The organism is Salmonella sp. 32100201201700099SM, assembly GCF_017572645.1.
Classification (GTDB): Bacteria; Pseudomonadota; Gammaproteobacteria; order Enterobacterales; family Enterobacteriaceae; genus Salmonella; species Salmonella enterica.
The window spans coordinates 1-45121 of sequence record NZ_JAGERQ010000018.1; the positions used below are offsets into that span (position 1 = coordinate 1).

At 52.0% G+C, this 45121-nt stretch carries 38 protein-coding genes, 1 tRNA gene, 2 rRNA genes and 2 pseudogenes; 20 read left to right on the forward strand and 23 right to left on the reverse strand.

Annotated features, from left to right (window positions below):
* The 7 genes and pseudogenes from J4685_RS21605 to mdh all read right to left on the reverse strand — a co-directional run.
* On the reverse strand, window positions 1–232 hold a 232-nt coding region (locus tag J4685_RS21605), incomplete at its 3' end, for an oxaloacetate decarboxylase subunit gamma (protein ID WP_139654325.1).
* A 155-nt stretch (window positions 233–387) separates the two neighbouring features.
* Window positions 388–1005, reverse strand: a complete 618-nt coding sequence (gene ttdB / locus J4685_RS21610; RefSeq protein WP_000162405.1) for a L(+)-tartrate dehydratase subunit beta — start codon at window positions 1003–1005, stop codon at window positions 388–390.
* Window positions 1005–1904 (reverse strand): L(+)-tartrate dehydratase subunit alpha, encoded by a 900-nt coding sequence (gene ttdA, locus J4685_RS21615; protein WP_000045347.1) that lies wholly within the window; start codon window positions 1902–1904, stop codon window positions 1005–1007. The genes ttdB and ttdA overlap by 1 nt, the downstream gene beginning before the upstream one ends.
* Before the next feature lie 32 nt (window positions 1905–1936).
* Window positions 1937–3205 (reverse strand): annotated as a pseudogene (locus tag J4685_RS21620) (SLC13 family permease).
* Window positions 3206–3415: 210 nt separating this feature from the next.
* Window positions 3416–4081, reverse strand: coding sequence for a GntR family transcriptional regulator (locus tag J4685_RS21625; RefSeq protein ID WP_001171580.1), 666 nt, complete (start codon window positions 4079–4081; stop codon window positions 3416–3418).
* On the reverse strand, window positions 4068–4697 hold the full coding sequence (locus J4685_RS21630) for a GntR family transcriptional regulator (protein ID WP_000723778.1): 630 nt from the start codon (window positions 4695–4697) through the stop codon (window positions 4068–4070). Before J4685_RS21630 ends, J4685_RS21625 begins: the two co-directional genes overlap by 14 nt.
* A 119-nt stretch (window positions 4698–4816) precedes the next feature.
* Complete coding sequence (gene mdh / locus J4685_RS21635) at window positions 4817–5755, reverse strand: malate dehydrogenase (protein WP_000861586.1); 939 nt, start codon at window positions 5753–5755, stop codon at window positions 4817–4819.
* 413 nt (window positions 5756–6168) lie between these two features.
* On the opposite strand from mdh, the gene argR reads away from it, so the two are divergent.
* The 3 genes from argR (at window position 6169) to yhcN-B (ending at window position 7637) form a co-directional block, all read left to right on the forward strand.
* Window positions 6169–6639: a transcriptional regulator ArgR gene (argR, locus tag J4685_RS21640; RefSeq protein WP_001257852.1), complete on the forward strand. Its 471-nt coding sequence runs from the start codon at window positions 6169–6171 to the stop codon at window positions 6637–6639.
* Window positions 6640–7003: 364 nt separating this feature from the next.
* The gene (gene yhcN / locus J4685_RS21645) at window positions 7004–7267 is read left to right on the forward strand and encodes a peroxide/acid stress response protein YhcN (protein WP_000695695.1); all 264 of its coding nucleotides are present in this window, start codon (window positions 7004–7006) and stop codon (window positions 7265–7267) included.
* Window positions 7268–7370: 103 nt separating this feature from the next.
* The gene (gene yhcN-B / locus J4685_RS21650) at window positions 7371–7637 is read left to right on the forward strand and encodes a DUF1471 family stress response protein YhcN-B (RefSeq protein ID WP_000853277.1); all 267 of its coding nucleotides are present in this window, start codon (window positions 7371–7373) and stop codon (window positions 7635–7637) included.
* Window positions 7638–7696: 59 nt separating this feature from the next.
* Here yhcN-B and J4685_RS21655 read toward each other — a convergent pair whose 3' ends face one another.
* The 4 genes from J4685_RS21655 to aaeX form a co-directional block, all read right to left on the reverse strand.
* Window positions 7697–7969 carry a hypothetical protein gene (locus J4685_RS21655; protein WP_001103887.1) on the reverse strand — a complete coding sequence of 91 codons (273 nt, stop codon included), beginning with the start codon at window positions 7967–7969 and terminating at the stop codon, window positions 7697–7699.
* 171 nt (window positions 7970–8140) lie between these two features.
* Window positions 8141–10108, reverse strand: a complete 1968-nt coding sequence (aaeB, locus tag J4685_RS21660) for a p-hydroxybenzoic acid efflux pump subunit AaeB (protein WP_000510916.1) — start codon at window positions 10106–10108, stop codon at window positions 8141–8143.
* A 5-nt stretch (window positions 10109–10113) separates the two neighbouring features.
* Entirely contained in the window at window positions 10114–11046 is a 933-nt protein-coding gene (gene aaeA / locus J4685_RS21665; RefSeq protein ID WP_000855134.1) for a p-hydroxybenzoic acid efflux pump subunit AaeA, read from the reverse strand.
* A gap of 7 nt (window positions 11047–11053) precedes the next feature.
* Entirely contained in the window at window positions 11054–11257 is a 204-nt protein-coding gene (aaeX, locus tag J4685_RS21670; protein ID WP_000051840.1) for a p-hydroxybenzoic acid efflux pump operon protein AaeX, read from the reverse strand.
* A gap of 181 nt (window positions 11258–11438) precedes the next feature.
* On the opposite strand from aaeX, the gene aaeR reads away from it, so the two are divergent.
* A complete protein-coding gene (aaeR, locus tag J4685_RS21675; RefSeq protein ID WP_000440300.1) occupies window positions 11439–12368 on the forward strand; it encodes an HTH-type transcriptional activator AaeR in 930 nt (309 codons plus the stop codon).
* Between the two features lie 122 nt (window positions 12369–12490).
* Here aaeR and tldD read toward each other — a convergent pair whose 3' ends face one another.
* The 8 genes from tldD to csrD all read right to left on the reverse strand — a co-directional run bounded on the left by tldD (window position 12491) and on the right by csrD (window position 24952).
* On the reverse strand, window positions 12491–13936 hold the full coding sequence (gene tldD / locus J4685_RS21680; protein WP_000055930.1) for a metalloprotease TldD: 1446 nt from the start codon (window positions 13934–13936) through the stop codon (window positions 12491–12493).
* Window positions 13937–14080: 144 nt separating this feature from the next.
* The gene (gene yhdP, locus J4685_RS21685) at window positions 14081–17881 is read right to left on the reverse strand and encodes an AsmA2 domain-containing protein YhdP (protein WP_001253506.1); all 3801 of its coding nucleotides are present in this window, start codon (window positions 17879–17881) and stop codon (window positions 14081–14083) included.
* A 110-nt stretch (window positions 17882–17991) separates the two neighbouring features.
* Complete coding sequence (rng, locus tag J4685_RS21690; RefSeq protein ID WP_000123188.1) at window positions 17992–19461, reverse strand: ribonuclease G; 1470 nt, start codon at window positions 19459–19461, stop codon at window positions 17992–17994.
* A complete protein-coding gene (locus J4685_RS21695; protein ID WP_000210307.1) occupies window positions 19451–20044 on the reverse strand; it encodes a Maf family protein in 594 nt (197 codons plus the stop codon). Before J4685_RS21695 ends, rng begins: the two co-directional genes overlap by 11 nt.
* 8 nt (window positions 20045–20052) lie before the next feature.
* A complete protein-coding gene (gene mreD, locus J4685_RS21700; protein WP_000179403.1) occupies window positions 20053–20541 on the reverse strand; it encodes a rod shape-determining protein MreD in 489 nt (162 codons plus the stop codon).
* Between the two features lie 2 nt (window positions 20542–20543).
* Window positions 20544–21596 (reverse strand): rod shape-determining protein MreC, encoded by a 1053-nt coding sequence (gene mreC / locus J4685_RS21705; protein WP_000802530.1) that lies wholly within the window; start codon window positions 21594–21596, stop codon window positions 20544–20546.
* Window positions 21597–21660: 64 nt separating this feature from the next.
* Window positions 21661–22704 (reverse strand): rod shape-determining protein MreB, encoded by a 1044-nt coding sequence (mreB, locus tag J4685_RS21710; RefSeq protein WP_000913396.1) that lies wholly within the window; start codon window positions 22702–22704, stop codon window positions 21661–21663.
* Between the two features lie 307 nt (window positions 22705–23011).
* Window positions 23012–24952 carry an RNase E specificity factor CsrD gene (csrD, locus tag J4685_RS21715; RefSeq protein WP_001241379.1) on the reverse strand — a complete coding sequence of 647 codons (1941 nt, stop codon included), beginning with the start codon at window positions 24950–24952 and terminating at the stop codon, window positions 23012–23014.
* A gap of 203 nt (window positions 24953–25155) precedes the next feature.
* Here csrD and J4685_RS21720 point away from each other — a divergent pair, with 203 nt between their 5' ends.
* The 13 genes and pseudogenes from J4685_RS21720 (at window position 25156) to J4685_RS21780 (ending at window position 38168) form a co-directional block, all read left to right on the forward strand.
* Window positions 25156–26130 carry an MDR family oxidoreductase gene (locus J4685_RS21720; protein ID WP_001148246.1) on the forward strand — a complete coding sequence of 325 codons (975 nt, stop codon included), beginning with the start codon at window positions 25156–25158 and terminating at the stop codon, window positions 26128–26130.
* A gap of 112 nt (window positions 26131–26242) precedes the next feature.
* Window positions 26243–27247, forward strand: a complete 1005-nt coding sequence (msrP, locus tag J4685_RS21725) for a protein-methionine-sulfoxide reductase catalytic subunit MsrP (protein ID WP_000723876.1) — start codon at window positions 26243–26245, stop codon at window positions 27245–27247.
* A complete protein-coding gene (gene msrQ, locus J4685_RS21730; RefSeq protein WP_001241496.1) occupies window positions 27248–27847 on the forward strand; it encodes a protein-methionine-sulfoxide reductase heme-binding subunit MsrQ in 600 nt (199 codons plus the stop codon).
* Between the two features lie 392 nt (window positions 27848–28239).
* Window positions 28240–28710, forward strand: a complete 471-nt coding sequence (accB, locus tag J4685_RS21735) for an acetyl-CoA carboxylase biotin carboxyl carrier protein (RefSeq protein ID WP_000354626.1) — start codon at window positions 28240–28242, stop codon at window positions 28708–28710.
* A 10-nt stretch (window positions 28711–28720) separates the two neighbouring features.
* Window positions 28721–30070, forward strand: a complete 1350-nt coding sequence (accC, locus tag J4685_RS21740) for an acetyl-CoA carboxylase biotin carboxylase subunit (protein WP_000884627.1) — start codon at window positions 28721–28723, stop codon at window positions 30068–30070.
* A 108-nt stretch (window positions 30071–30178) separates the two neighbouring features.
* The gene (locus tag J4685_RS21745) at window positions 30179–30421 is read left to right on the forward strand and encodes a YhdT family protein (RefSeq protein WP_000340016.1); all 243 of its coding nucleotides are present in this window, start codon (window positions 30179–30181) and stop codon (window positions 30419–30421) included.
* A complete protein-coding gene (gene panF / locus J4685_RS21750) occupies window positions 30411–31862 on the forward strand; it encodes a sodium/pantothenate symporter (RefSeq protein WP_001175744.1) in 1452 nt (483 codons plus the stop codon). Before J4685_RS21745 ends, panF begins: the two co-directional genes overlap by 11 nt.
* 11 nt (window positions 31863–31873) lie before the next feature.
* Window positions 31874–32755: a 50S ribosomal protein L11 methyltransferase gene (gene prmA / locus J4685_RS21755; RefSeq protein ID WP_001145849.1), complete on the forward strand. Its 882-nt coding sequence runs from the start codon at window positions 31874–31876 to the stop codon at window positions 32753–32755.
* 659 nt (window positions 32756–33414) lie between these two features.
* The gene (dusB, locus tag J4685_RS21760; RefSeq protein WP_001219664.1) at window positions 33415–34380 is read left to right on the forward strand and encodes a tRNA dihydrouridine synthase DusB; all 966 of its coding nucleotides are present in this window, start codon (window positions 33415–33417) and stop codon (window positions 34378–34380) included.
* A 25-nt stretch (window positions 34381–34405) separates the two neighbouring features.
* Window positions 34406–34702, forward strand: a complete 297-nt coding sequence (gene fis / locus J4685_RS21765; RefSeq protein WP_000462905.1) for a DNA-binding transcriptional regulator Fis — start codon at window positions 34406–34408, stop codon at window positions 34700–34702.
* An 85-nt stretch (window positions 34703–34787) separates the two neighbouring features.
* Window positions 34788–35671 (forward strand): annotated as a pseudogene (yhdJ, locus tag J4685_RS21770) (adenine-specific DNA-methyltransferase).
* Between the two features lie 82 nt (window positions 35672–35753).
* Window positions 35754–35918 (forward strand): DUF2556 family protein, encoded by a 165-nt coding sequence (locus J4685_RS21775; protein ID WP_000620015.1) that lies wholly within the window; start codon window positions 35754–35756, stop codon window positions 35916–35918.
* A 150-nt stretch (window positions 35919–36068) separates the two neighbouring features.
* Window positions 36069–38168, forward strand: coding sequence for a putative bifunctional diguanylate cyclase/phosphodiesterase (locus tag J4685_RS21780; protein WP_001145365.1), 2100 nt, complete (start codon window positions 36069–36071; stop codon window positions 38166–38168).
* Window positions 38169–38170: 2 nt separating this feature from the next.
* Here J4685_RS21780 and envR read toward each other — a convergent pair whose 3' ends face one another.
* Complete coding sequence (envR, locus tag J4685_RS21785; RefSeq protein WP_001085729.1) at window positions 38171–38833, reverse strand: acrEF/envCD operon transcriptional regulator; 663 nt, start codon at window positions 38831–38833, stop codon at window positions 38171–38173.
* A 413-nt stretch (window positions 38834–39246) separates the two neighbouring features.
* On the opposite strand from envR, the gene J4685_RS21790 reads away from it, so the two are divergent.
* From J4685_RS21790 to J4685_RS21800, 3 genes are all read left to right on the forward strand, one after another.
* Window positions 39247–40404 carry an efflux RND transporter periplasmic adaptor subunit gene (locus J4685_RS21790; protein ID WP_000160383.1) on the forward strand — a complete coding sequence of 386 codons (1158 nt, stop codon included), beginning with the start codon at window positions 39247–39249 and terminating at the stop codon, window positions 40402–40404.
* A gap of 11 nt (window positions 40405–40415) precedes the next feature.
* Window positions 40416–43529, forward strand: coding sequence for an efflux RND transporter permease subunit (locus tag J4685_RS21795; RefSeq protein WP_001273283.1), 3114 nt, complete (start codon window positions 40416–40418; stop codon window positions 43527–43529).
* Window positions 43530–43765: 236 nt separating this feature from the next.
* The gene (locus tag J4685_RS21800; RefSeq protein WP_000825645.1) at window positions 43766–43987 is read left to right on the forward strand and encodes a membrane protein; all 222 of its coding nucleotides are present in this window, start codon (window positions 43766–43768) and stop codon (window positions 43985–43987) included.
* Between the two features lie 770 nt (window positions 43988–44757).
* On the opposite strand, the gene rrf (J4685_RS21805) is transcribed toward J4685_RS21800, so the two are convergent.
* From rrf (J4685_RS21805) to rrf (J4685_RS21815), 3 genes are all read right to left on the reverse strand, one after another.
* Window positions 44758–44873 (reverse strand): 5S ribosomal RNA (gene rrf / locus J4685_RS21805).
* Window positions 44874–44912: 39 nt separating this feature from the next.
* Window positions 44913–44988: transfer RNA gene (locus tag J4685_RS21810), tRNA-Thr, on the reverse strand.
* A 14-nt stretch (window positions 44989–45002) separates the two neighbouring features.
* A 5S ribosomal RNA gene (rrf, locus tag J4685_RS21815) occupies window positions 45003–45118 on the reverse strand.
* Window positions 45119–45121: the final 3 nt, after the last annotated feature.

Sequence of the window (45121 nt, forward strand, 5' to 3'; positions counted from 1 at the left end):
GGCGGTGATGGTGAATGGCGGCGGCAATCACCGGCTTTAAGCGGGTGAAGTCGTCCACGACGGGAACGGCGCGCGGTGCTGGCGCGGCGACGGGTTCCGGGAAGAAGCGAGTAATCACGGCAGACATACCGCGAATGGCAAAGATCAGCAGGAACAGAAACGCCAGCACGAACCCCATGCCGAGGAGCATCAGAGTGAAGCCTTCACCTAATAGCAGAGCTGCATTAGTCATAAAATAGCCTTCAGGCAGGAGGCACGATAATGGGGCTATTTATGACGATGAAATAATAAGGGTGGATTTCCCTGAGCCGCCCTGGCCAGAGCCCTTGGTTATTATTATCGTCATAACGTATTACCACCATTATCGTGCAATTTACGTAATCAGGTTTATTTGATGAAACTTACGTTCTGGCATATTTCATCAGCGACGATCTCTTTACGCTGATTAAAAATAATTTTGTTCTGTTCAAACAGATTATTCCCATGGGTATCAATAGAAACAATCAGCGGGCCAAACTCTTTAACCCGACAGACCCACAGCGTTTCCGGCATCCCCAGATCGCGCCATTGGGCATCTTCAATTTCTTCCACGCACACGGCGGCTACAACCGCACAACCGGCAGGGAATACGCAGTGCAGCGCTTTGTGTTCAGCACAGCCCTCTTCGGTACCTTTACCCATACCGCCTTTACCCACAATTAATTTCACGCCAGTCTGCGCAATAAACTCTTTTTCGAATTTCTCCATACGCATGCTGGTGGTTGGTCCAACGGAGACCATTTCAAACTTATCGTCTTCGCCTTTAATTGGGCGGACAATTGGGCCAGCGTGTAAAATAGCGCCGCCGCGAACATCTACCGGAAGTTCGCGACCACCTTCAATTAAACGGCGATGGGCTACGTCACGGCAGGTAACAATATGACCGTTGAGATAAATAATATCGCCAGCCTTAATATCCGCTAAATCTTCATCTTTAATTGGCGTAGTCAGGATTTTTTTAGTCATCAGAAATTCACTCCGCTGTGAGACGTAATGGTGTAATTCAAATCTTTATCGAAAACGATGTGCCCTTTACGGTGCGACCAGCAGCCGACGTTTACCGCCACGCCGATGGTAGAAGGATGACGCGCGGTGTTTTCAATGTTCACGCCCATAACGGAGGTATTACCGGACATCTCCTGCGGCCCCAGGCCAATTTTGTTAATGCCGTCTTCCAGCATTTTTTCCAGCGAGGCTGCACGCTCATTCTCGTTATGCGAACCGATCGGACGCATCAGCGCTTTTTTCGATAGCAGTGCCGCCGTTTCAACAGAGGTCGCTACGCCCACGCCAACCAGCAGCGGCGGACAAGCATTGAGGCCGTAGCTGGTCATCACATCCAGTACAAAGCGGGTCACACCTTCATAGCCTGCACCCGGCATCAGCACCATCGCTTTCCCCGGCAGAGAACAACCACCGCCCGCCATATAGGTATAAATGCTGCACTGATCGGAATTGGGAACGATCTCCCAGAAGACCGTCGGCGTACCTTTACCCACGTTTTTACCGGTGTTGTATTCATCAAAAGTTTCTACGCTGTTGTGGCGCAGCGGAGAATCTACAGTTGCTTTGATCACCGCCTCACGCAACAACGCTTCCAGCTCGCCAATCAGCGGAAAGTTCGTCCCGCACTCCACCAGAAATTGAATGACACCGGTGTCCTGGCAGGAAGGTCGATCCAGCTCTTTCGCCAGACGCTGGTTCTCAATCATGGTAGTAAAGATGACGTCGGCCAGTTTACTGGTCTCTTTCTTATGCAAATCTTCCAGTTTTGCAGTGACATCATCAGGCAAAACTTTGCCGGTATATCCCACAAACTTGGCCATAACGTCGGTCATATGGGATATCTGTTCACTTTTGCTCATAAATGCTCCTTAGTCAGAACAGCTTCCGTTAATTACGGATGAAAAGGGAAAAGGATTGGCAGCAGGATCAGGCTGACAATGGTTGAAACGATAATCAGGGGGATACCGGCCTTAGCGTAGTCGACAAATTTATAGCCACCCGCGGAGAGCACCATCATGTTGGCAGGCATACCGATAGGAGTTGCGTAGGCGCAGGAACCGCCAATGACCGTCGCCATCAGAACCGCACGCGGGTCGGCGCCCATGCCTGCGGCAATGGACAAACTCACCGGTACCAACAGCGCTGTCGTTGCGGTATTGGACATAAAGTTGGTCATCACAACGGACAAGGCGAAAACGGCAACCAGCAACATGAACGGCGAGGAGTTTTGCCCCAGCATGCCGATCACATAGTCCGCAACCAGCTTGCCTGCCCCGGTCATTTCCAGCGCTTTTGCCAGTGCCAGGGTGCCGCCAAAGATAAAAATGGTCTGGGAGTCAATGGCTTTATAGGCCTGTTTTTCCGTGAGTACGCCGCTTACTACCAGCACAAGAGCGCCAATACAACCGGTCACGGCCAGGCTGACACCGATCTTCTTCTCAAAGATCATGCCGAGGATCGTTGCGATCAACACCACGAGTGAGAGCCGTTGTTTCTACTGTGGAACATGGCTGTAGTCACGTTGCGCCCCGACGCTCCCCACCTCACCGCCGGTCGCATTATTCGGCAGAAAGCGATAGCCAATAGTCAGGAAGTAGAGAATGCCGCAGATGAGCATCGGGAGACCGATTTTTGCGTATTCAAAAAAGCCAAAGCCGCCGCCCATGTTCTGTAGCGCAGACTGCGCGATAAGATTGCCCGGCGCGCCAATTAACGACAGGTTACCGCCCAACGCAGCGGCGAAAACCAGCGGCATCAGTAGACGAGAACGCGAGAAGCCCGATTTTGCCGCCACGCCGATCACCACCGGAATCAAAACCGCAGCGGTACCGGTGTTAGAGAGGACGCCAGACATCAAACCCACCACCACCATAATGGTGAAGATCAGCTGTTTTTCTGTTTTCGCGAAGCGCGTGATGACGCCGCCCACTTTGTTTGCCATACCGGTCTCGAACAACGCACCGCCCACGATAAACATCGCGACAAAGAGGATGACGTTAGTGTCGATAAAGCCAGCAAAGGCCTGTTTGATATTCAGAACGCCGGTGATCACTAAGGCCACGCAGACAATCATGGAAGTGACGGCCAGTGGCACTTTTTCCCATACAAACATGACGATAGCGAACACCAATAAACATAGGGTAAGGGTAATGGGTTCCATATTTATAATTATCCAATCAATGATATATGATATTGTATCCAATGTTGACAGGGAGAAATTATTCCCATACAAAAACTAAGTCAAATCGTTTCTCAGGAAAGATGCAGGATTGGGATCTACATCAAGATCGTAGCTGGATCGTTACTGGACGTGATTAATAGAATTGAAGAATTGGTTGAAGCGCCTGCGATGCTCACGCAGGCGAAAAGATCAGGCAGAAGGGTCACCAACATAGCGGGTCAGCATATTCTCCATTGAGCGAATAATGTGTTCGCGCATGTGCTGGCGTGCCAATGTTTCATCATGAAGTTCAAGAGCTTGCAGAATACTTTTATGTTCCTGAATGGAAATCACGGCATACTCTTCTTCGGTGACCTTATGGCCCATCGACAGGCCGTTCCACATATTACAGAGCAACATTTTCATTTTTTCGTTGCCAGCAACATTCCATATTTCCATATGAAATGCCTGATTCAGGTCGGAGTATTCCGCCGAGTTATTTTCCGCGAGAGCCTTTTCAGCGGCATAATGCACCTGGGCTATCCGCGAGATATCGGTGCCAGGACGAGAAGCTTTAGCCACCGCCTCACTTTCTAACAGCGCGCGAATTTCATAGTGTTCACGGATCGTTTGTTCATTGATGCCCAACACCACCGCCCCTTTATTAGGGCGCACTTTTATCAGCCCATCCGCCGCCAGAATCTGAAACGCCTCGCGCACTGGCATACTGGACACGCCGACCATTCCGGCAATGCCTTCTAACGTAATCTCCTGCCCTTCCACTAACTCCCTCGAAAGAATCGCTTTACGCAGCACTGCCGCGACCTGTTCTTTCGCTGAAAGAAGCTTAATCTTCCCTAACTTAGGCTTCTGCACTTTCCCAATCCTTCATATGTTGACGCATTATTTCTGCTAAAGAGAGGAAATAACGCTGCATAACTTGCCCAATCTCATCACGCCGCCCCTGGCGTATGACGTCAGCCAGTTCAGCGAAAAGCTGCGCCGACTCCTGATTATCTTTTTTCAGATGCAAAATAACATAAGAGACATAACCGTCCAGGAACTGCTGATACACCTTTTCCAGATAGCGGTTATTCACATAAGAAATCAGCATCGCATGACACTCCAGTTCGCAGGATTTGTCTTCTGCGACAGCCAGCGCTTGCGCACGTATCAGGAGGGCATCGCCTACTTCGCTGGGCATCAGCGAAAACATTTCGGCGGCCATCGCGGCAATCACGCGAAAAATATGACTCACGCGATCGGCCTCAAGATGCGCGACCTGCATGTGCCTGTTGGGCAGTCGGATTAAAAAACCTTCCTGTTCGAGTGACTGTAGCGCTTCTCGAACCGGCATTCGTGAAAGACCGAGCTGCTCCGCAATACTTTCCTGCGCGAGTTCTTCTCCCGCTTTTATATTGCCGGAAAGAATTTCATAGCGAAGCATTTGGGTAATGTGATCGCGGGTTTGCGTTCTTTGGATCTTTTTCACGACGTTCTCGTTAATAACCGATAAGACGTGAGGAGTTTAGCAGATTTAGTACTTGATTTCGTGGCTTGTTTACAGTCAAAGAAGCCGGAGCAAAAGCCCCGGCATCGGGCAGGAACAGCTTATTTATTAATAAAATCTTCACCCAACTGAATATCTTTTTTCAGCGTATCCAGCATAGCGTCCAGCGAATGTTGCTCGAAAGCGCTCAGTGTGCCGATGGATTTACGCTCTTCTACGCCGTTTTTACCCAGCAGCAGCGGCTGAGAGAAGAAACGGGCATACTGACCGTCGCCTTCCACATAGGCGCATTCCACCACGCCCTTCTCGCCCTGCAGAGCGCGAACCAGAGAAAGACCGAAACGCGCGGCAGCCTGGCCCATAGAGAGGGTTGCCGATCCGCCGCCGGCTTTCGCCTCGACGACTTCCGTACCGGCGTTCTGAATACGTTTAGTCAGCTCGGCCGCTTCTTGTTCGGTAAAACTTACGCCTGGAATCTGCGACAGCAGCGGCAGAATCGTCACGCCGGAGTGTCCGCCAATCACCGGAACTTCAACTTCCGTTGGCAGCTTACCTTTCAGCTCTGCGACAAAGGTATTAGAGCGGATGATATCCAGCGTGGTAACGCCAAACAGTTTGTTTTTGTCGTATACGCCTGCTTTTTTCAGCACTTCCGCCGCAATCGCAACGGTGGTGTTCACCGGGTTGGTGATAATGCCCACGCACGCTTTCGGGCAGGTTTTAGCGATCTGCTGCACCAGGTTTTTCACGATGCCGGCGTTAACGTTAAACAGGTCGGAACGGTCCATACCCGGCTTACGCGCCACACCCGCAGAAATCAGTACTACGTCAGCGCCTTCAAGCGCCGGGGTTGCGTCTTCACCGGAGAAACCTTTGATTTTTACAGCGGTGGGGATGTGGCTCAAATCAACGGCCACACCGGGAGTCACTGGAGCGATGTCGTACAGGGAGAGTTCTGAACCTGAAGGCAGTTGGTTTTTTAAAAGTAATGCCAGCGCCTGACCGATACCACCAGCAGCGCCGAGGACTGCGACTTTCATCCTAAACTCCTTATTATATGATTAGCTAAGTGTCTATTGCTCCGCGGCGGCGACCTTAATTCACAAATTCAATGATTACAATCCTCACTCATCAAGAATGCGGAGTCGCGCAATTTTGGCTTTTATGCATTTAATTTGCGTAATCCGGATCGGCTGCAACCAGAGAGCAACGTTCTACAGGTGGTGACAATATACCCTACTACCCTCTCAAAACAACATCATTTTGATAACAATTAATTTACTTTTAATCTTATTTGCGAGGCGTGACACAGGCATGTTTCTTGATAACGAAATTTGATAAAATTCCGCTCTTTCATAACATTATTTCAGCCTTAAACAAGGCAGACTGTTTGCATAAAAATTCATCTGTATGCACAATAATGTTGTTTCTACCGCCATATTACGGGTGACTTATGCGAAGCTCGGCTAAACAAGAAGAACTAGTAAGAGCGTTTAAAGCGCTCCTCAAAGAAGAAAAATTCAGCTCACAGGGCGAAATCGTCCTCGCGTTGCAGGATCAGGGCTTTGAAAATATCAATCAGTCCAAGGTCTCGCGCATGTTGACTAAGTTCGGCGCAGTGCGTACACGTAACGCAAAAATGGAAATGGTGTACTGTCTTCCGGCTGAACTGGGCGTCCCAACAACATCCAGTCCGTTGAAAAATCTGGTGCTGGATATCGACTATAACGACGCTGTCGTGGTGATTCATACCAGCCCCGGCGCAGCACAACTCATCGCGCGCCTGCTGGATTCACTGGGGAAAGCAGAAGGTATTCTCGGCACGATTGCCGGCGACGATACTATCTTCACTACGCCTGCCAGCGGCTTTTCCGTAAGAGATCTGTACGAAGCCATTCTGGAACTTTTTGAACAAGAGCTCTAGTCCCACTTCCTCCGTCGTCGTACGGCGGAGGCACCTTTTTGTCCTCTCCCCTCGCCGCTTTCCTGTACGGCTATCATTTGGCAAATCATGCCCTTAAACATTCACCGCATGAATGACAAATCAAAAAAAAGCACAAAATGTCAAATTTTTTAACCAATTGATTTTCTTTTATTTTTTAAACGACAGCGGCGAAAAACAGCAATTTTAATTCCATAACGTTATAAAAAATAAAATTTTTAATGTCTTTAAAAAGCAGAAACAATTAGCGTGGTATTAATTAATCGCGTGATTAGTGTATACTTAATTTTGTGATGAGGGTCACGAAACAAAGACCCCAGTAAAGGAATTCGACGAGGTAAAAATCATGAAAATCAAAACCACTGTTGCAACATTAAGTGTTCTGTCCGTTCTCTCTTTTGGCGCTTTCGCCGCAGAACCTATCAGCGCAGAGCAAGCGCAAAATCGTGAAGCAATCGGATCGGTTTCAGTCAGCGCTATCGGCTCATCGCCTATGGATATGAATGCCATGCTGAGCAAAAAAGCGGATGAACAAGGCGCTACGGCCTACCACATTACCGAAGCGCGTAGCGGCAGCAACTGGCACGCCACTGCCGAACTGTACAAATAAAATTCACCTGCCATCGCATATAACGTGTCATTGCTTCGCGGAGATATCGCATAAGAAAAGCCCATTAATCCGCGAGGTTGACCCTATAAAGGAATAAAAGACCATGAAAACGAAATACATTATCGCATCACTCGGCCTGGCCACTCTGCTCTCTTTCGGCGCAAATGCCGCAGTACATCAGGTCAACGCGGAACAGGCGCAGAATCTGCAACCGATGGGCACCATTTCCGTCTCGCAGATTGGCAGTACGCCAATGGATATGCGCCAGGAGATCGTCGCTAAAGCTGAAAAAGCAGGCGCTAATAGCTATCGCATCATCGAATTAAAAGAAGGTGATAACTGGCACGCCACCGCCGAGTTGTATAAGTAAACCCTCGTCGTCTAACCCGACGACTTGCCCCCGCCTGCCGGGGGCTTTTTTATGCTTTTTCAATGCCGGACATTAAACCGTAGCCGCCCCTCCAGCTCTTCTTCCGCTTCATCAAAGAGTAAAATCAGCGCCCCGTAGCGCCTGCGCAGTTTATCAGGCAGGTGAACGAACTCAATCTCTAGCGGTAGAGGTAAGATATCGCTCATTACCGCATCCCATAATGTATCAAGATCGCTTACTTTCTCACTGGCAAGACCAAACGTCTGCGTAAACTCGCGATAAAAATCGCTTTGGTTTTTAATATCATTAAAATCAAAAGTATAGACATTCATAGCCAGCCACCATCCCCGACAGACAATTGTCTGTTTTACTACTAAGCATCATTATGCAGAGGTTTCACTTCCAGAAACGCTTTTAGCCCCGGAGCACTCTTGCGCTGTTTTTGTATCTCAAATAAGTATAGTCATAAAAAAACCGACGCTTTTGGCATCGGTTCTTGTGGGTTAGCTATCGGTAAGCGCGTTCTGGTATTTATGTAACATGCCCGTCAGGCGTTTAACCGGTTCCGTCACCTGCGGCGGCGCCTCCCAGATACGTAATTTCTCCTGATAGATATCCAGCTCATCCAGCAACTGACCAAAGTAGCGTCGCCGTTTATCATCGCTTCCGGCGGAAATAACATGGTCTGCGGTACGACGAAGCTGGCGGTGGAACACTGACAGATCCTCATTAACCGGTATCGGCGCGTCGCGCAGACGTTGATGAGCAATGATCATCGTTAGCGCCAGGCGAAACTTCGGCAAATCGCCAGGGAATTTATTCATCAGCAAAAAGAGTTGCTGATATAACGCAGGCAGACGGTTTTCTTTACGACGTACCACGTTGGTCGTCATTGCCGAGACCGCAGCGGAAACAAACTGATTAAGCAGCACGCGACCGGTTCGATCTTTGGATTTATCACGCACCAGCAGGATGACGATAAACGCCAGCATACAGCCGACAATTTGCCCCAACGCGCTGTCGAGGAACTGGCTGAAATGGAACGTCATCGGATTATCCAACACAATAATGTTAATCGTACTGGCCAGCGCCCCCATCGACCCCAGACGCCGTTTCTGGACCTCAATGCCGATAAAGAACCCCAATACCGCCAGGCTCAAACATAACAACAGCATACTTTGCTGCGTATTGGGAATAATCACCAGGAAATAGAGCAATCCCAGCGGCAACGCCGCCAGAGTGCCATAAATAAAATCAATGCAGACCATGCGCGGATTGGGTAAACGCATCGCCAGCGAGGTCACCACGGCAATCATCACCATCTCGCCATTACCCGATGTCCAGCCGGTCCATAGCCAGAATAATGTCCCCAGAATGCAGGAAAGCGTGGTGCGCCAGAAGTTCACCATCGCATGGTGGCGTTCAGCGGATTCCACTTTAACTACGGGCTCGCCTTGCAGGATCTCTTCTTCCGTCGCGCTGATTTTGGTGTTGCTGATCACGCCGCGTTTAAGCAGCAGATAGCGCGTCGCAGCGCCTACCCAACTATAAAGCGTGACGGGCGTTTCGCGCTCGCCGGTCCAGACAATAACACGCCGCATCCGTTTTAACTGCCTGTGGACGTCCTGTACCGTTTCAACCGGCGTCTCGAACAGTTCCCGGAATGTATCGGTAATCAGTTCCGGCCGCGTGTTTTGAATAAGATAAGTTTCACAGGATTGCGTAATCAGCGTGAGCGAAAGCGTATTCAACGCTTTCAGGCGGCGGTTAGCGCGTACCCAGCGCGAAGATTCCATATTCAGATTACTTCGCATCCCCTCCAGCGCCGCCGTGCGTCGCACCAGATCGCCCCAGGCGTTGTCGACTTCTTCGCTGTCGCCATGCTTAATACAAAGTTGCATTAGCTGATATTGCGCTACCAGTAAACTGTCCAGTTCGCGATCAACCTCCTGCTTTATCGATCGCGGCGAGAAAAGCAGATCCGCTAAAATAGCGCAGCCAATGCCGATGACGATTTCGCTACAGCGTTCAAGCGCAAATTGCGGCGTGAGTAGCGGCTCCGTCTGAATGGTAATCACAATGATCAGCGCAGTATAACCTGACAGTCCCCACGCATAAGAGTTTTCGATCCGTACTAAAGAGGAGATCCAGGTACAAAAACCGACCCAGACACAGCACACCAGAATCATCAATAGCGGCGCGCGGATCATAGAGATAATAATGATAAGCGCGGCGATACAGCCAATAAACGTCCCGATAATACGCAACATTCCGCGATAACGGATAGCGCCGGAATAGGGTTCCCCGCCGGCGGCAAATGCCGGGCCTGCCGCCACGATCGCGGCGGTCAGCACCGCCCAACGCGGCGTCTCCAGTTGAAAATGGAAGCCGATAAATAATGCCAGCACAATGGCGCACGCCAGCTTTACCGCAAAACGAATGTGCTGGTTGGCAATGGAGAAAATGCCCATGACGATTAACCGAATTCGCGCAGCCGGTGCGCCAGTTTACGGAAGAAGGAGTCCTGACTTGCGTCACGATCCTGCTTACCGGTGATCACGACGGTTGCCGTCGTACCGGCAGGCCACAGATTCCCCTGCTGCTCGTCAAGCCGGATGCGCACCGGGACACGCTGGGCCAGACGCACCCATTCGAGGTTAGAGTCTATCGTCGCCATCCCTTTCGCATCGCTGGTACTGCTGGCATTCGTTACCCCTGCCGCCACGCTATCGACGGTACCTTTTAATACCCGGTTGCTGCCAAGCGGCGTGATTTCGGCACGATATCCCGGACGCACGCCTTCCAGCTTGGTCTCTTCCATATAGGCTTGCACGTAAAAAGAGTTCTTTTTCACCAGGGCGACGGCTGTGGAACCACGGGTAATAAATTCACCGGCATAAACATTGAGGTTAGTCACCCAGCCGTCGGCAGGCGCGCGAATGACGGTGCGTTCCAGATCGAGTTTAGCCAGATCGCGCGTCGCCTGGGCTTTAGCCAGTTGATGCAGTACAGTCTGCAAGACATTGTTCGCCTGATCGATCTCTTCCCGGGACATCGCCTGTACGCCGAGGCGATTACGGCGACCGGCTTCCTGGCGTTTTTCCTGCGCCAGGACCTGATAATAGGCTACATCAGCTTCCGCTTCCGCCAGCGCTTTTTGATAGCGTGGCTGATCGATGGTAAACAGGACCTGATCCTTTTTCACCAGTTGGTTATCATGCACGTTTACATGGGTAATCAGGCCCGCGACATCCGGGGCAATAGCGACGACATCGGCGCTAAAACGGGCATCGCGCGTCCAGGGAGATTCGGTGTAATACACCCAGGCGCGGAAAATGGCGATAAAGGCCAGAATAACCAGTACGAGGGTAATGGCCGTACGGGAGAGTTTTCTTGTTAGTGTTTTCACTTCAACCTCAAACGAACAGGCGCGATATTAAATAAAACAGACAACAATACAGCGCGGTATTGAACAGAGCCGGATGCCAGACAAAATCATAGATGCCCGTCGGCACAAGCATCCGACGCACCAGCCAAAAAATAGCCAGTGACAAAAGCAATTCGAAAAATATCGGTGGGAAGGAAAGACCAAACACCACGATAACGGGAAACAGACTCATGTTGACCTTGATTTCTGAGAGAGAGCAGGCGATAGATTGTTAAGCTACATCGCCGCAGAGAAGGGCAAGAGACGCCAGGCGAGAGCGACATAGCTCTTATTCGAATAATAGTATATTAACGTAATTGTTATGCTGTTATCTATATTATGTGATCTAAATCACTTTTAAGCCAGAGTGAATAATGGAACGATTAAAACGAATGTCGGTATTCGCCAAAGTTGTCGAGTTTGGCTCTTTTACCGCCGCAGCCAGACAGCTGCAAATGAGCGTATCGTCCATCAGCCAGACTGTGGCGAAACTGGAAGATGAGCTTCAGGTTAAATTGCTCAACCGCAGCACACGCAGCATTGGGCTCACCGAAGCTGGAAAAATCTATTATCAGGGCTGTCGGCGTATGTTGCATGAAGTGCAGGATGTTCATGAGCAGCTTTACGCTTTTAATAACACGCCCATCGGTACATTGCGTATCGGCTGTTCTTCAACCATGGCGCAAAATGTGCTGGCCGGGCTTACCGCAAAATTATTAAAAGAGTATCCCGGTCTGGCGGTCAATCTGGTGACAGGAATTCCGGCTCCGGATTTAATTGCCGACGGGCTGGACGTGGTGATCCGCGTGGGCGCGCTGCAAGACTCCAGCCTGTTTTCCCGTCGACTTGGCGCGATGCCGATGGTTGTGTGCGCCGCCAAGCCCTATCTCGCTCAGTACGGCGTCCCGGAAAAACCCGCCGATCTTAGTAGCCATTCCTGGCTGGAATATAGCGTGCGCCCGGATAATGAGTTTGAACTTATCGCGCCGGAAGGTATTTCTACCCGACTGATTCCACAGGGGCGGTTCGTCACTAACGATCCGATGACGCTGGTACGCTGGCTGACCGCCGGAACCGGAATCGCCTATGTGCCGCTGATGTGGGTGATCGATGAGATCAATCGTGGCGATCTGGAGATCCTGCTGCCTCGCTATCAGTCCGATCCCCGTCCGGTGTACGCGCTGTACACCGAAAAAGATAAGCTGCCGCTTAAAGTGCAGGTAGTGATTAACGCGTTAACTGACTATTTTGTCGATGTCGCACACTTGTTTCAGGGGATGCACGGGCGAGGGAAAGAAAAATAAAAACACCGGGTAATTGCTGAAGACGATTGTAGGCCAGATGCCACCCGAGGCTGACATTTCCTGATGGCGCTGCGCTTATCAGGCCTGGGCGGCACACACCACAGGCCTGATAAGGCGGACAGTTATGCGGTGCCGCCAACCGTCAGGTTATCGACTTTCAGCGTCGGCTGGCCTACGCCTACCGGCAGGCTTTGGCCCTCTTTACCGCAGACCCCCACCCCGTTATCCAGCTTAAGGTCGTTGCCGACCATGGAGATCTGTTGCATCGTTTCAATGCCTGATCCAATCAACGTCGCGCCTTTCACCGGCGTCGTGACTTTGCCGTTTTCAATCAGATACGCTTCCGAGGTAGAGAACACAAACTTGCCGGAGGTGATATCCACCTGACCACCGCCAAAGTTAGGCGCATAGATGCCGTACTCAACGGATTCGATAATTTCCTGCGGCGTTGACTGCCCCGCCAACATATAGGTATTCGTCATACGCGGCATCGGCAGATGCGCATAAGATTCGCGACGCCCGTTACCGGTCGGCGCAGCGCCCATCAGACGCGCGTTCAGCTTGTCCTGCATGTATCCTTTCAGTACGCCATTTTCAATCAATACGTTGTACTGACCTGGCGTACCTTCATCATCGATAGCAACGGAGCCGCGACGGTTCATCATTGTGCCGTCATCCACTACGGTGCAAAGCGCGGAGGCAACCTGCTCACCGATCTGACCGCTAAACACAGACGTCCCACGACGGTTGAAATCACCTTCCAGCCCGTGACCGACCGCTTCGTGCAGCAATACGCCCGGCCACCCGGCGCCCAGAACCACCGGTAACGTCCCCGCTGGCGCAGCGACCGCGGAGAGATTAACCAGCGCCATGCGTACCGCTTCTTTCGCCCACGCGTCGGCGCGCACCTCGCCGTCAAGATCGGCAAGAAAATACTCATAACCAAAGCGACCGCCGCCGCCGCTGGCGCCGCGCTCGCGTTTACCGTCTTCTTCCACCTGCACGCTAACGGACAAACGCACCAGTGGACGGACATCCGCCGCCAGCGTCCCGTCGGTCGCCGCCACGAGGATTAATTCATATACGCCGGTCAGGCTGGCGTTAACTTCCTGCACGCGTTTATCGGCTTCTCGCGCCGCTTTATCAACGCGTCTGAGGATATCCAGCTTCTCTTCGCGGCTCATACTTTGCAGCGGATCAAGGGTGGTGTAGAGCGGCTGATGCGCTACGGCGGCGAGCGTTTTTACCTTGCCTTCGCCGTTATCGCGTACAATGGTTCGCGCTGCCTGCGCACTCTGCTCCAGCGCCAGGAGGCTTATCTGGTCAGCATAAGCAAAACCGGTTTTTTCGCCGCTAATGGCGCGAACGCCAACGCCCTGGTCGATATTATATGAGCCATCTTTAATGATGCGGTCTTCTAAAACCCAGGATTCGTGATAGCTCGACTGAAAATAGAGGTCGCCATAATCAAGACGGCGTTCGGCCAGTTGGCCCAAAATAGCGAACAGATCCTGATGGTTCAGGCCATTCGCCGCTAGCAATTGTTCACTTACCAGGTTCAGACTCATCGTTTTTGCTACTCGTTGATTTCTGCCGGATGGCGGTTTACGCCTTATCCGGACTACGTTGTTAGATTGTGCAAACCGGATAAACGCAGCGCCGTCCGGCATGACTATTTACTGAGAGTGGGGCAATTCCTCGCCCCCGTCAAATCATTGCTGGCTTTCTTTTCTCGGTTGGCGCAGAACTTCGTTGATCTGCGGCGCATCGACCGGACCGGTAATGCGATAACGCAGAATGGAGACCTTGCTCCATAGCGGCCCCAACACTTTACTGGCGGCAAATACCGCCGCGCCGACAATCGGGTTAACGGCAAACGCGGCAGCGACGCCCACGGTGGCGGAAATTTCCGGCGCGACGACTGCCTCCATATCAAGACGACGACGCACCAGATCAACAGAACCTTTCATTGCAATATCCGCTTCCAGCCCATCCACCAGCGTATCGTCAGTATGCAGGACGCCATCTTTAATCCACGCAGTACTATGAATAGAGTCGAAATAGAAGCCCTCGCTAAAGGTATCTCTGAAGTCAAACCGCAGCTTACGCAGCAACGCATCAAAACTGAGCAGCCGCAGTAGCTGTCCGGCATGACCGCTACTGAGATCAGTAAACTCGCCTTTGCCCAAACGCGTACGTAAAATCCCGTTGAGCGTGGCTTCCTCAGGTTGCCAGGGCGGGTTTCGCCAGTGCAGATCGTAATCTACGTTAAAAGACGCGTTCTGGATTGGCGTCGAGATGCCGAAGACCCCGGCAGCCGTGTCGAGGTTACTACCATGCAAACTACCTTTCAGCGAGGTTCGTTCATTACCCGGCGCATTCACCCACTCGCCGTTCGCTTTCAAACGGGCGAATCCGGTATCGATCAGGCCATTCGCCAGAGTCAGCGTATTGCCTTTGATGGCGAAATCGCCATCAATACGCCCATATTTTTGCCCCCACAGCCAGCACTCTTCGCAGCGAAGCTGTAAGTCCGGCCAGCCGCGGAAGCTAATCGTGTTCGCCGAAGCCAACGGCGATGTCGGCGTTGGTGACGAGGCGTGCGTTTTTGCGACACCAGGGTTGTAATACAGGTACTTAATGTTCGCCAGCCACGGCGCATGGTTGCGCATGAGCAGCGTGGCGTTCACCTCACGGCCCTGCGCTTCAATTTTTGTTCCGTTCAGCGAGGGGGCTGAAACGACGCTCAAATTGTTCCACTGCTGGCCGCCCAGCGATAGCGCGGGAGTACGCAACGTGACGCGTTGAGGAAACTCGGCCGAACTGCTCACGTTATCCGCCGCGCCTTTCTGGAATAACGCCAGCCACTGCGCACCATCCAGCGCCGGCAGATTGAGCTCAACGCCTTGTTGAGCAGGTAATGGCGGAATCGTCCGGCTGTCCGTCGTCCAGATAGCCCGATCCAACGTCAGCTTCTGATTTAATAACCAGCGGCTGTTAAAGTGATTTTTACTCCCTGCGCTCCCCGTTAGCGCAAAACTTTTCAGGTTGCCGTCAGCCTGAATGTTCACCGGAATGGCTTCGCCTGCGGGTTTATTTAGCGGAGAAGGTAAGTGACTACTCACATTTCTCAGATCGCCGTTCAGCTCGATGTGATAAGTGGTGTCAGCGTGATACGGAAGATCGATGCCGACTTTACTATTCCACGTCACGCTGCCGCTCAGGGCATCATTCAGTTGCGGCGGTAAGACGCCCATACGCGTTGGCTGCCAGTTACCGTTCAGGTTGACGGCGACCTGATAGGCTTTTGCCCCTTCCGTCGTACTGAAATCCAGGTTAAGCGGCTGATTAAACCAGTTTGCCGTCAGCGGCCCGCTTTTTAGCGCGCCATTCACAAAGCTGAATTTACCGTTCAGATTTTTGAGCGTGCTGTTTAGCGGCTTAATAAACAGGCTGTTGTTACGCAACGAGACATCGCCCTCAGCGGTAACCTGTTCGCCATCCAGCGGAATATCAAGATGTAAGCGAGCATTCACATCGCCATCTAATTGGAGCTCCGCCAGCGTCGAGCCAAGCGAGTCTTTTAGCGGCGTCTCGTCGAAATAAGGCCCAACGGCTTTTCCCGGCCCGTTAATATCGGCATCAATGAGCAGTTTCTCTTTGGAATAATCCGGAATCGCCGCCGCGAGTTTGCTGGCCTTCACCCCGCCCAAATCGACGCTATCCGAACGCATCCACAGACCGTCGTTCAGGAAATCCAGTTCAATGTTGAGATTTTTTAGCGCCGGCCAGTCGGGTTGAAAAGCAAACGTCGCATTGCGTAGCGGCACCAGCACTTCAAACTGACCTTCGTTATGCTTATAGGGAAAGAGGTGCGGGTTACCACCGTAAACCAACGTGGCGTTATCCGCCTCGCCGCCTTGAATCGCGCCGCTAAGGTAATCGACCAGCGCTTTGCCCATCAGGTTTTCCGGAAAATAGCGCCACGCCTGAGATCCATCGTCGGTACTGATTCCGGCCAGAATGCCCAGCCACGGTTCGTCGCCCGTCGGTTGCAGATAGCGGAACCCGCCGCGCGCATGTACCGCCTTTGCTTTGACGTCAATGTCGCGGCCATCAAGCTGAAAGCCGTTCTCATTCTTCAACCAGCTAAGCGTCGCGACGCCGTTTTCAATTTCCAGCGGCGCGCGAAAAACGGTTTCATAGGGCATTTTAGCTTGCTGCATCGCAACCTTCATCTGCCCGTCTTCTACGCTTCCCGCCAGCGTACCGGAAAAATGTTCCGCGCCGGGCAACAGTTTCCACTGTTTCCAGGCAAGATTTTCCCACGATGCCTGAAAACGCGTTTTTTCGGTCGCCTGTAGCGGAATATCCAGCGCCAGTGTGGCGATCTTTCCGCTCGGCTGCGTAGCCTGCCATATTTCGCCCAGCACAGGCGACAGTTTAGCCGCCAGCGGACGTAATGCTTCCAGCCCCGCCAGTTCAAGATTACTGGCGCGAATGCGTAGTTCATCGCTACGTGTGTGATTCTCGCCGCCGACGTCCTGCTGCGGGAGCCAGGCCACGGTTAAGGCTCCGCTCGGCCAGGGTTTGCCATCAAGCGTAATCCGTGTGTCCGGAATATAAAACTGCCAGCCCGGCTGCTCGCGGCTAATCTGCGCCGTCAGGTTATCGACAGACAGCGTGTGCGTCGTGTTATCGCCCAGCCAGCTTGCGCCGCCCTGTTTCAGCCAGACGTCTCCTCCGGCGATTTCGCCTTTGCTGAGCGTCATCCAGCCTTCCAGACTGAAACGCGCCGTCTGGAGCGCCACATTATCCTGCATCCATTTGCCCAGCCACGGCTTGACGTCAATATCGTCGGCCTGTAACCAGACTCTGCCGTTATTCAGCAAACCGTCGTCATCGCGTAAATCCATCCGCACCTGCATCACGCCGTGCTGGCCGGTCAGGCTGGAGAGGCTGACTTCGCCTTCGGCGCGGTGCCGCTCTTTGCCGTTTAGCCAGGTAAGCTGTGGGATCGCCAGCTCCGCGCGTTGTCCGGAAAGCGTCAGAAAACTGATTTGGCTATCGCGCAGATCGAAATGATCGAACTGACGCAGGAAAAGATCGCTTAAACGGCTGGTTTCGATGCCTTCGCCGTCGCTGCTTTGAAGAGGCGTGTTGGTGCGGAAATTGAGTTGCCAGAAGGTCAGGTCGCGAAACTGCCAGCGCATGTGCAACAGGCTTTGCCAGACGTCCAGCGCCAGCGTAACGCGTTTTATCGACAGTTCGCCGCCATCTTTCAGGGCGGCATGAATATTATGCGCTTCCAGCGTAGGGCCAAAATTTTGCCAGCTTGCGGAGAGTTGGCTGGCGGCCACCGGCACGCCGGTCACGGACTCAATTTTATTCAGGATAGCTGGACGCCAGGCGTCAAGATGAGGCAACGCCAGGCGCAGCCCGCTAACCAGCAGCGCTGCAATGACGATGAGCGCGGCTCCAGTGAGCAATAAAATCCCCGGCAATCGCCTCACGCGTCTCTCCTTGTCTGCCAAAAAATACGACTCCCCCCCCTTGAGGGTATATTGCCGGATGGCGGCGCTTGCGCCTTATCCGGCCTACATGCGCTGGTGCTACTACTCAATTACATCATTACGACGTCAAACTGCTCCTGGTTATAAAGCGGTTCGACCTGAACTTTAACCTGTTTGCCGACAAAGATTTCGACTTCCGCCAGCGCGTGTGATTCTTCGCCTTTCAGCGCTTCCGCCACCGCAGGAGAAGCATAAACCAAGAAGCGATCGGAGTCATAAGCGTGATGAACACGTACAATTTCACGCATGATCTCATAGCAGACGGTTTCCACCGTTTTTACCGTCCCGCGGCCATGACAGGTTGGACACTCGTTACAAAGCACATGTTCCACGCTTTCACGGGTCCGTTTACGGGTCATTTCTACCAGCCCCAGCGGCGAAAAACCGTTAATACTGGTTTTCACGCGATCCTTACTTAACGCCTGTTCCAGCGAATGCAGCACCCGACGGCGATGATCTTCATTATTCATGTCGATAAAATCGATAATGATAATGCCGCCCAGATTACGCAGGCGTAGCTGGCGGGCAATGGCCTGCGTCGCTTCAATATTGGTATTAAAAATGGTGTCGTCGAGATTACGGTGTCCGACAAACGCGCCGGTATTAATATCTACCGTCGTCATCGCTTCGGTTTGGTCGATAATCAGATAACCGCCGGACTTGAGTTCAACCTTACGCTCCAGCGCGCGCTGGATTTCATTTTCCACGTCATAAAGATCGAAGATCGGCTGATGGCCACTGTAATGCTCCAGCTTACTGGTCATTTCCGGGATGTATTCTGCGGTAAACTCCAGCAGCGACTCATAGGTCAGACGTGAGTCGACGCGAATTCGGTCCAACTGCGCATCGGCGAAATCGCGCAGCACACGCTGCGCCAGCGCCAGTTCGCCATACATCTGGTAGCGCGTTTGCGGACGCTTTTTGCGCTCCATGACTTTCGTCCAGACGCGCTTGAGATAGGCGGCGTCAGACGCGAGATCCTCTTCACACACGCCTTCCGCCGCGGTACGGATGATAAACCCGCCCTGTTCGTCGCAGTATTCCGCCACCACCTTTTTCAGGCGCTCGCGTTCACTTTCGCTTTCGATGCGCTGGGAAACTCCAACGTGTGACGCGCCGGGCATAAAAACAAGGTAACGGGAGGGCAACGTGATGTCCGTGGTCAAACGCGCGCCTTTCGTGCCGAGCGGATCTTTCACTACCTGCACCATCAGATCCTGTCCCTGACGCACCAGTTCGGAGATATCGCGCACGGTAAACTGTTTTTGCTCGTCGCCCGCCACGCATTCGGTATGCGGCATAATGTCGGAAGCGTGAAGAAATGCGGCTTTATCCAGCCCAATATCTACAAAAGCCGCCTGCATACCTGGAAGTACACGACTTACACGACCTTTGTAGATATTGCCTACGATTCCGCGTCGCGCTTCGCGCTCAATATGGATTTCCTGAAGAATACCGCCATCAATGTACGCCACGCGCGTTTCCGATGGCGTTACGTTTACCAACAATTCAGCCGTCATGTTTATCCCTTTTATCACGCAGTGCGTTAAAATGACTCAACAACTCATACGTTTCAACCAGCGGTAAGCCGACCACGGCGTGGTAGCTGCCATTTATCTTCCTGACAAAACAGCCACCCTGCCCCTGAATACCGTATGCACCTGCTTTATCTAAAGGCTCGCCGCTGGCGACATAGCCAGTAATATCCTGCGCAGAAAGCGTGCGGAAAGTCACCTCCGTTACCACCACACAATCCAGCGTCTGCTGCGAGTCCGCAAGCGCAACAGCAGTCATCACCTGATGCGTATTTCCGGAAAGCAAACGCAGCATTTCTGCGGCATGAGCGGCGTCGCGCGGCTTTTCCAGCACCTCGCCGTTTAACACGACTATCGTATCCGCGCCCAACACCGGCAGATCACGGGGAACCAGCGCCACGCCAGCCTGCGCCTTTTCGCGCGCCAGCCGAACAACATACTGCTGCGCGCTTTCCTGAGCACGCCGTTGCTCTTCAATACCAGGCACGACCTGCTCGAATGAAAATCCAAGTTGAGTCAATAATTCCTGGCGACGCGGGGAACCGGAAGCAAGATACAGAGTTGTCATATCGACCTTTATTGCACAGCAAACTGCTGGCGTACTTTACGCATCAGCAAAAAGAGCCAGGGCCACAGCACGCCATTGACTACACTACTCCAGAACACTTCCGGTCTGAAAGAGACGTTGATCACTAAAAACTCGGCCCAGAAAACAATAATGTCCACGGCCAGTGAAAGCAACATTACCACCAGCGCCTGCTGCCAGAGCGCCAGGTTACGGAAGAGCTGGAATTTCAGAGCGACCAGATAGGCGACAATACTCATCGACAGAGCGCGCACGCCAAGTGTGGAACCGCTGATGAGATCAAGTATGGCACCCATCACAAATCCCGTCCCCACATTTACGCGGTGCGGCAGGGCCAGAATCCAGTACAGTAAGATGAGCAAAACCCAGTTTGGCCGGAAAACAATGATGTCGTCCGGCCAGGGCATGATTTGCAGCAACAGCGCAATAAGAAACGAGAGCCAGATAACCCAGCGCCCCTGGCTACGATAGCTCGCCACCATTACCCTCCCGGCGCACGCGCAGGCGGCGTGGTCGCGCCCGAAGGCGATGGTTGCGTTGATACCGGCGCAGTCTGGCCCGCAGATGGCTGAGTAATCCCCGTCGCCGGGTCCGGCACTGGCGCCGGCGGCCCCATCGCATCCGGAGGAGGCAACACCTGCGGCATCATCTGCATCAGGCGCTCATTGGCGACGCGGTGAACCTCTTCCGGCGTCATCGGATTAGCACCGTTACGATCGGCTCCCCACAACAGCAGCAGATAGCGCAAACGCTGCAAACCTGCGGTTGGACGAGCCTGAATGACGGTATAGGCGCGCTGAGTGTCCAGCTTGACGGAGGAGACCACCGCCACCGGATACCCTTCCGGGAAACGCCCACCAAGTCCGGACGTTACCAGCACATCGCCAACGCGAATATCGGTATTGGCGGGCAGATGTTCAAGCTGAAGATCGTCAGTGCAGCCGTTACCGGCGGCAATCACGCGGATGTCATTGCGCAGTACCTGAATCGGCAGCGCATGAGTCGCATCGCAAATCAGCAGTACGCGGCTGGTCAGTTTCGCCACGGCGACAACCTGTCCTACGACGCCTTTGTCGCTAATGACCGGTTGACCTTCATATACGCCATTAACGCTGCCTTTATCGATAACGACCTGATCGCTGTAAGGATCGTTAACCGTTGAAATAACCTGCGTCACCATTTTCTGCTCGTCCTGACGCAGCGGCGACCCCAGCAGCTCGCGCAACCGCGCGTTCTCCTGTTTGTACTGCCCCAGCATCAGCAGGTCGCTGTTTTTTAGCAGTAATTCCTGGCGCAGCGCCCGGTTTTCCAGCTCAAGCTTGTCGCGAGAAGCCAGCGTTTGCGACACGCTGTCGAGCAGTTCACGAGGGCCGTTTGAAATAAAATAGAAAGGACTGACGGCAGTGTCCATGTACGTTCGGATTTGACTGAACGTCCCCAGGCGGCTGTCGGCAATGATAACGCCGAGCGCCACCAGCACCGCCAGAATAAGGCGAATCTGTAGCGACGGGCCACGGCTAAAAATTGGCTTCATAGGCTATGCGTATTCTCGCGTCGGAGAGGCAGGACAATCCAGGGATAATCCTGCCCGTATCCAACTACTCTTCGCTGAACAGGTCGCCGCCGTGCATATCGATCATTTCCAGCGCCTTGCCGCCGCCGCGCGCCACACAGGTCAGCGGATCTTCAGCAACCACGACAGGAATGCCCGTCTCTTCCATTAACAGACGGTCAAGGTTACGCAGCAGCGCGCCGCCGCCGGTGAGCACCATACCGCGCTCGGAGATGTCTGACGCCAGCTCCGGCGGACACTGTTCCAGCGCCACCATTACCGCGCTGACGATACCGGTCAACGGTTCCTGCAACGCTTCCAGAATCTCGTTTGAGTTCAGGGTAAAGCCGCGTGGAACGCCTTCCGCCAGGTTACGGCCACGCACTTCGATCTCGCGGACTTCGTCGCCCGGATAAGCGGAACCGATTTCGTGTTTAATACGTTCTGCGGTGGCTTCACCAATCAGAGAACCGTAGTTACGACGAACGTAATTAATGATGGCTTCGTCGAAGCGGTCACCACCAATACGGACAGAAGAAGAGTAAACCACGCCGTTCAGGGAGATCACGGCAACTTCAGTGGTACCACCACCGATATCCACAACCATTGAACCGGTTGCTTCAGAAACTGGCAGACCTGCGCCGATCGCGGCCGCCATCGGCTCTTCGATCAAAAAGACTTCACGGGCGCCTGCGCCCTGAGCGGATTCACGAATCGCGCGGCGTTCTACCTGCGTCGCGCCGACCGGCACGCATACCAGTACGCGCGGGCTTGGGCGCATAAAGCTGTTGCTGTGCACTTGTTTAATAAAGTGCTGGAGCATTTTTTCGGTCACAAAGAAGTCAGCGATAACGCCATCTTTCATCGGACGGATCGCAGCGATATTGCCCGGCGTACGGCCCAGCATCTGCTTCGCATCATGACCGACTGCAGCCACGCTTTTCGGCGAACCGGCACGATCCTGACGAATGGCCACAACGGAAGGCTCATTCAATACGATGCCTTGTCCTTTTACATAAATGAGGGTATTCGCGGTACCCAGGTCAATGGACAGGTCATTGGAAAACATGCCACGAAATTTTTTCAACATACTAAGGGATAATCCTGAAAGCTGGGGCGGAAAACAAAATCCGCTTACTTTACCAACCACACGCAGCAGCGACAAGGCGCAAAAATCATCTGCTACGGTGAAAATTAGTGCAGTTCGTTTCCTTTGTTACAAATCTCGGCCTGAGTCCCTCAGGGCTGAAAAAATCAGCAGCAATCCTCGCCTTCGTTTGCAACCTGTCAAAGGTCATTCACCTGCATATTTGCTGCAACAATCTGGCGAGCAGACAAGCACACCCCCATGAGGCGCAGCGCGCGTTATTCTACGTGAAAACAAATTAAACGGCAGGTTAAACCGAGTATCTTTGCGAATATTTTTTCACGTTTGTGTCAAGTAGTTGGGAGGAGGCAAAAAAATCACCCTGCCCGCCAGCCACGCCGCGTTTTGTCAGCGTCTGCCACTCGCCGCGCGAACGGACGCCCGTCGCGTAAACCTGCGTAGGCGTGCCCGCGCAGGCCTCTACCAGACTTTGAACCAGAAGCTGGTTTTCCGTTCGCTTCTCAATGTTTCTGACCAGACTCGGATGCAGCTTGAGTAATTCCACATTGAGCGCTTTAATCCAGCTCGTGCTAACCAGCGTCAAACCCGCCTGTGTCACCGCCACCCGAACGCCAAGCGCATTGACTAAGCGAAGGATGGGTTGTAACCGGCTGATGTGTTGACAAACATCTGCCTCCGCAAGTTCAATAATTATGCGATTTCGCTGTGATTTTTCACACTGCATTAACGTATCGCGCAACCAGCGCTGAAAACGCGGACGAATCAGCGACTCAACCGTCAACTGCATTGCCAGATTTTCATCCGGCCAGTAGCCCAGCAACGTAATCAGGCGGCTAATTTGTAATCTGTCATACTCTTCCGATAAACCAAATTGCAACACCATCGGCATATACTCCGCCGAGCTCACCTCTTCTTTACCGTCATAGATGCGACACATCAATTCCCGATGATGTACGCGACCTTCTCGCGTGACCGCCGGTTTTTGATAAAGTCGCGGTCCGCCCCGGTTCAGCATCTGCTCAATCAATGTGCGCCAGCGCACATTGCCGCGCCCTTTTTCCGGCAGAGTGTCGTCGTAGATAGCCCAGCTATTTCCCCCCTGCAGGGCGGCATTCCGCGCCGCGGCTTCAGCATGTTCCATCACCTGATCGGTGGACTGTCCGCTGCGCCAGGCGCAAATGCCGATATGTACCATATCGTCACGATCGAGCATTTTGTTAGCCGGTAGCGCATCGACAGCTTTTAAAAGTTGTCCGGCAATACTTTCCGCTTCTTTCAGCGTTCGATGCGGTAGCAGCACGGCAAAGTCGCTGCGGTGATAACGCGCCAGCAGCGAGCCTGGGTAACGCATAATGAATGTCGATAGCAGATTGATAAGCATAAACATCTGCTCTTCCGCCTGATTGCCTCCCAGGCTGTCGCGCAGAAGATTGAAGTCTGGCAAGCGGATCATCATCACCACGCCATGCACTCCCACTTTTTCCTGATCTTCCAGCAGCGTCGCCAGCTGGTTATCAAAGAACAGACGGTTACCGAGTCCGGTTTTGGTGTCCTGCGCGGCGTAGGAGCGAATGAGGGTGTCCAGGCGACTACGCTGTTCGTGAGCAAACTGAATTTCGGAAAGCAATACATCAAGCGCGCTACTGGTGCGCGCTGGCCATTCGTAAACAGAACCGCGGACATTCGCCCCGCGTTCGCCGTTCAGAATACGCGTTGAGCGAATTTCCAGAAGCTCCTGCCCGGAAAGCTGCCGCTGCAGCCAGCGCACCGATAAAAACAAAATCAGAACGATAAAACCGATCGCCAGCGTCAGCGGCGCCGTGGTGATCAGTGAGTGAAAATAATTACCCATCGGGTCCTGATAAACCAGACGTAGCGACATTCCTGGATGTTTTATCAGCGGTACGACCAGCTCGCGATACATGTCGCTGGTGCCGGCTGGCCGATAACCTCTGGCGCGAGAATGGCTGTAGACGCTGCGCTCCCCCTGCAACAGATCGACACGCACAATATCGGAAGCGATCATGAGCTCGTCGATTTGCGGCGTCAGCGAGACAATATCATGGGTCACCAGGTGCGTATCAATGGCTGTCGCCGTCGCCTGCACACGACTGACATACTTATACTGTACGGCGTTATAAAAGCTTAGCGAGCAACCTATCAGAGTCACGAAGATCGTTAATCCCGTGAGCAGCGTGATAAAAGCTGAGAATTTCGTCGTTAATCGCATCCTTGAGTTAACTCCGACGGTTATAAACAGTATGAAAAAGCGAATCTGAAGGCGGAATTCGCCACGGCGCGCAATGAAGCAGGCATACTACCAAAATGGATCTATCTGGCAATTTATTGCGTTGCATCGGCATCACGTTTTAATTAGCGAGTATAGTCTTCGTAGCTATTTTTCCAATCTACCATGTAAAGTGAGGACAGGTTATGCAGGCGTTGATCTTAGAACAGCAGGACGGTAAAACCCTCGCATCCGTGCAACATCTCGAAGAGAGTCAACTGCCGGCAGGTGATGTGACGGTGGATGTCCACTGGTCCAGCCTGAATTATAAAGATGCTCTGGCTATCACCGGAAAAGGGAAAATTATCCGTCATTTTCCGATGATTCCTGGTATTGATTTCGCCGGCACCGTTCACGCAAGCGAAGATCCTCGCTTTCATGCAGGCCAGGAAGTACTACTGACTGGCTGGGGCGTGGGCGAAAACCACTGGGGCGGCCTGGCCGAACGCGCACGCGTTAAAGGCGACTGGCTGGTCGCGCTGCCTGCGGGACTGAGCAGCCGTAACGCCATGATCATCGGCACCGCCGGTTTTACCGCCATGCTGTGCGTCATGGCGCTTGAAGATGCAGGTATTCGCCCGCAAGACGGTGAGGTTGTCGTCACCGGCGCCAGCGGCGGTGTGGGCAGCACTGCCGTTGCATTACTGCATAAGCTGGGCTATCAGGTTGCAGCAGTATCAGGACGTGAAAGCACCCACGGCTATCTTAAGAGCCTGGGAGCTAACCGTATTCTCAGCCGCGATGAGTTTGCTGAATCTCGCCCGTTGGAAAAACAGCTGTGGGCCGGTGCAATTGATACCGTTGGCGATAAAGTGCTGGCGAAAGTCCTGGCACAGATGAACTATGGCGGTTGCGTGGCCGCCTGCGGCCTGGCGGGCGGCTTCGCGCTGCCGACCACCGTTATGCCATTCATTCTGCGTAATGTGCGTTTGCAAGGGGTGGACTCGGTGATGACCCCACCGGCACGTCGCGCAGAAGCCTGGGCGCGTTTGGTTAAGGATCTGCCGGAATCGTTCTATGCTCAGGCCGCCACAGAGATTACGCTGGCGGATGCGCCGAAGTTCGCCGATGCCATCATCAATAATCAGGTTCAGGGCCGTACGCTGGTGAAGATAAAATAACGTCACGTATAAAAAAATTTACACTTAATTAACTATTTATTTTTGCACATTGACACACTCCCTGTCATATTCACTACACGCCATGTTGTGGTGGGTAGACCGGGAGTCTGTGATGAAAAAGATACGTCCATTAACAGAAGCCGATGTGACTGCGGAATCGGCTTTTTTTATGCAGCGCCGACAGGTGCTAAAAGCATTAGGCATCAGCGCGGCCGCCTTATCCTTACCCTCAACGGCGCAGGCCGATCTCTTCAGTTGGTTTAAAGGCAACGATCGTCCGAAAGCGCCTGCCGGTAAACCGCTTGAGTTTAGTCAGCCTGCCGCCTGGCGAAGCGATTTAGCGTTAACGCCGGAAGATAAGGTGACGGGCTACAACAATTTCTATGAGTTTGGCCTTGATAAAGCCGACCCGGCGGCCAATGCCGGAAGTCTGAAAACCGAACCGTGGACGTTGAAAATCAGCGGGGAAGTCGCGAAACCATTTACGCTGGATTACGACGATTTAACACATCGTTTTCCATTAGAAGAGCGTATCTATCGAATGCGCTGCGTCGAAGCGTGGTCCATGGTCGTGCCGTGGATTGGTTTCCCTTTATATAAGCTACTCGCGCAGGCACAGCCCACCAGCCACGCTAAATATGTGGCATTCGAAACGCTATACGCGCCGGATGATATGCCAGGACAGAAAGATCGCTTTATTGGCGGCGGACTGAAATACCCTTATGTCGAAGGGCTACGTCTGGACGAAGCCATGCATCCGCTGACGCTGATGACCGTTGGCGTCTATGGTAAAGCGTTACCCCCGCAAAACGGCGCGCCCATTCGCCTCATCGTTCCATGGAAGTATGGTTTTAAAGGTATTAAATCTATTGTTAGCATTAAACTCACCCGCGAACGTCCGCCAACCACCTGGAATTTGTCGGCTCCCAACGAATATGGTTTTTATGCCAATGTGAACCCGCATGTGGATCATCCACGCTGGTCTCAGGCTACCGAACGCTTTATTGGTTCAGGCGGTATCCTTGATGTGCAAAGGCAGCCGACGCTGCTGTTTAACGGCTACGCCAATGAAGTCGCTTCGCTGTATCGCGGTCTCAATTTGCGGGAGAATTTTTAAGTGCGTCTGACAGTAAAACAGATAACCTGGCTAAAAGTTTGTCTGCATCTTGCCGGTTTTTTGCCGCTTCTGTGGCTCTTTTGGGCGATAAATCACGGTGGACTCAGCGCAGACCCGGTAAAGGATATCCAACACTTTACCGGTAGAACCGCGCTCAAATTTTTGCTCGCCACCTTGCTGGTTTCACCGCTGGCGCGCTACGCTAAACAGCCATTATTGATACGCACACGCCGCCTGTTAGGATTATGGTGTTTCGTTTGGGCGACACTGCATTTAACCAGCTATGCCTTGCTGGAACTGGGGATACATAACCTGGCGCTGTTAGGAAGCGAGTTGATTTCACGCCCTTATTTGACGCTTGGGATCATTAGCTGGCTGGTGTTATTGGCGCTGACGTTGACCTCAACGCAATTTGCGCAGCGTAAATTGGGCAAACGCTGGCAAACACTGCATAACGTCGTCTATCTTGTCGCGATCCTGGCTCCCATACATTACCTGTGGTCGGTAAAGATTTTATCACCGCAACCGGTCATCTACGCGGCATTAGCGTTAGCCCTTTTAGCGTTGCGTTACCGGAAGTTTCGCCAGTGGTGGCGCTAGTTTGGTGAACTGTGCGGTCGATTGCAAAACGCAAAACAGGTAATGTCCTTTTTATGTTTCGGGTTGATTATCTTCCCTGATAAGACCAGTATTTAGCTGCCAATTGCGACGAAATAGTTATAATGTGCGACTTTACATTCCCCAACGGCGATTTTCGTTCGCAGAAAGGGTGACAATCGTGCAATGAAGGTATATTTTGTTTTTTGCCCGAAAATAGCAGAAGATAGCCACACAATGACTGGCAAATCATGAATTTCACCTTCGGGTGCTACGGCATAACAGGCAAATCAAAGATGCGCGGTATTTTACCCGCGGCAGTCATTCACATGCTTTACAGACGGCGCTAAAACGCCTGTCACAATCACACTAAACAAAGAGTACGGAACCCACTCATGGATATTCGTAAGATTAAAAAACTGATCGAGCTGGTTGAAGAATCAGGTATCTCCGAACTGGAAATTTCTGAAGGCGAAGAATCTGTTCGCATCAGCCGCACAACGGCAAACGCCGGTTTCCCGGTGATGCAGCAGGCTTATGCGGCGCCGATGATGCAGCAACCCGCTCTGTCTAACGCTGTCGCGCCAGCGGCTACTCCAGCAATGGAAGCGCCTGCCGCAGCGGAAATCAGTGGTCACATCGTACGCTCCCCAATGGTTGGTACTTTCTACCGCACCCCAAGCCCGGACGCGAAAGCGTTCATCGAAGTGGGCCAGAAAGTGAACGTGGGCGATACCCTGTGCATCGTTGAAGCCATGAAAATGATGAACCAGATCGAAGCAGACAAAGCAGGCACTGTGAAAGCGATTCTGGTCGAAAGTGGTCAACCGGTAGAATTTGACGAGCCACTGGTCGTCATCGAGTAACGAGGCGAACATGTTGGATAAAATTGTCATCGCCAACCGCGGCGAGATCGCACTACGTATTCTTCGAGCCTGTAAAGAACTCGGCATCAAGACCGTCGCTGTGCACTCAAGCGCGGATCGCGATTTAAAACACGTATTGCTGGCGGATGAGACGGTCTGTATTGGCCCGGCACCGTCCGTAAAAAGTTATCTGAACATCCCGGCTATCATTAGCGCCGCTGAAATCACCGGCGCGGTGGCAATCCACCCGGGTTACGGCTTCCTTTCTGAGAACGCCAATTTTGCCGAGCAGGTTGAACGCTCCGGCTTTATCTTTATCGGCCCGAAAGCAGACACCATCCGCCTGATGGGCGATAAAGTGTCCGCGATTACCGCGATGAAAAAAGCGGGCGTGCCGACCGTACCAGGATCTGACGGCCCACTGGGCGACGATATGAATGCGAACCGCGCTCATGCCAAACGTATTGGCTATCCGGTGATCATCAAAGCGTCCGGCGGCGGCGGCGGCCGCGGTATGCGCGTGGTTCGTAGCGATGCTGAACTGGCGCAGTCCATCTCCATGACTAAAGCGGAAGCGAAAGCAGCTTTCAGCAACGACATGGTATACATGGAAAAATACCTGGAAAATCCACGCCACATCGAAATTCAGGTGCTGGCGGACGGCCAGGGCAACGCTATCTATCTGGCGGAACGCGACTGCTCCATGCAGCGTCGCCATCAGAAAGTGGTTGAAGAAGCCCCGGCGCCAGGCATTACGCCGGAACTGCGTCGCTATATCGGCGAACGCTGCGCGAAAGCGTGCGTAGACATCGGCTATCGCGGCGCAGGAACGTTCGAATTCCTGTTCGAAAACGGCGAGTTCTATTTCATCGAAATGAACACCCGTATTCAGGTTGAACACCCGGTAACTGAAATGATTACCGGCGTCGATTTGATCAAAGAGCAGTTGCGCATCGCGGCGGGTCAGCCACTGTCGATCACACAGGACGAAGTTGTCGTTCGAGGCCATGCGGTAGAATGCCGTATCAATGCCGAAGATCCGAACACCTTCCTGCCAAGCCCTGGCAAAATCACGCGCTTCCATGCGCCTGGCGGCTTTGGCGTTCGCTGGGAATCTCATATCTACGCGGGCTACACGGTGCCGCCGTACTATGATTCCATGATCGGCAAACTCATCTGCTACGGTGAAAACCGCGACGTGGCGATTGCCCGTATGAAAAATGCCCTGCAGGAACTGATTATCGATGGTATCAAAACCAATATCGATCTGCAGACCCGCATCATGAATGACGAGCACTTCCAGCACGGTGGAACCAACATCCACTATCTGGAGAAAAAACTCGGTCTTCAGGAAAAGTAATCGCACGTTAATCTCAAAAGGCCGGTGAATCCGGCCTTTTTTATTTCTGGGGATAGCGATGCCCCATCATGTACAATTCCCGCTTTCTTCACCCATAAGGGACAAAAAATGGACGCTCGTTTTGTTCAGGCCCATAAAGAGGCGCGCTGGGCGCTGTGGCTGACCCTTTGCTATCTGGCGGCATGGTTAGTGGCTGCTTACTTACCTGGAGACTCGCCGGGAATTACCGGTCTGCCGCACTGGTTCGAGATGGCCTGCTTATTGACGCCGCTGGTCTTTATTTTGCTGTGCTGGGCGATGGTGAAATTCATTTATCGCGATATTCCGCTGGAGGATGACGATGCAGCTTGAGGTCATTCTACCGCTGGTAGCCTATCTGGTCGTGGTCTTCGGGGTCTCGATTTACGCTATGCGCAAGCGTACCGCCGGCACCTTTTTAAACGAGTATTTTCTTGGCAGTCGTTCGATGGGCGGGATCGTGCTCGCGATGACGCTGACCGCCACCTATATTAGCGCCAGTTCATTTATCGGCGGTCCCGGCGCGGCTTATAAATATGGTCTGGGCTGGGTCTTGCTGGCGATGATCCAGCTTCCCGCCGTCTGGCTTTCACTGGGTATTCTGGGTAAAAAATTCGCTATCCTGGCGCGTCGCTATAATGCCGTCACGCTTAACGATATGCTATTCGCTCGTTACCAAAGCCGCCTGCTGGTGTGGTTAGCAAGCCTGAGTTTATTGGTCGCGTTTATTGGCGCAATGACCGTACAATTTATCGGCGGCGCGCGACTACTGGAAACCGCGGCGGGAATTCCCTACGAAACCGGCCTGCTAATATTTGGCGTCAGTATCGCACTCTATACGGCGTTTGGCGGCTTTCGCGCCAGCGTACTTAACGATACGCTACAGGGCCTGGTGATGCTGGTCGGCACGATAGTGCTGCTGGTGGGCGTGGTGCATGCGGCGGGCGGTTTACATCAGGCCGTTGACACGCTGCACGCTCTCGACCCCAAACTGGTAACGCCGCAGGGCGCCGATGACATACTTTCTCCCGCTTTTATGACCTCTTTTTGGGTACTGGTCTGTTTTGGCGTGATTGGCCTGCCGCATACGGCAGTGCGCTGCATTTCTTATAAAGACAGTAAAGCGGTACACCGGGGCATTATTATCGGTACGATTGTCGTGGCGATTTTAATGTTCGGGATGCACCTTGCCGGCGCGCTGGGTCGCGCGGTGCTTCCGGATCTGACGGTGCCGGATCTGGTGATCCCAACGCTAATGGTGAAAGTTTTGCCGCCGTTTGCCGCCGGGATCTTCCTTGCTGCGCCAATGGCGGCGATCATGTCAACAATTAACGCCCAACTGCTGCAAAGTTCCGCGACGATCATTAAAGATCTCTATCTCAACCTGCGTCCCGATCAGATGCAAAATGAGATCCGGCTGAAGCGTATGTCGGCAGCGATTACATTACTGCTAGGCGCGCTGTTGCTGCTGGCCGCGTGGAAACCGCCAGAGATGATCATTTGGCTCAACCTACTGGCGTTTGGCGGCCTGGAAGCGGTGTTCTTATGGCCGCTGGTACTGGGCCTTTACTGGGAGCGGGCAAACGCGGCAGGCGCGTTAAGCGCCATGATCGTGGGCGGCGTGCTATATGCCCTGCTTGCCACATTTAATATTCAGTACCTGGGCTTTCATCCGATTGTGCCCGCGTTACTGTTAAGTTTATTGGCTTTTCTGATCGGAAACCGATTCGGCTCTTCCGCTTCGCAAGCCACCGTATTGTCTACTGATAAATAAAGAGTTTTGCCATGCCATGGATCCAATTGAAACTGAATACCACCGGCGCGAATGCTGAAGAGCTAAGTGATGCGCTGATGGAAGCGGGCGCCGTTTCCATTACCTTTCAGGATACACACGATACGCCGGTTTTTGAGCCGTTGCCGGGCGAAACCCGTCTGTGGGGCGATACCGATGTGATCGGTCTGTTCGACGCCGAAACAGACATGAAAGACGTTGTCGCGATTCTGGAGCAACATCCACTGCTGGGTGCCGGATTTGCCCATAAAATCGAACAACTGGAAGATAAAGACTGGGAACGCGAATGGATGGATAATTTCCATCCGATGCGTTTTGGCGAGCGTCTGTGGATTTGTCCCAGCTGGCGTGACATTCCGGACGAGAATGCCGTCAACGTGATGCTCGACCCGGGACTGGCGTTCGGTACGGGTACGCACCCCACCACCTCTTTATGTCTGCAATGGCTGGACGGGCTCGATCTCAACGGCAAAACCGTGATCGACTTTGGCTGCGGTTCAGGCATTCTGGCGATTGCCGCGCTGAAGCTGGGAGCGGCAAAGGCGATTGGTATTGATATCGATCCGCAAGCTATTCAGGCCAGTCGCGATAATGCCGAACGCAACGGCGTGTCTGACCGGCTGGAGCTGTACCTGCCGAAAGACCAGCCAGAAGCCATGAAAGCCGACGTGGTCGTCGCTAACATCCTGGCAGGCCCATTACGCGAACTGGCCCCGTTAATCAGCGTACTGCCCGTTGAGGGCGGTCTGCTGGGGCTTTCAGGTATTCTCGCCAGCCAGGCGGAAAGCGTCTGTGATGCTTACGCCGAGCTTTTCACTCTCGACCCGGTCGTCGAAAAAGAAGAGTGGTGCCGCATTACTGGCCGTAAGAAATAATTCTTGTCAGCGTGGTCGCCCGGCCACGCTTTTCTCCACACAACTGCCTTAACGCCTTTCAGGCACCGAGACATCATTAAATTCATCAAATGAATGCCTGAAATAACTTCTTTGTCATTATCCGTCTGGATAAACAGCTGCTACCAGCGGACAAACGTACTGGCGCTTCAACGGCCCGCAGCCATCGCCCTCGTACTTAGTAAATGCTGTCCGGGTTGTTCTGCAGCATCCGCTAACGCTCTTTTTAGCGCAGCTGGAAAAATTTATGCGTGCCGTTCATGAACACAAAAGCGCATCTGTGCACCCCTTCCGACTGGCAATGGAGAAAAATCACGCGCAGCGGGAAGTGATCTTGTCCTGAAACGAGACGGCGATCCCATTCATTTGGGGTAATTAGCTTATAAAAAAAGCAGATTATTCCGCTTATCTTGTTTCTGGTCGAAGAAATAGAGAGAAGTTACGGGAATTTGTAAGCGCGTACAAAACCGCCGACAATAAATAACCCTATGATTTTACTGAATTATAAATTTATTTTGCTGTTTTTAAGCACGATTCATTGATCTACAACAGTGGATTGTTCAAAGTTTGGCCTTTCATCTCGTGCAAAAAATGCGTAATATACGCCGCCTTGCAGTCACAGTATGGTCATTTCTTAACTCATGCGCATCGGACAATATCAGCTCAGAAATCGCCTGATCGCAGCGCCCATGGCTGGCATTACTGACAGACCTTTCCGGACGCTGTGCTATGAGATGGGAGCAGGATTGACAGTATCCGAGATGATGTCTTCTAACCCGCAAGTGTGGGAAAGCGATAAATCTCGTTTACGGATGGTGCACGTTGATGAGCCAGGAATTCGCACGGTGCAAATTGCCGGTAGCGACCCTGTTGAGATGGCCGATGCCGCACGTATTAACGTGGAAAGCGGCGCCCAGATTATTGATATCAATATGGGGTGCCCGGCGAAGAAAGTGAATCGTAAGCTGGCAGGTTCAGCCCTCTTGCAGTACCCGGATTTAGTGAAGTCTATACTCATCGGGGTCGTAAACGCGGTGGACGTTCCTGTGACTCTCAAGATTCGCACCGGCTGGGCGCCGGAACACCGTAACTGCGTAGAGATTGCCCAACTGGCTGAAGATTGTGGTATTCAGGCCCTGACCATCCATGGCCGCACCCGCGCCTGTTTGTTCAACGGAGAAGCTGAATACGACAGTATTCGGGCAGTTAAGCAGAAAGTTTCCATTCCGATTATCGCGAATGGCGACATTACTAACCCGCATAAAGCCAGAGCTGTTCTCGACTATACAGGGGCGGATGCCCTGATGATAGGCCGCGCAGCTCAGGGAAGACCCTGGATCTTTCGGGAAATCCAGCATTATCTGGACACTGGGGAGCTGCTTCCGCCGCTGCCGCTGGCAGAGGTAAAGCGCTTGCTTTGCACGCATGTTCGGGAACTGCATGACTTTTACGGTCAGGCAAAAGGGTACCGAATCGCGCGTAAACACGTCTCCTGGTATCTCCAGGAACACGCTCCAGACGACCAGTTTCGGCGCACATTCAACGCTATTGAGGACGCCAGCGAACAGCTGGAGGCGTTGGAGGCATACTTCGAAAATTTTGCGTAAACAGAAATAAAGAGCTGACAGAACTATGTTCGAACAACGCGTAAATTCTGACGTACTGACCGTTTCTACCGTTAACTCTCAGGATCAGGTAACCCAAAAACCCCTGCGTGACTCGGTTAAACAGGCACTGAAGAACTATTTTGCTCAACTGAATGGTCAGGACGTTAATGACCTGTATGAGCTGGTACTGGCTGAAGTAGAACAGCCCCTGTTGGACATGGTGATGCAATACACCCGTGGTAACCAGACCCGTGCTGCTCTGATGATGGGCATCAACCGTGGTACGCTGCGTAAAAAATTAAAAAAATACGGCATGAACTAATTTCGATTAGCTAACTGCTTGTTTAAAAAGGCGCTACTCGGCATGGGGAAGCGCCTTTTTTATACGCATTACATGGAATTTGGTCATGAAAGCGGAATGTGAACCTCAGTACTTTGGCGATGAATCGAAGAAGATTATTCACGGTGACGCGCTAACAGAACTTAAAAAACTGCCTTCTGAAAGCATTGACTTAATTTTTGCCGATCCGCCTTACAATATCGGAAAAGATTTCGACGGTATGGTGGAATCCTGGGACGAAGCGTCTTTTCTGGCCTGGCTGTATGAATGCATTGACGAGTGCCACCGCGTACTGAAGAAACACGGCACCATGTACATCATGAATAGCACAGAAAATATGCCGTATATCGATCTCAAATGCCGAACGCTTTTTACCATCAAAAGCCGTATCGTCTGGTCCTATGATAGTTCCGGGGTGCAGGCGAAAAAATACTTTGGTTCTATGTATGAACCGATCCTGATGATGGTAAAAAACCCGAAAAGCTATACCTTTAACCGTGACGCGATTCTGGTCGAGACCACTACGGGCGCTAAGCGCGCGCTAATCGATTATCGAAAAAACCCGCCCCAACCATACAATCAGAAAAAAGTGCCGGGCAACGTCTGGTCATTTCCTCGCGTACGTTATCTGATGGATGAATATGAAAACCATCCTACGCAAAAGCCCAGCGCGCTGTTAAAACGGATCATACTGGCCCTTCTAACCCGAGCGATACCGTATTGGACCCTTTCGCGGGCAGTTTCACCACAGGCGCTGTCGCAGCGGCGTCAGGTCGTAAGTTTATCGGTATTGAACTCAATAATGAGTACGTAAAAATGGGGCTCAGAAGATTGAGCGTCACTTCGCATTATTCAGAAAATGAACTTGCAAAAGTCAAAAAGAGAAAAACACAAAACCTGTCCAAAAAGCAGCGAAATGTCGGGATAAACGCGCTATCTTCAGAGAAGTAAAAGCATTGTAAGTCCGCTTTTCAGCGTCAAAATTTCATGTATATTCCCAGCACGCATGGGCATGAATACACAGGATTTGACGATGATACGTAAGTATTGGTGGCTGGTTGTTTTTGCCGTCTCCGTTTTTCTTTTTGATGCGCTTTTGATGCAATGGATCGAATTGATGGCGACTGAACAGGATAAGTGCCGAAACATGGATTCGGTTAACCCTCTTAAATTGATCAATTGTACCGATCTGGAGTAGCGAATCGGGCGATTTAACCTATGATTATTTATCACCCGGATTTCTTTTATCCCTTATAAAAACAGGGAATTAAAACACGTTGAGGATAAAAGAAGGGGTGATACTGTCTCGTCCTGTTCTTTTCCTGCATAACCAATGAGCTAATGATACATGCCGGTTAGTAAGTACAACCACATCCTTGTGGCGGTTTCATTTGCTGTCGCTATTTTTGCGTCCTATACCGCATTAAATATGGCCGGACGCATAGCCGGAAGCGCCCGATCAAACGCCAGAATATGGCTAATGGGCGGCGGCTTCGCGCTGGGCGTCGGTATTTGGGCGATGCATTTTGTCGGGATGCTGGCGATGGATCACGCGATGAACATGCGCTTCGATCCGTTCCTCACCGGCCTCTCCATGCTGATCGCGATCGGCTCCTCCCTGTTTGCGCTATGGCTGGTTAGCGCTGAAAAACTGCGCCTGCGCCGTTTACTGCCGGGCGCGCTGGTGATGGGACTGGGCATCAGCGCAATGCATTATACCGGGATGGCGGCGCTGCAATTTGCTTCCATTATCGTTTGGAATAGCGCGTGGGTTGCCCTCTCTATCATTATCGCGCTACTGGCGTCCTGCGGCGCGCTGTGGCTCACGTTCCGCCTGCGTAATGAGGGAACAGATGTCGCCCTGAGGCGAGCAGGCGCCGCGGTATTAATGGGGATAGCTATCGCCGGCATGCATTACGCCGGCATGAAGGCCGCACACTTTCCCCAAAACTGGCCGATGGAACATCGTGGCGTCGATAGCAACTGGCTGGCTGTTCTTGTCAGCGTGGTCGCGCTGACTATCCTGGGTATTACTCTGCTGGTTTCTTTATTTGACGCCCGGCTTCAGGCCCGTACCGCACTACTTGCCTCTTCGCTGGCGCAGGCGAACCAGGAACTGGCGCAGTTGGCGCTGCATGATACGCTCACCCGTTTACCAAACCGGGTACTTCTTGAGGATCGTCTGGAACAGGCCATCAGCAAAGCGAATCGGGAAGGCACGTCTTTCGCGCTACTGTTTATGGATCTGGATGGCTTTAAAGCCGTTAATGACGCTTATGGTCATGATATCGGCGATAAGCTACTGGTGGCGGTCACGCATCGTCTGAACCAACCGCTGAGCGGGCAGTTTACCCTGGCGCGGATTGGCGGCGACGAATTTGTGCTGCTTGCGGAAGTTAGCGCGCCTGACGAAGCGGCTTCCCTTGCCAGCGCGCTGGTACATTCGATAGATGCGCCCTTTACGATAGATCCGTACGAACTGGTCGTCACCCTTAGCGTGGGAATAGCGCTCTATCCGCTGGACGGAAAAAACGAACGGGAACTGATGTTCAACGCCGATGCCGCGATGTACCACACGAAGCATACGGGGCGTAACGGATACCATTTCTTTCAGCCATCAATGAATATGCTGGCGCAAACCCAACTTCAGCTAATGAATGACCTGTGGCTGGCGCTGGAAAGACAAGAGCTCAGGCTGGTGTATCAGCCTAAATTTCAGGCCCCTGCCGGCCCCATTGTAGGATTTGAGGCCCTGTTGCGCTGGTATCATCCAAAACAAGGCGTACTGAATCCTGACCAGTTTTTACCGCTGGCGGAAAAAACGGGTCTTATCGTCACTATCGGTAGCTGGGTGATAGACGAGGCGTGTCGACAGCTCCGCGAGTGGCACTTACAGGGATACGCCTTATGGTCAGTGGCGGTAAACCTGTCCGCCTTACAATTTGAGCAGCCCGGGCTTGTGGACACCATTACGCGGAGCCTGGCCCAACACAGTATCCGTCCCGATTTATTGATTCTGGAAATCACCGAAACCACGGCGATGAATAAGCCGGAGCAAAGCGTCGCTATACTCACCAGATTAACGGAAATGGGGGTTAAGGCCTCTATTGACGACTTTGGCACCGGTTATTCCAGCCTTCTCTATCTGAAACGTCTTCCGGCGTGCGAACTAAAAATTGATCGCGCTTTCGTACATGAACTCAGCGAGGCAGGCGACGGCGCGACCATTGTTGCGGCTATTGTCGCGCTGGCGAAAGCGTTAAATCTGCAAATTGTGGCAGAAGGGGTAGAGAATGAAACGCAGCAACAATTTTTGACCCAGTTAGGATGCCATACGCTTCAGGGGTTCCTGCTTGGCAAGCCGCGTACGGCAGAGGAAATTGCTCGCGATATTCGGGATCCTGCCAATATATTCACAAGGTCAATATATAATATCAACTCAAAATAATCTCAGGCTTCTTCCGCCTGTTGTTCATTTGGCATTAATTGCCTCACACTGCCATCCGGGCTTAGCATTTTTAATACATTATCGACTAATGCAGGCGCCTGCTTATAAAGATCATAACTTGTGGGATTCATTAACCAGTTTTTTACTATTCCGCTAAAACTACCATGCAGAATAATTAATATGACATCCAGATCAAGACTGCCTGAGATCAGTTTTTTATCCATACATCGCTGTAATACTTCAAGCAGCGACTGATGATGGAAACCCATCTTCTCCCGAATGGCCTGTTCCGATATCATACCATTATGGAATTCACATTTATGATATAAAATCTGCATTAATGCCTGCTGACGAGGCACTGCCGCAATATATTGTAAGGCTGCAATAAATTTCTCTCGTGGATCCTGTAAAGGATTATCATTCCAGCATCCCGTAAGCCTATCCTGAATAAGTTCGCGTAAAGGTGGTTGCTGTAACCAAACCTCATTAAACAACTGCGTTTTATTCTCAAAGTGCCAGTAGATGGCGCCCCGCGTGACATCAGCGGCATCAGCGATATCATTCAACGTCGTGTTGGCAACGCCGCGCAAAGCGAACTGCGCAATAGCGGTTTCAATCAAATGTTGCCGCGTTTTAAGCGCATCCGCCTTCGTTTTCTTCGCCATAATTAAGATATCCTGGACCATAAAAACGATAAATACGCTGATAAAATACTCAGCACAAAAAACAACTTTATCATGTCCTTTTTAGTCAGACGAGAGACAGCTATTTTTATTTCGCACAATATCGCCAAATCAATAATAAAAACAAATAAATTAATAAAACACATTCATATAAAATATATATTTCTATTTATGTTATTCAACATCATGATTTTACTAATCGGGACATTATGAAACGACAGGGAATAGTTCTTTTTTTTTGCTTTTATGTGCCGTGAACCCCATCCCAAAATAAGTATTGCTTACATCACAAGCTAATAATTTGTAGGATACCCCACTGCTATTCTATTTTTCGCGCGTTAACGCCTTACCGTTATCCGGTGAATAACGAGCTTTCGGTTTTTTAAGGAACAGTAATGACGAAACATGCCAGGTTTTCACTCCTGCCCTCATTCATCATATTCTCTGCTGCGCTGCTGGCCGGTTGTAATGACCAGGGAGATACCCAGGCTCATGCCGGCGAGCCGCAAGTCACCGTCCATGTGGTCGAAACAGCGCCGCTAGCCGTAACGACCGAACTTCCCGGACGTACGTCCGCATTTCGCATTGCGGAGGTTCGCCCCCAGGTGAGCGGGATCGTACTTAAAAGAAACTTCACCGAAGGTAGCGATGTAGAGGCCGGACAGTCGCTTTATCAGATCGATCCTGCCACTTATCAGGCCGATTATGACAGCGCTAAAGGCGAACTTGCTAAAAGCGAAGCGGCTGCGGCTATCGCGCACCTGACGGTCAAACGCTATGTTCCACTGGTCGGCACAAAATATATCAGCCAACAGGAATATGATCAGGCGATTGCCGACGCCCGCCAGGCCGATGCCGCCGTTGTGGCGGCAAAAGCCGCTGTTGAAAGCGCGCGTATTAACCTTGCGTATACCAAAGTCACCTCACCCATCAGCGGCCGTATAGGAAAATCTAATGTGACTGAAGGCGCGCTGGTGACTAATGGTCAGTCAACTGAACTGGCTACCGTGCAACAACTCGACCCGATTTATGTCGACGTGACGCAATCAAGCAACGACTTTATGCGACTCAAGCAATCCGTCGAACAAGGTAACCTGCATAAAGACAGCGCCAGTAGCACGGTTCAACTGGTAATGGAAAATGGTCAGGTCTACCCGATTAAAGGCACGCTGCAATTTTCCGACGTTACCGTAGATGAAAGCACCGGCTCTATCACGCTCAGGGCGGTGTTCCCTAACCCGCAACACAGTCTGCTTCCCGGTATGTTTGTGCGCGCCCGCATTGATGAAGGCGTCCAGCCCAATGCCATCCTTGTCCCCCAGCAGGGCGTAACCCGCACGCCGCGCGGCGACGCAATGGTGATGGTGGTTAACGATAAAAGCCAGGTCGAAGCCCGCAATGTCGTGGCGGCGCAGGCTATTGGCGATAAATGGCTCATCAGCGAAGGGTTAAAACCGGGCGATAAGGTCATCGTCAGCGGCTTACAAAAAGCGCGACCGGGCGTCCAGGTGAAAGCCACTACCGATGCTCCTGCAGCGAAAACGGCGCAATAAGGTAACCGTACATGGCAAACTTTTTTATTAGACGTCCTATTTTCGCCTGGGTTCTGGCCATTATCCTGATGATGGCTGGCGCACTGGCAATAATGCAACTTCCCGTTGCGCAGTATCCAACCATTGCGCCGCCAGCGGTTTCTATTTCTGCAACCTATCCTGGCGCGGATGCGCAGACGGTACAGGATACGGTTACTCAGGTTATCGAACAAAATATGAACGGTATCGATAACCTGATGTATATGTCCTCTACCAGCGACTCTGCTGGTAGCGTGACCATCACTCTGACCTTCCAGTCCGGAACCGATCCGGATATCGCGCAGGTTCAGGTGCAAAATAAATTGCAGCTCGCCACGCCTTTACTGCCGCAAGAAGTCCAGCAGCAGGGGATTAGCGTTGAAAAATCCAGCAGCAGCTTTTTGATGGTCGCCGGGTTCGTCTCGGATAATCCGAACACTACCCAGGACGACATCTCTGACTATGTCGCCTCTAACATTAAGGATTCTATCAGCCGTCTGAACGGCGTGGGCGACGTTCAGCTATTTGGCGCACAGTACGCCATGCGTATCTGGCTGGATGCGAATCTGCTAAATAAATACCAGCTCACGCCAGTTGACGTCATCAACCAGTTAAAAGTACAGAACGACCAGATTGCGGCAGGCCAACTGGGCGGTACGCCAGCATTACCGGGCCAGCAGCTTAACGCCTCAATCATCGCCCAAACGCGTCTGAAAGATCCGGAAGAGTTCGGCAAAGTTACGTTGCGCGTCAATACCGACGGCTCTGTCGTCCATCTCAAAGATGTCGCGCGTATTGAGCTTGGCGGTGAAAACTATAACGTTGTAGCGCGCATTAACGGTAAACCGGCCTCCGGTCTCGGTATTAAACTGGCGACCGGCGCTAACGCGCTGGATACCGCAACCGCAATCAAAGCGAAACTGGCGGAACTGCAGCCTTTCTTCCCTCAGGGAATGAAGGTGGTTTATCCTTATGACACTACGCCCTTCGTAAAAATATCTATCCACGAAGTGGTAAAAACGCTATTTGAAGCGATTATTCTGGTGTTCCTGGTAATGTATCTGTTCTTACAGAATATCCGGGCAACCCTGATTCCTACCATCGCTGTTCCTGTCGTGTTGCTAGGCACTTTTGCGGTACTCGCCGCCTTTGGCTATTCCATCAATACCCTGACGATGTTCGGCATGGTACTGGCGATAGGGCTGCTGGTTGACGATGCGATAGTGGTCGTAGAAAACGTTGAACGTGTAATGATGGAGGATAACCTTTCTCCCCGAGAGGCGACGGAAAAATCCATGTCGCAGATTCAAGGAGCGCTGGTAGGTATCGCGATGGTACTGTCTGCAGTATTTATCCCGATGGCCTTTTTTGGCGGCTCGACCGGGGCAATTTATCGCCAGTTCTCTATTACTATTGTTTCAGCAATGGCGCTATCCGTTCTGGTTGCGTTGATTCTGACGCCAGCGCTATGCGCTACGCTGCTTAAACCCGTATCTGCTGAACATCACGAGAAAAAAAGCGGCTTCTTTGGCTGGTTCAATACCAGGTTTGACCACAGCGTTAACCACTATACTAACAGCGTAAGCGGCATCGTGCGTAATACGGGTCGCTATCTCATTATCTATCTACTTATTGTAGTCGGAATGGCGGTTCTGTTTTTACGCCTCCCGACCTCCTTCCTGCCGGAAGAAGATCAGGGGGTATTCCTGACCATGATTCAGCTCCCCTCTGGCGCTACGCAAGAACGTACGCAGAAAGTGCTGGATCAAGTCACTCATTACTACCTGAATAATGAAAAAGCGAACGTCGAAAGCGTGTTTACCGTAAACGGCTTTAGCTTTAGCGGTCAGGGACAAAACTCAGGGATGGCATTTGTCAGCCTTAAACCCTGGGAAGAGCGTAACGGTGAAGAAAATAGCGTCGAAGCCGTTATCGCCAGAGCGACACGCGCCTTCAGCCAGATTCGCGACGGGTTGGTGTTCCCCTTCAACATGCCGGCAATTGTCGAGTTAGGTACCGCGACAGGTTTCGACTTTGAACTGATTGATCAGGGAGGACTCGGTCACGATGCGTTAACAAAAGCGCGTAATCAACTCCTGGGTATGGTCGCGAAGCATCCTGATCTATTAGTGCGCGTACGCCCGAACGGGCTGGAAGACACGCCACAGTTCAAGCTGGATGTCGATCAAGAAAAAGCGCAGGCGCTCGGTGTTTCGCTGTCTGATATCAACGAAACCATCTCCGCGGCGTTGGGCGGCTATTACGTTAACGACTTTATCGATCGCGGACGAGTGAAAAAAGTATACGTTCAGGCTGACGCTCAGTTCCGTATGCTGCCGGGAGATATCAACAATCTTTATGTACGCAGCGCCAATGGCGAGATGGTGCCCTTCTCTACCTTTAGCTCAGCACGGTGGATTTATGGTTCGCCACGCCTGGAACGCTATAACGGGATGCCGTCAATGGAACTGCTCGGCGAAGCAGCGCCCGGACGAAGTACCGGTGAAGCAATGTCGTTAATGGAAAACCTGGCTTCACAGCTGCCAAACGGTATTGGCTATGACTGGACAGGTATGTCGTATCAGGAACGGTTGTCAGGTAACCAGGCGCCGGCGCTATACGCAATCTCACTCATTGTCGTTTTCCTCTGCCTTGCCGCTCTGTATGAAAGCTGGTCAATTCCGTTCTCGGTAATGCTGGTCGTACCGCTCGGCGTGGTTGGCGCTCTGCTTGCAGCGTCATTGCGCGGTCTGAACAATGACGTTTACTTCCAGGTTGGCTTGTTAACCACTATTGGCCTTTCTGCTAAAAACGCCATCCTGATTGTCGAGTTCGCCAAAGATCTCATGGAAAAAGAAGGACGTGGATTGATTGAAGCGACGCTGGAAGCATCCCGTATGCGTTTACGTCCTATTCTAATGACCTCGCTGGCCTTTATTCTCGGGGTAATGCCGTTAGTTATCAGTCGTGGCGCAGGTAGTGGTGCACAGAACGCAGTAGGCACAGGGGTTATGGGGGGAATGTTAACCGCAACCTTATTAGCTATCTTCTTCGTGCCAGTATTCTTCGTTGTTGTAAAACGCCGATTTAATCGCCATCATGATTAACCGGTAAACAGAGGCGTCTTCGGACGCCTTTTTAAACGGTACGTCTTTATCTCCGCTATTCCCCCTCTCCGCTTACTTTTGCATTCTCCATAGTTTTTACAATTCACATGAATTGAGATGATTCCTCATGTCGGCCATTTTTTCTGTGGTGGTAAAATAACTCTCGTTTTCGCAGCGGTTAGAGCCAGCATTTACGTTGCTGTACTTCGCGAAACGCTGATTAATGAGGTAACACCATGAAAAGACTAATTCCAGTTGCATTGCTTACCACCTTATTGGCAGGTTGTGCACATGATTCTCCTTGCGTACCAGTTTATGACGATCAAGGGCGACTGGTTCATACCAATACATGTATGAAAGGTACTACGCAGGATAACTGGGAGACAGCAGGCGCTATTGCTGGCGGCGCTGCGGCGGTAGCAGGGTTGACGATGGGTATCATTGCGCTTTCTAAATGATACATGCAGGCGCGGCAATGCCGCGTTTTCAGTAATCGTAAGGATACTCAGCGACGTAATCTATTCAGCCTGTCCCCCGAAAGTTAACACGATAAAACGCTCTCTTTTCTTACTCGCCCATCCCGATAGTATTTATTCTATTCCTTGTCCGATGCAGACAAAATTGTAGCTTGATAGCATCGTAAGCCGCATTACAAACACGCTTTATACAGTAAGACTTAGAGCGTGGTCATTAGGCGTAATTATTACAGACAGTCTGGATATAAACCGGAGCATACACGTAATACATGAGGATTTTGAGCACTGTCCCAGGGCCAAACTGGCAAATAAATAGCCTAATGGGCCAGATTCTTAGCCCTCAGCGAATATCTCTATTGCTTATTAGAGGCGTAAGTAAAAGCCGTTTGTACATCTACTTCAGCACGGTTCACATTGGATGGTTCAGGCGGATATATGGCGGGAAATCACGTTTACTAAACGGTTTTTATCCACTCTACGAAGATGTTTAAAACGCGTCGGCGTCATTACCCGATAACTTTTTCCATAGAGAGATAAACGCAAAAAGGCCCAATCTTTCGATTGGGCCCTTTGCTTTATTTGATGTACGGCAGTTTATGGCGGGCGTCCTGCCCGCCACCCTCCGGGCCGTTGCTGCGCAACGTTCAAATCCGCTCCCGGCGGATTTCTCCTCCTCAGGAGAGTGCTCACCGACAGACCACAGATAAAACAAAAGGCCCTGTCTTCCGACAGGGCCCTTCGTTTTATTTGATGCCTGGCAGTTCCCTACTCTCGCATGGGGAGACCCCACACTACCATCGGCGCTACGGCGTTTCACTTCTGAGTTCGGCATGGGGTCAGGTGGGACCACCGCGCTACTGCCGCCAGACAAATTCTTTTTCAAATGCCGAACTTTAACCGTATTAAGTGGTGCTGATACCCAGAGTCGAACTGGGGACCTCACCCTTACCAAGGGTGCGCTCTACCAACTGAGCCATATCAGCACACTAAATTTGATGCCTGGCAGTTCCCTACTCTCGCATGGGGAGACCCCACACTACCATCGGCGCTACGGCGTTTCACTTCTGAGTTCGGCATGGGGTCAGGTGGGACCACCGCGCTACTGCCGCCAGGCAA

What these genes read in the sequence shown, in the direction of transcription:
- ttdB (WP_000162405.1), bottom strand. Translation starts at nt 1,005, where the DNA reads ATGACTAAAAAAATCCTGACTACGCCAATTAAAGATGAAGATTTAGCG.
- ttdA (WP_000045347.1), bottom strand. Translation starts at nt 1,904, where the DNA reads ATGAGCAAAAGTGAACAGATATCCCATATGACCGACGTTATGGCCAAG.
- mdh (WP_000861586.1), bottom strand. Translation starts at nt 5,755, where the DNA reads ATGAAAGTCGCAGTCCTCGGCGCTGCTGGTGGTATCGGTCAGGCGCTG.
- argR (WP_001257852.1), top strand. Translation starts at nt 6,169, where the DNA reads ATGCGAAGCTCGGCTAAACAAGAAGAACTAGTAAGAGCGTTTAAAGCG.
- yhcN (WP_000695695.1), top strand. Translation starts at nt 7,004, where the DNA reads ATGAAAATCAAAACCACTGTTGCAACATTAAGTGTTCTGTCCGTTCTC.
- yhcN-B (WP_000853277.1), top strand. Translation starts at nt 7,371, where the DNA reads ATGAAAACGAAATACATTATCGCATCACTCGGCCTGGCCACTCTGCTC.
- J4685_RS21655 (WP_001103887.1), bottom strand. Translation starts at nt 7,969, where the DNA reads ATGAATGTCTATACTTTTGATTTTAATGATATTAAAAACCAAAGCGAT.
- aaeB (WP_000510916.1), bottom strand. Translation starts at nt 10,108, where the DNA reads ATGGGCATTTTCTCCATTGCCAACCAGCACATTCGTTTTGCGGTAAAG.
- aaeX (WP_000051840.1), bottom strand. Translation starts at nt 11,257, where the DNA reads ATGAGTCTGTTTCCCGTTATCGTGGTGTTTGGTCTTTCCTTCCCACCG.
- aaeR (WP_000440300.1), top strand. Translation starts at nt 11,439, where the DNA reads ATGGAACGATTAAAACGAATGTCGGTATTCGCCAAAGTTGTCGAGTTT.
- tldD (WP_000055930.1), bottom strand. Translation starts at nt 13,936, where the DNA reads ATGAGTCTGAACCTGGTAAGTGAACAATTGCTAGCGGCGAATGGCCTG.
- rng (WP_000123188.1), bottom strand. Translation starts at nt 19,461, where the DNA reads ATGACGGCTGAATTGTTGGTAAACGTAACGCCATCGGAAACGCGCGTG.
- J4685_RS21695 (WP_000210307.1), bottom strand. Translation starts at nt 20,044, where the DNA reads ATGACAACTCTGTATCTTGCTTCCGGTTCCCCGCGTCGCCAGGAATTA.
- mreC (WP_000802530.1), bottom strand. Translation starts at nt 21,596, where the DNA reads ATGAAGCCAATTTTTAGCCGTGGCCCGTCGCTACAGATTCGCCTTATT.
- mreB (WP_000913396.1), bottom strand. Translation starts at nt 22,704, where the DNA reads ATGTTGAAAAAATTTCGTGGCATGTTTTCCAATGACCTGTCCATTGAC.
- csrD (WP_001241379.1), bottom strand. Translation starts at nt 24,952, where the DNA reads ATGCGATTAACGACGAAATTCTCAGCTTTTATCACGCTGCTCACGGGA.
- J4685_RS21720 (WP_001148246.1), top strand. Translation starts at nt 25,156, where the DNA reads ATGCAGGCGTTGATCTTAGAACAGCAGGACGGTAAAACCCTCGCATCC.
- msrP (WP_000723876.1), top strand. Translation starts at nt 26,243, where the DNA reads ATGAAAAAGATACGTCCATTAACAGAAGCCGATGTGACTGCGGAATCG.
- accB (WP_000354626.1), top strand. Translation starts at nt 28,240, where the DNA reads ATGGATATTCGTAAGATTAAAAAACTGATCGAGCTGGTTGAAGAATCA.
- accC (WP_000884627.1), top strand. Translation starts at nt 28,721, where the DNA reads ATGTTGGATAAAATTGTCATCGCCAACCGCGGCGAGATCGCACTACGT.
- J4685_RS21745 (WP_000340016.1), top strand. Translation starts at nt 30,179, where the DNA reads ATGGACGCTCGTTTTGTTCAGGCCCATAAAGAGGCGCGCTGGGCGCTG.
- panF (WP_001175744.1), top strand. Translation starts at nt 30,411, where the DNA reads ATGCAGCTTGAGGTCATTCTACCGCTGGTAGCCTATCTGGTCGTGGTC.
- prmA (WP_001145849.1), top strand. Translation starts at nt 31,874, where the DNA reads ATGCCATGGATCCAATTGAAACTGAATACCACCGGCGCGAATGCTGAA.
- dusB (WP_001219664.1), top strand. Translation starts at nt 33,415, where the DNA reads ATGCGCATCGGACAATATCAGCTCAGAAATCGCCTGATCGCAGCGCCC.
- fis (WP_000462905.1), top strand. Translation starts at nt 34,406, where the DNA reads ATGTTCGAACAACGCGTAAATTCTGACGTACTGACCGTTTCTACCGTT.
- J4685_RS21775 (WP_000620015.1), top strand. Translation starts at nt 35,754, where the DNA reads ATGATACGTAAGTATTGGTGGCTGGTTGTTTTTGCCGTCTCCGTTTTT.
- J4685_RS21780 (WP_001145365.1), top strand. Translation starts at nt 36,069, where the DNA reads ATGCCGGTTAGTAAGTACAACCACATCCTTGTGGCGGTTTCATTTGCT.
- envR (WP_001085729.1), bottom strand. Translation starts at nt 38,833, where the DNA reads ATGGCGAAGAAAACGAAGGCGGATGCGCTTAAAACGCGGCAACATTTG.
- J4685_RS21790 (WP_000160383.1), top strand. Translation starts at nt 39,247, where the DNA reads ATGACGAAACATGCCAGGTTTTCACTCCTGCCCTCATTCATCATATTC.
- J4685_RS21795 (WP_001273283.1), top strand. Translation starts at nt 40,416, where the DNA reads ATGGCAAACTTTTTTATTAGACGTCCTATTTTCGCCTGGGTTCTGGCC.
- J4685_RS21800 (WP_000825645.1), top strand. Translation starts at nt 43,766, where the DNA reads ATGAAAAGACTAATTCCAGTTGCATTGCTTACCACCTTATTGGCAGGT.